This is a genomic window from Neorhizobium sp. DAR64860/K0K1 (assembly GCF_050500205.1).
Taxonomy (GTDB): domain Bacteria; phylum Pseudomonadota; class Alphaproteobacteria; order Rhizobiales; family Rhizobiaceae; genus Neorhizobium; species Neorhizobium soli.
Genome location: NZ_CP191459.1, coordinates 902,350 through 955,142 on the forward strand (window position 1 = coordinate 902,350; position 52,793 = coordinate 955,142).

Sequence of the window (52,793 nt, forward strand, 5' to 3'; positions counted from 1 at the left end):
CGATCTTCTTCGCGCTGCTGGTGGTAATGAAGAAATCCGCCTTCGGCCTCAACATGCGCGCCGTCACCCAGAACCGCCGCATGGCGTCGTCGATGGGCATCCGCACGCCATGGGTCGATGCGCTGACCTTCGCGCTCGGCTCCGGCATTGCCGGTATCGCGGGCGTCGCGCTCAGCCAAATCGACAACGTCTCGCCCAATCTCGGCCAGAGCTACATCATCGACAGTTTCATGGTCGTGGTGTTCGGTGGCGTCGGCAATCTCTGGGGCACGCTGGTCGGCGCTCTCTCGCTCGGGGTGCTCAACAAGTTCCTCGAACCCTCGGTCGGCGCCGTTCTCGGCAAGATCCTGGTTCTGGTTCTGATCATCCTCTTCATCCAGAAACGTCCGCGCGGTCTGTTCGCGCTCAAGGGAAGGGCGATCGAAGCATGATTACCGGCTTCATTCTGCGTGCACTCGAAGGCAAGATCGTCGTCGCGATCGCCATCCTGCTCGGCGTCGCCATTCTGGTGCCGGCGCTCAATCTCCTGACGTCGCCCGACAGCGCGCTCCACATCCCGACCTATGCGATGGCGCTGATGGGCAAGTATCTCTGCTACGCGCTTCTGGCGCTGGCGCTGGATCTGGTCTGGGGCTATTGCGGCATCCTCTCGCTCGGCCACGGCGCGTTCTTTGCGCTCGGCGGCTATGCGATGGGCATGTATCTGATGCGCCAGATCGGCTCGCGCGGCACCTACGGCAATCCGCTGCTGCCCGATTTCATGGTCTTCCTCAACTGGAAGGAACTGCCGTGGTTCTGGTACGGGTTCGATCACTTCGCCTTTGCGATGCTGATGGTTCTGGTCGTGCCCGGCCTGCTTGCCTTCGTCTTCGGCTGGTTCGCCTTCCGCAGCCGCGTCAACGGCGTCTATCTCTCGATCATCACCCAGGCGATGACCTACGCGCTTCTGCTTGCCTTCTTCCGCAACGACATGGGGTTCGGCGGCAATAACGGCCTGACCGATTTCAAGGAAATCCTCGGCTTCAACGTGCAGGCCGGCGGCACCCGTGCAGCCCTGTTTGCGATGTCGGCCATCATGCTCGCTCTCTGCCTGCTGGTCGCCTCGGCCATCACCCGGTCGAAATTCGGCAAGGTGCTGGTCGGCGTGCGCGATGCGGAAAGCCGGGTCCGCTTCCTCGGGTTCCGGGTGGAAAACATCAAGCTCTTCACCTTTGTCTTATCGGCCATGTTTGCCGGCATTGCCGGTGCGCTGTTCGTGCCGCAGGTCGGCATCATCAATCCGGGCGAATTTGCGCCTGCCAACTCGATCGAAGTCGTCGTCTGGACGGCGGTCGGCGGCCGCGGCACGCTGATCGGCCCGATCATCGGCGCCATCCTCGTCAATGCCGGCAAGAGCTATTTCACCGGCGCCTTCCCGGAGATCTGGCTGTTTGCGCTGGGCGGCCTGTTCATTGCCGTCACGCTGTTCTTGCCGCGCGGCATCGTCGGCACCATTCAGCACGGCTTTGCCGGGCGCAGGGCGCTGAAAGCAGCGGTGGAGGCGGAAAAGGGCAGGGATGCCGGGGCAGTCCCGGTCGCCCGACAGGTTCAGGCAGCGGAGTGAGACGATGAACACGATTGCCGAAACACGCACCAAAAGTCTGCTCTATCTCGAAGACGTCTCCGTCTCCTTCGATGGGTTCAAGGCGATCAATTCGCTGTCGCTGGTGGTCGAGCCCGGAGAACTTCGCGCCATCATCGGCCCGAACGGTGCCGGCAAGACGACGATGATGGACATCATCACCGGCAAGACGCGGCCCGATACCGGCCGGGTGATCTTCGAGGACACGATCGACCTCACCAAGAAGGACGAGGCCGATATCGCCCAGCTCGGCATCGGCCGCAAATTCCAGAAGCCGACCGTGTTCGAAAGCCACACCGTGTGGGACAATCTCGAACTGGCGCTCAACCGGTCGCGCACCGTGTTCGGCACGTTGTTCTATACGCTGTCTGCCGACGACAAGGCGCGCATCGAGGAAATCCTCGAGACGATCCGCATGTCCCACCGCAAAAACGAATATGCCGCCAATCTTTCGCACGGCCAGAAACAGTGGCTTGAGATCGGCATGTTGCTCGCGCAGGAACCGAAGCTGCTTCTGGTCGATGAACCGGTCGCCGGCATGACGGATGCCGAGACATCCGAGACCGCCTTGCTGCTGAAAGAAATCGCCAAGACCCGCTCGGTCGTGGTGGTGGAACACGACATGGGCTTCATCCGCGACCTCGGCGTCAAGGTGACGTGTCTCGCGGAAGGATCGGTGCTGGCCGAAGGGTCGATCGATTTCGTGTCGAACGATCCGAAGGTGATTGAGAATTATCTGGGACGGTGAGGTTTTATGCAAAGCTTCGCATCCCAAAAAATCCCCTCCCCACCCTCCCCACAAGGGGGAGGGCTTAACCCAGCTCGACCGTTCTCCCGTACGGCAAGGCGGTGCCGCGAGTCTTCTCCCCCTTGTGGGGGAGATGGCCGGCAGGCCAGAGGGGGTTTTATCCTGTCCTGAATTCACGGAGGCCCCCATGCTGACAGTCGAAAACGTCAATCTCCATTACGGTGCGGCACAGGCCCTGCGCGGCGTGTCGATCAAGGCGGATATGGGCAAGATCACCTGCGTTCTCGGTCGCAACGGCGTCGGCAAGTCGACGCTGTTGCGCGCCGTCACCGGGCAGCATCCGGTGTCAGCGGGGACGATCAGCTTTCAGGGCGAGACGTTGAACGGGCTTGCACCCTATCACCGCGCCAGGCACGGCATCGGCTATGTGCCGCAGGGGCGCGAAATCTTCCCGCTGCTCACCGTTCAGGAAAACCTGCAAAGCGGTTACGCACCGCTGGAGCGCAAGGACAAGTTCATCCCGGACGACATCTTCGCGCTGTTCCCGGTGCTCAAATCCATGCTCGGGCGCCGCGGCGGCGATCTGTCCGGCGGCCAGCAGCAGCAGCTGGCGATCGGGCGGGCCATGGTCACGCGGCCGAAAATCCTGGTGCTGGACGAGCCGACCGAAGGCATCCAGCCGTCGATCATCAAGGATATCGGCCGCGCCATCCGCTACCTGCGCGACAGCACCGGCATGGCCATCCTGCTGGTCGAACAGTATCTCGACTTCTGCCGGGAGCTGGCAGATCATGTCTATATTATGGATCGTGGCGAGATCGTGCACGAAGGCGCCGCTGAGACACTGGATACGGCAGAAGCAAGGCGACACCTAACTGTTTAGGGGTCAATGTTTGCATGGCTTCTATTCGTTAACGCGGTTTCAAAGCCTGGGCCTGTGTGCTAGATGAACAGCAGATGAACGCATCTTCCGAACATCGTAGATAACCCCCGCACCCCATGATGAGGCGCTGATGGTCTTTGAACGCATTGTTGGTTCTCGTTCCCGCTCCGCCCTTCGCGCTACCGCGACCGGAGCGTTTTTCTTGGCCGCAGGTGCCGCTTTTGCCGGCTGTGGCCAGCCTATGACGCCGGGTCTCCACCCGGTCACCATCGAGACCGACGGTATCGAACGCCAGGCCGTCTACTTCGTGCCGTCCTCCTATACAGGCAAGGACAAACTGCCCGTCGTGTTCGATTTTCACGGCAGCAACTCCAATCCGGTCGGCCAGTTGAAGCGCTCTTCCTGGGACAAGGTTGCCGAAAAGAACGGGTTTATCGCCGTGGCGCTGCAAGGCAGCCTGTCCGGCAAGGCGCCGGGCACCTATGGCTGGAACGTTCCGCATGTGCAGGTCAGCCAGGCTATTCTTCCCAATGGCGCCCAGGGCGGCCAGGACGAGATCGCCTTTATCGAGGATGCCGTCGAAGAGGTGAAGGATGACCTCTGCGTCGATCCGAACCGGATCTTTGCCTCGGGTTATTCCGGTGGCGGCCGCATGCTGTCGGCCTATGTCTGCTCCGGTCAGGACGATTTCGTCGCGGCAGGTTTTGTGAATTCGCTGCGCGCCGGTCGTCCCGTCGAGACCGATGGCAAGTGGGGGCCCGATGCCGCCAACTGCAATCCGGCCAAGCCGATCTCGATCGTGGCCTTTGCCGGCGAAAAGGATTCGCAGAACCCCTATGCCGGCGGCGGCAGCGCCTATTGGCAGTATGGTTTCAAGACGGCGATCAAGCGCTGGACCGATCTCGACGGCTGCAAGGGCAACGGCAACGCAAAGACTGTCGAAGGCGTCACCTACACCATGTACGGCACCTGCACCAACGGCGCCCGCATCGCCACCTACGTGTTCGAAAAGGGCACGCATGACTGGCCGAGGCCTTCCGAAGCCCGGGAAGCGGTGATGGCTGCCGCCAAGGATGGCGTTGCCGGTGTCACCAAGGTTTCGAGCGTCGTGCCGGCCAAGCCTGCCTTCGACGCCAATGTCGATCCGGCTTTCCGCATGTGGGATTTCTTCTCGAAGGCCGACACGACGGATATGGTCGCCACGGCCGCGCCTGCGAAATCCTCCGGTGGTTCGAAGTCTGGCACGACTGTTGCGTCTGACTGCTCGACACAGATCAACATGCAGGACACGACGTGCAGCAGCATTCAGCCGACGACACCCCGCCGCAGCGGGCAAGGGGTTCGGGACGCCTTGTAACCAAGGCGTTTGCCGGGCGCACACGGCTTGACCAGTTCTTCCAGGAAGGCTGCGCAAAAATACGCCTTCCGGAAACCTTTTCGCCTGAAATGGAGGCGATCCTCATCAACACGTCAGGGGGACTGACGGGCGGCGACGTGATCGATTGGTCCGTCGCCGCATCCGATTCCACCCGCCTCTCGGTCACCACGCAGGCCAACGAGAAGATATACAAGGCAGCCGCAGACACTGCCTCCGTCTCCACCCACATCACCGTCGGCGAAAACGCTTCCGTCCACTGGCTGCCGCAGGAAACCATCCTGTTCGACCGCGCCTCGCTGACGCGAAGGCTCGATGTGGATCTCGCCGAAACCTCCGAATTTCTCGCGGTCGAAGCCGTCATCCTCGGTCGCAAGATGATGGGCGAGGCGGTCAATCTCGGCTTCTTCCGCGATCGCTGGCGTGTCCGGCGCGCAGGCTCGCTCATTCATGCAGAAGAAATGCGTTTCGACGGCGAGATCGCGAGACTGGCGGAAGCAGCCGCCGTCCTTTCCGGCCAGGTCGCTTTCGCAACGCTGTTCTATTCCGGACCGTTGGCAGAAGCTCTGTTTCCGAAGCTGCGGGACTGTCTCGGACCCACATCCGGCGGGGCCAGCTTCTTCAACGACAAGATCGTTGCGCGTCTCACCGCACCGACCGGGTTCGAGCTCAGAAAAATCCTGGTACCGGCAATTTCCGTATTGCGTAACGGCGCGCCAGTGCCGAAAGTCTGGAACATCTGATTTGTCATTGATGACGCCGATTGCGGGAAGCCCATGAACCTCACCCCACGCGAAAAAGACAAGCTTCTGATTTCCATGGCCGCGGTCGTTGCCCGTCGTCGCCTGGAGCGGGGCGTCAAGCTTAACTATCCGGAAGCGATCGCGCTGATCACCGACTACGTGGTGGAAGGTGCCCGCGATGGGCGCTCCGTGGCCGCTTTGATGGAAGAGGGCGCGCATGTCATCACCCGCGACCAGGTGATGGATGGCATCCCCGAAATGATCCACGACGTGCAGGTGGAAGCGACGTTCCCGGACGGAACCAAGCTCGTCACCGTGCACGAACCGATCCGCTGAGGAGTTCGCCATGGCTCTCGAACTGCGCCCCAACTGCGAATGCTGCGACAAGGATCTCGCGCCCGACAGCCGCGAGGCGATGATCTGCACGTTCGAATGCACCTATTGCATCGATTGCGCTACGAGCGTGCTTGCCGGTATCTGCCCGAATTGCAATGGTGAACTGGTGCGTCGTCCGGTGCGCCCGGCTGCTGCACTCGTCAACAATCCGGCCTCGACGGTGCGTGTTCTGAAGGCCGAAGGCTGCCAGCCAAAATTAGCATTGAGCGCCTGAGGAGGTGGACCATGATACCCGGTGAAGTCTTTACCGTTGCAGGCGAGATCGAACTCAATGTCGACGCCCCGACGATCTCGATCGAGGTTTCCAATACCGGCGACCGGCCGGTGCAGGTGGGCAGCCACTACCATTTCTTCGAGATCAATAACGGACTTGCGTTCGTTCGCGACAAGGCGCGCGGCATGCGGCTCGATATCCCCGCCGGCACCGCCGTTCGCTTCGAACCGGGTCAGACCCGGTCGATCACGCTGATCCCGCTGTCCGGCGCCCGCAAGGTCTACGGGTTCCAGCAGAAGATCATGGGTGCCCTATGAAATCGCTGGCGCTTCTGGCCGCCTGTGGCTGCGTGCTCCTGATCGATGCTCCGGCATCCGGCGAGGACAGGCCGGACGTGGACTGCGACAACGCCCAGGTCCAGATGGAACTGACCTACTGCGCCGAGCAGGAATTCATCGCCGCGGACAAGCTTCTCAACACTCAATACAAGAAGACCCGCGACCTGATGCGGGCCCGTGATGCGGATGCCGATCCCTCCACGGCAGGTGCGGAGAAAGCCCTCGTCGCAGCGCAACGCGCCTGGGTCGCCTACCGCGACGCCCAATGCGCCTCCTACGGCTTCCAGGCCCGCGGCGGCTCGATGGAACCGATGCTGATCTATGGCTGCCAGGCGGGGCTGACTGCGAAGCGGACGGACGAGCTGAAGGAGCTGACGGAAGAGGGGAACTGAGCCTTTTTTGCGCCAGAAGCGACATTGGTTAGGCAGGAATTTTTGCGGTAAACTAGGCGCTTTCGATAGCGCCGGAGCACGATAATGGGCAGGTTCGAAGCCAAAACATCGACGGATGGAGAAGCAACGATCCCGGTCGAGGTGCGTCAGGCGCTCGGCCTGAAGCCTGGGGGCTCGCTGCAGTTCATCGTTGATGACGAGGGCAAGGTCACCGTCGAGGCGAAGAAGAGCGATCTCGCGCATTTGCGCGGCATCTTCGGCAAGCACGACGGCCCGCCAATGGATATCGAGGAGGCGATCACAGAGACGGTCGCCCGCCGAACGTCTCCCAGTCGCTCGGAGGATGATCCTTGATCGGTCTCGATACCAATATTCTTGCTCGATATTTTCTGGACGATGACCCTCTTTGGTCGCCACGGGTGGCGCAATTTTTTCACGAAAGACTTTCCACGAGCCGGCCGGGGTTCATCAATCCCATCACGCTGGTTGAACTCGTCTGGGTACTTCGTCGCAAAACCGGTTACGATCGCGAACGACTGGCCAGCCTTATCGAAGGACTTATCTCGTCCGATCGTCTTGTCATCGGCGACGCTGATGCGGTGGTCAGAGCGCTTGCGTCGTTCAGGACGGGAACTGCCGGTTTTGCGGATTACTTTATTGCCGAACTCAACACGGCTGCCGGCGCGTCACCAACCGTGACACTCGACCACGCCGCCGCCAAGAACATGCCTTTCATTCTGCTTTCTCAGGAAGTCTGATCCATGCCCTACAAAATGTCCCGCGCGTCCTATGCTTCCATGTTCGGCCCGACCACCGGTGACAAGGTGCGGCTTGCCGATACCGAACTCATCATCGAAGTCGAGAAGGATTTCACCGTCTATGGCGAGGAGGTCAAGTTCGGCGGCGGCAAGGTCATTCGTGACGGCATGGGACAGAGCCAGGCAACGCGGGCCGAGGGCGCTGTCGATACTGTCATCACCAATGCGCTGATCGTCGATCACTCCGGCATCTACAAGGCCGATGTCGGTCTGAAGGACGGCCGGATCCATGCGATCGGCAAGGCGGGCAATCCGGATACGCAACCGGGCGTGACGATCATCGTCGGACCATCCACCGAGGCGATTGCCGGCGAAGGCAAGATCCTGACCGCCGGCGGCATGGATGCGCATATCCATTTCATCTGCCCGCAGCAGATCGAGGAAGCGCTGATGTCGGGCATCACGACGATGCTTGGTGGCGGGTCGGGACCGGCGCACGGTACGCTTGCAACGACCTGCACCGGCGCCTGGCATATCGAGCGCATGATCGAGAGCTTCGACGCGTTTCCGATGAACCTCGCGCTGGCCGGCAAGGGCAATGCCTCGCTGCCGGCGCCTCTCGAGGAGATGATCCTTGCCGGCGCGTCCTCGCTGAAGCTTCACGAGGACTGGGGCACGACGCCGGCCGCTATCGACAACTGCCTGACGGTTGCCGATGCCTTCGACGTGCAGGTGATGATCCACACCGATACGCTCAACGAAAGCGGCTTCGTGGAAGACACGATCGGCGCCATCAAGGGCCGCACCATCCATGCCTTCCACACGGAAGGGGCCGGCGGCGGTCACGCGCCTGACATCATCAAGATCTGCGGCAATCCCAACGTCATTCCGTCCTCGACCAATCCGACGCGGCCCTACACGATCAACACGCTGGCCGAACATCTCGATATGCTGATGGTCTGCCACCACCTGTCGCCGTCGATACCGGAAGACATCGCCTTTGCCGAAAGCCGCATCCGCAAGGAGACGATCGCTGCCGAAGACATCCTGCACGATATCGGCGCCTTCTCGATCATCTCGTCGGACAGCCAGGCGATGGGCCGCGTCGGCGAAGTTGCCATCCGCACCTGGCAGACGGCCGACAAGATGAAGCGCCAGCGCGGCCATCTGGCCGACGAAACCGGCGACAACGACAATTTCCGCGTCAAACGCTATATCGCCAAATACACGATCAACCCCGCGATCGCGCACGGCATCAGCCATGAAATCGGCTCGGTCGAAGTCGGCAAGCGCGCCGATCTGGTGCTCTGGAGCCCTGCCTTTTTCGGCGTAAAGCCGGAAATGGTGCTGCTCGGCGGCTCGATTGCGGCAGCACCGATGGGTGATCCAAACGCATCGATCCCGACGCCGCAGCCAATGCATTATCGCCCGATGTTTGCAGCCTATGGCAAGCTGCGCACCAATTCCTCCGTCACCTTCGTCTCCCAGGCATCGCTCGATGGCGGCATCGTCGGCAGGCTGGGGGTCGCAAAAAAGCTATTGGCTGTGCGCAACACCCGTGGCGGCATCTCGAAAGCGTCGATGATCCACAATTCACTGACGCCGCATGTGGAGGTCGATCCGGAAACCTACGAAGTGCGCGCCGATGGAGAGCTCCTCATCTGTAAACCGGCAACGGTCCTGCCGATGGCACAGCGGTATTTCCTGTTTTGATGGAATACCTTGACGGAACCGTCGCATGAGGAAGCTTGCAAGACGGTTCCTGCTGGCAATCCCGCTCATCGCTATCCTGATCATGCTGGCGGTCGCCGTCGGCACATTCGTGCCGCGGCCTTTGTTTGCGCCGGATCGCCCGGTCGCTGGTGAAAACACGCGCCGGATCCTGGTGCTTTCCAATCCGATCCATACGGATCTCGTCATTCCGCTCGATGCGGAAACGCGGGCGTCTTATGCGTTTCTGGAAGCATCAGGAATTCCCGTCGCCGATCCCGCGGCAGAATGGCTGGTGATCGGCTGGGGAGGGCGGTCCTTCTATCTGGAAACGCCGACCTGGGCCGATCTCAAGCCGATGCCCGCATTCCGCGCGCTCACCATCGATTCCTCGGTCATGCATGTTGATGTCGCCGGCGGCATCGACGAAACGCATCCGGCCGTGCAGGCGTTCGAGCTCGATGCCGACCAATTCCAGGCGATGTCCGACTTCATTCGTGCCAGTTTCGTAGAGGTGGATAACAAGGTCGTACCCATCCCCGGGGCAGGCTACGGCGTCTATGACCGCTTCTTCGAAGCGCATGGATCGTTCAACGCGCTTGTCGGCTGCAACACCTGGACAGCAAGGGCGCTGAGGGCGGCGGGGCTACGCACGGGGCTGTGGAATCCGCTGCCGCAACTGCTGGCGCTGTCGCTCCGACTTTACAACTGACGACATATGTTTTCGGCCTCTGATTTTGCAGCCGGGAGCGTAACTAGGCCTTGTGCCGAGCGTCACGCTTGGTGATTATGCCGCCTTCAAGGAGACTTTTCATGCAGCATATCCATTCCTATCGTCCCGCCGGTGAAATCAGCGATCCGCCGGTGGATGTCGTCACCTTGCCGCACGATCTGCGGCACCTGCGCCGCAAGCTGCTGCATTTGTCGAATGGTGACATGGTGATGCTCGATCTCAAGGAAGCCGTGCTGTTTCACCATGGCGACCGGCTGGTGCTCGAAAACGGGGATACGGTGGAAGTTCAGGCGGCGCCGGAAAAGCTGTTCGAGGTCAAGGCGCGCGATCCGCTGCACCTGATCGAGCTTGCCTGGCATCTCGGCAACCGGCATCTGTCGGCACAGATCGAGGAGGGTCGTATCCTCATCCTGCGCGATCACGTCATCCGTTCCATGCTGCAGGGCCTCGGCGCGACCGTCACCGATATCGAAGAACCCTTCCAGCCGGCCCGTGGTGCCTATCACGCGCATGGCGGCCACGATCACGGCAGTCACGGTCATCATGCCCATGACTGAACCGGCATGACGGAAGGCGTGGGTGTGCAGGGACAGCTTGGGCAGGGGCTCGATACGAAGGCTCTGCTCCGGCTGATGGCGTGGCTGTCCCCAGCGTTCCCGATCGGCGGCTTTGCCTGGTCGGGCGGGCTGGAACGCGCGGTGGCGGATCGGCTGGTGACATCGGTGCCCGATCTCACATCCTGGCTCGAAACCATTCTCAAGCACGGTTCGCTGTGGAACGATGCGGTTCTGTTTTCGAGCGCGTTCGAGGCTGTCGATCAGCGGGACGCGTTGCAGGACCTGTCCGAACTCGGTCTGGCGCTGGCAGGTTCCGCCGAGCGTCATGCGGAAACTCTGTCGCTCGGTCAGGCCTTTGTCACGGCAGCGATCGCGTGGCCGCATCCTGTGCTGCAGCTTTTGCCGAAGCAGGTGCCGTTTCCGGTTGCGGTCGGCGCCATCGCTGCGGCCCACGGCGTGCCGAAGACGAGCGCCATTGCTGCCTATCTGCATGCGGCGGTGTCGCAGTCGGTCTCGGCCGGCATCCGGCTCGGGGTTTGTGGGCAGGCTCATGGCGTCGGGATACTCGCTGGTCTTGAAGCTGTGGTCGGCGATGTCGCGGAGAAGGCGCAAGGCGCGACGCTCGATGATCTCGGCGGTGCCGCCGTGCAGGCGGAGATCGCTTCGCTTCGCCACGAAACACAGCACTCGCGGCTGTTCCGCTCGTAGCGACCGGGATAAGCTACTCCAGCAATCGAAAGGAATGTCCTCATGAAATCGGCAAACGGACCGCTTCGCGTCGGGATCGGCGGGCCGGTCGGCTCCGGTAAGACGGCGCTGACCGAAAAGCTCTGCAAGGCGATGCGCGACAAATATTCGGTCGCCGTCGTCACCAACGATATCTACACGAAAGAGGATGCCGAAGCGCTGGTGCGGATGCAGGCGCTGTCGTCGGACCGGATCGTCGGCGTCGAGACGGGCGGATGTCCGCATACGGCGATCCGCGAGGATGCGACGATCAATCTTCAGGCGATCGCCGGTCTCAACGAGCGCATTCCCGATCTCGACATCGTGTTCATCGAATCCGGCGGCGACAATCTGGCGGCCACGTTTTCTCCTGATCTCGCCGATATCACAATCTACGTGATCTCCACCTGCCAGGGCGAGGAAATTCCGCGCAAGGGCGGGCCTGGTATCACCCGCTCCGATCTCCTGATCATCAACAAGAAGGATCTGGCACCCTATGTCGATGTCGATATCGACGTGATGGACAGGGATGCTTCGCGGATGCGCGAGATGAAGCCGCATGTCTTTACCGACCTCAAGCGCGGCGAGGGCGTCGAGCATGTGGTGCGGTTTCTGGAGACCCACGGCGGGCTGTGAGATCGCAATGACGAGGTCTGCGGTTTCCTCACCCTTTGAGGCAAGCCATGCTGACGCGAGTGGCCGGCCTGCTCAGACCGGCCTCCCGGGTTACTTGCTTCGACGGTTCAGATTTCCCGCAGCGCCTGTACGTCCACCACCTGGATGATGCGGCCGCGAACCGTGACGCCTGTCTTGCGCAGGGACGAAAAGGCGCGCGACAGGGCTTCGGGAGCCAGTCCCAGCATGCCGGCGAGCAGGCTTTTCTGGAACGGCAGGCGGATCGCTGCTGGTCCACCGTCAACCGGGCAGCGGCTGAGAATGTAGTTTGCCACCCGTTGCGGCGCCGTGAACAGCCGGTCGTTGGCAACACAGTCCATCGTGCTGATCAGATGACGCGACAGGGTCGTCATCACGGCGCGGGAAATACCGGGATCCTCTTCGGCCAGATCCTTCACCGTCTGCAGGTCGAAACGCACCAGCGTGCAGGTCTCTGCGGCCTGGGCGAAAAAGGGATACTTCCGGTCCGCATAAAGCATGCACTCGCCGAACGTATCTCCCGGTGCGGAAATGCGGATATCCGCATCGCGCCCGTCTCGGCTCAGCCGGTAGAGGCGGACATAGCCATTCAGCACACAGTAAAACGCTTCGGCACGTTGGCCCTCTCGCACGATGAGGTCACGGGCGGACACTGTCTCGACACTCATCGCCGACAGCATCTTGACCAGCGAGTTACCGGTCAGGCCGTGCATGAAAGGCGTTTTCATGAGAACCGCGCGGTCGCGATTGTTGAGTTTGATGTCGCCGTTGCCCATGTCCGTTCTTCTTTTCTGGCGGGGAGCTTCCTAGAATGTAATTATTCTAAATTAACACGTGCTCCGAAGCGCGTTTTGACGTCGATCAAATCGTCCAAGATTCTTTGCGGTCGGGATGCGCTTTTGCATTTCCGCACCCTTCGACGTCTTCTGCCCCACCCGGAATCGCTTGCTCGGACCGGTGATTTTACTCCGCAGCCATAGGCGGAAGCCGCAGGACCTTGGCGCCGCCAGAGGCGCTGAGCATATCGTGGTCGATGCCGTTTTCGCGTTCCAGCCGGCGAAGCCGCTCTCCGAGGTCACGGTTCTCCTGGGTCAGTTCCTCGTTGGAAAGGCCGAAATCCTCCTCTTCTTTCTTGCCGACCAAGCGACCGAAGATCCGCCCGAGCAGGCCGGAAAGATCGTCCATAATGAGGAAGAAGGCGGGGACAACGAGGAGCGACAGGACGGTGGAAACGATGATGCCGCCGATCACGGCGATTGCCATCGGGGCGCGGAACGATCCGCCTTCGCCGATACCCATCGCCGAGGGCAACATGCCGGCCGACATGGCGATAGACGTCATGATGATCGGGCGGGCGCGCTTGCGGCCGGCTTCGACCATCGCGTGAACACGCTCCAGTCCGTGGCGTTTCATCTCGATGGCGAAATCCACGAGCAGGATGGCGTTCTTCGTGACAATCCCCATCAGCATCAGGATACCGATCAGAACCGGCATCGACAGCGCGTTCTGGGTGACGATCAGCGCCACCGCCACGCCGCCGATCGCAAGCGGCAGCGAGAATAGGATGGTCAGCGGCTGGATGACGTCCTTGAACAGCAGGATCAGCACGACCAGAACCAGAAGCAGGCCCATCAGCATGGCATTGCCGAAGCTCTGGGTCATTTCCGCCTGCACCTTGGCGTCGCCGCTTTCGGCCAGCCGAACGGATGGCGGAAGGTTGGTTTCGTCGACGATGCGTTTGAACTCGGCCGACGACGTGTCGAGTGCCGTGCCGAAGGGCACATCCGAGCCGATCGCCACGACGCGGTTGCGGTCGTTGCGCGTGATCGAGCTCGGGCCTTCCGAATAATCCACGTCGGCAACACTGGTGAGTGGCACCGTGGCACCGCTTGCGGTCCTCAGCTTCAACGCCTTGATCGCTGCTAGATCACGCCGCACATCGAGTGAGGTCTGGACACGGATCGGGATCTGCCGGTCATCCAGGTTGATCTTGGCGAGATTGGCGTCGATATCGCCGATGGTCGCGACGCGCACCGTTTCGGAGATCTGCTGCGGCGTAATGCCGAGGCGCGCGGCTTCCGCCATGCGCGGACGGATCTGCAGTTCCGGCCGGGGCAGGGCGCCGTCGGAGGAAACATTGGCAAGGATCGGCGAAGCGCGCAGGCGCGATTCCAGGAGCCCGATCGCATCGTTCAGGTCCGCCTCGTTGTCGGAGAGGAAGTTGAACGCTAGTTCGCGCTCGGCACGGTCGTTGACCTTCGAGATACGCACGTCCGGGATATCGCGGATTGCGGCAAAAATGTCCTTTTCCACGTCCCATTGCGGACGGGTACGGCCATGTTCTTCCATTTTCGGCAAAGAAGAGCCGATCAGCGGCAGGCTGCCCAGCCCCTTGTTGACCAGCGTCTTGATCAGCGAATGGTCGATGTTTTCGAGGATGACACGAACGGTCGAACGACGCAGTTCGAGATCGCCCTTGGGCGATGCGCCACCGAGCACGAAGACGCTTTCGACGCCGTCGATATCGCGAACCGCGCGGTCGATCTTTTCAGACGTCTCGGCGGTCTCTTCCAGTGTCGCATTGGGCGGCAGCTCGACGGAGAGAACGACGCGCGAGGAATCGTCGGGCGGCAGGAAGCTGCCGGGCACCTTGCTCAGCAGCATGAGCGAGCCGGCGAGGAAGGCGATGGCGCCAAGAAGCGTCGCATAGCGCCAGTACCATTTGCGGGTCGTGCCGGTGACGAGGCGCGTATAGGCGCGCATGATCCAGCCGTCATTGTCGTGATGGTCTTCCATCCCGTCTTCGGCGCGCATCAGATAGGCCGCCATCAGCGGCGTGATCAGGCGCGCGACCGCCAGCGAGAAGAAGACCGAGAAGGCGACGGTCAGGCCGAACTGGATGAAATACTGTCCGGGAACGCCCGGCATGAAGGAAACGGGCACGAACACGGCGATGATGGTGAAGCTGGTCGCGATGACGGCGAGCCCGATTTCGTCGGCCGCCTCGAGTGCGGCCTTGTATGGCGTCTTGCCCATCTTGATATGGCGGGCGATGTTTTCGATCTCGACGATCGCGTCATCCACCAGAATACCGGTCGCAAGCGTCAGCGCCAGGAACGAGACAAGGTTGAGCGAGAAGCCCATCAAGTCCATGACCCAGAAGGTGGGGATCGCCGACAGCGGCAGGGCGACGGCTGCGATCAGCGTTGCGCGCCAGTTGCGCAGGAACAGCATGACGACGATGATGGCAAGGATCGAGCCTTCCACCAGCGTGTGAAGGGCTGCTTCGTAATTGCCGTAGGTGAAATAGACGGAGTCGTCGACCATGGCGATCGCAACGTCTGGATGCGCCTTGCGCACGCCGTCGAGGCTTTCCGCCACGGTTTCGGCGACGGAGACTTCGCTTGCACCCTTCGCGCGGAAGACGGCGAAGGTGACGGCCGGCGTGCCGTTGAAGCGCGAGAAGGATTTCTGCTCCTCATAGGTATCGGTGACGGTGCCGAGTTCCGACAGCCGCACGAAACGATTGTTGGAAAGGCTGATCGACGTCTCGGCCAGTTGCGCCACATCGCGGGCATCGCCGAGCGTTCGGATCGTCTGTTCGTTGCCGGCAACCTGGCCGCGGCCGGAGCCGAGATTGACATTGGTGCCGCGGATCTGCTGGTTCACGTCGGCCGCCGTGATGCCATAGGCATCGAGCTTGGCGGGATTGAGCGAGACGCGCACTTCGCGATCGGAGCCGCCGTAACGGTCGATCCGGCCGATCCCGGCCTGGCCTTCCAGCGCCCGCGTCACCGTGTCGTCGACGAACCACGAGAGTTCCTCGAGCGTCATGTTGGGCGATGAGACGGCGAATGTCTGGATCGCCTGTCCTTCGACATCGACCTTGGTGACGATCGGTTCCTCGATGCCGGCCGGCAGGTCGCCGCGGATCTTGTCGATCGCGTCCTTGGTATCCTGCACCGCTTCCGGCGTGGGCTTTTCGATGCGGAAGACGACGACCGTCTGCGACTGGCCATCGGTGATGGTGGACTGGACTTCGTCGATGCCGCTGATCGAGGCGACGGCATCCTCGATCTCCTTGGTCACCTGTACTTCCAGTTCGGCAGGCGATGCGCCGGACTGGACGACGGTGACGGAAACAACGGGCACGTCGATATTCGGGAAGCGGGTGATCGGCAGCGCATAGAAGGACTGGATGCCGACGTACAGCAACAGGGCAAAGCCGAGGAGCGGTGCGATCGGGTTGCGGATGGACCAGGCGGAGAAGTTCATCTTCGCGTCCTCAATTCGAAACGGCGGCGGGCGGGGCCCGGTCAGCTTCGGCCTTGTCGGCGCCAGCCTTTGAGCCCGGCAGGACCGGGTTGATCTTGTCGCCGTCGCGCACGAATGCGCCGGCCTTGGCGACGACCCGGTCGCCCTCGGCAATGCCACTGACGATCTGGATGAAGCCGCCGTCCTGAATGCCGGTTTCTATCTTGACCTGCTTGACGGTATCGCCGTCCACCTTGCGGGTGACCGAGCCCGACGGCGCGGTGGTCACGGCCGAGAGCGGCAGGGCCAGCGCCGTCGTTTCGGTGATGACGATCTCCGCACTGCCATACATGCCCGATCGGGCACCACTCTCGTCATCGACGACGATATGCACGGCGCCGAGGCGGGTGGTCGCATCGACGGAGGGCGAAACGATCCGCACCTTGCCTTCGATCTTGCGTGTGCCGCCGGCAATGGTGATGATCGCCTTCTGGCCGAGCTTCACCTTCTGGATGTCTGTTTCCGAAAGATCGGCCACGAGTTCGATCGCGCCGTCCTTGATGATGGTGAAGAGCGGTTCGCCGGCGCCGGCGGCAATCGCGCCGATCCGCGCATTCTTGGCCGTGACGACGCCATCAACCGGGCTTTTGACGCCGGTGCGGGCAAGGTTGAGGTCGACGTCCTTGATCTGCGCATCGACGACCTTGACGTCGGCCTCACCGACGGAAACGGCCTGTTTCGCCGCGTTCAGCCGTGCTTCGGCGACTTCAACCTGAGCCTGCGTCTGTTCGACCTGGCTCTGGCTGCTCGTGCCGTTTTGTCCGAGTTTTCTGGTGCGGTCGCGCTGGCGGATGGCGTCGGCCAGATTGGCTTCGGCCTCGATCACCTGCGCCTTGTATTGCGCGACGCCGGCCTCGGCTTTGGCCCTGTTTGCCTCAAGCTGGCTTTTTTGCAGAATGAGCGAGTCGTCGTTGAGGGTTGCGAGAACCGCGTCCTGCTTCACCTCGTCGCCGACATCGGCATCGACGCTGCGGATAGAGAGACCGTCGACCAGAGGCTGGATGTAGATTTCCTCGATCGGGCGGATCGTACCGGTCGCGATGACCCGATCGGTCATGGGGCGGGTTTTGGCCTCGGTCACGATGATCGACGGAAGGTTCTTCTGCGGTGCGGTCGGCTGTGCTTGCTGCGCCAATGCCGGAAAGGCGAGGAGCGTGATCAGGGCAGGGGCGAGGGACGCCGCCAACAACGCGAGCTTTGACGAAATGCGAAACATGCGACGACTTCCGATGCACCAGAGGGTCTTTATTTCGCTGTCCGGGATCCGCGCCCCTCCCTGCGCAGTTCCTGATGAGGTGGTGACGACCCAAAGCCGCCACAAGTCCGTCACCCGACAAATTCATGTCCCGTGTTTTTACGGCTTCCGTCGCCGCAAATCAATCTGCTCGCGGAAATGCCAAGACCAAGATCAGTGATGGTTACCGCTCCATAAAATATGCCCGGCAGCGCGCCGGGCATATACTGTTTTCGGCAGGTTAGATCGGCTCGATCAGGCCCTGCTTATTTAAGAGCGGCGGTCGTTACATCGGTCGTGTAGCCACCATCCGGCTGCTTGGTGATGATCTTCTGGTCGAGCAGCGCCTTTACCGTGCGCTCATAGGTCGCCATGTCCAGCTTGCCGTCGCCGATCAACTTTGCCACTTCGCCCATCATGCGCTTCTGGTGGTTCTCGTCCTGGCCGCCATTGTCCATGACGATCTCTGCTGCTTCTTCCGGGTTCTCGATCGCGTATTTCCAGCCCTTCATCGAAGCGCGCACGAACTTGACCATGTTCTCCTTGAACTTTGGATCGGCCAGCTTTGTGTCGAGAGCGTAGAGCCCGTCTTCCAGAAGGTCGTTGCCGAGCTTGGTATAGTTGAAGACGACCAGATCTTCGGCCTTGAAGCCGGCGTCGATCGCCTGCCAGTATTCGTTATAGGTCATGACGGAGATGCAGTCCGCCTGCTTCTGGATCAGCGGCTGGACGTCGAAGCTCTGCTTCAGAACCGTCACGCCATCCGTACCGCCCTCGGTCTTCAAGCCGATCTTGTTCATCCAGGCAAAGAATGGATACTCGTTGCCGAAGAACCAGACGCCGAGCGTCTTGCCCTTGAAATCGGCTTCCGTCTTGACCGGGCCGTCCTTCGGGCAAATCAGCTCGAGACCGGACTTGGCGAAAGGCTGGGCGATGTTGGTCAGCGGTACGCCCTTTTCGCGGGCAACCAGCGCGCCGCCCATCCAGTCGACGATCACGTCGGCGCCGCCGCCGGCGATCACCTGTTCCGGAGCGATATCGGGACCACCCGGCTTGATCGTCACGTCAAGGCCTTCCTCCTCGTAGAAGCCCTTGTCCTTGGCCACGAAATAACCGCCGAACTGGCCCTGGGCGACCCATTTCAGCTGCAGCGTCAGCTTGTCGGCGGCGAATGCATTGGATGCAGCGAGCGAGAACGCTCCCGCCATCAGCGCCATGATCATCTTTTTCATCGTCGTTTCCCTCTTTTGTTGCCGCCCCCGTTTTCGGGATGCGGATCGTCAGCGACTAACCCCCACGGTTAGACGGATGCCAGAATGTCGTTGCTCTCTCGGCAAGGGCGACGACGCCATAAAAGAGCGATCCGGCGAGCGCCGCAACCGCGATTTCGGCCCAGACCATGTCGACATTCATGCGCCCGATCTCGGTGGAGATGCGAAAGCCCATGCCGACGATCGGCGTGCCGAAGAATTCCGCGACGATGGCGCCGATCAGCGCCAGGGTGGAATTGATCTTCAGCGCGTTGAAGATGAAGGGCATGGCGGCCGGAAGCCTGAGCTTCATCAGCGTCTGCCGGTAATCCGACGCATAGGAGCGCATCAGGTCACGCTCCATCGTTCCGGAGGCGGAAAGCCCGGCCACCGTGTTCACCAGCATCGGGAAGAAGGTCATGATCGTGACGACGGCGGCCTTCGACTGCCAGTCGAAACCGAACCACATGACCATGACCGGTGCGACGCCGATGATCGGCAGCGCCGACATCAGATTGCCGATCGGCATCAGTCCTGCGCGCAGGAAGGCGAAGCGGTCGGCCAGGATCGCCACCACGAAGCCCGCGCTGCAGCCGAGGATGTACCCCGCCAGCACCGCCTTGAAGATGGTCTGCTGGATGTCCGCCCAGAGGATCGACAGCGACGCTGCAATCCGCAGCCCGATCGAGGAGGGCGGCGGCAGGAGGATGAACGGCACGCCGAAGCCGCGGGTGAGCGCTTCCCACAGGATCAGCAGCCACGCGCCGAAGATCGCCGGGATCGCAAGCCCCAGCAGTCCGTCCGCGAACCTGGAACGGGTCCGGATCTCCGACAACAGGCTGACGCAGCGCCATGCCAGCAGCCAGTTGGCCGCGATCATCAGGAAGAACGCCGTCGCCGCCTTGCCCTCGTTTCCGGCGAGGCCTGAAACCAGGATGCCGGTCGAGAGGTGGCAGAAGACGAAAATCGCGGCCGCGAGAAACAGGGGCGGCAGCGGCAGAAACGAAACGACCGCGCCTGCAATGGACAGGGCGAAAATCGCACACAGCGTCATCGGTGCAAAACGTGTCACCGCATCGGGATCGAGGAGCGGCAGGGCCGCAAGCGCTGCGAGCGACAGCACCAGCGATAGCCAGCCCTGCCATGACTGGAGGAGGGAGGTTCGCAGAGATGCGCTCATGTCGGCTTTCCTCCCATGTTGCGGTTGACGATCTTTCCGGCGATCCCGACGACTGCGACCAGAAGCGATGCGAGCACGGAGCCCGCCACCAGCGCCGCCCAGATATCGATCGTCTGGCTGTAATAGGCGCCGGCGAGAAGCTTCGAGCCGATGCCGGCGACAGCACCGGTCGGCAGCTCGCCAACGATGGCACCGACCAAGCTTGCGGCAATCGCCACCTTCATCGAGGTAAACAGGAACGGCGCCGAGGCGGGGACACGCAGCTTCCAGAAAGTCTGTGCGGCGCTGGCATGATAGGTGCGCATCAGATCGAGCTGGATCAGTTCCGGCGAGCGCAGGCCCTTCACCATACCGACTGCGACGGGGAAGAACGAGAGGTAGGTGGAGATCACTGCCTTCGGCACCAGACCGGAAATGCCGATCGCGCCGAGCGTGACGATCACCATCGGGGCGACGGCGAGGATCGGCACGGTCTGCGAGGCAATGATCCACGGCATCAGGCTGCGGTCAAGCGCTCTGACATGCACGATGCCGACCGCGATGAGGATGCCGAGAAGCGTTCCGAAGCCGAAGCCCGCAAGCGTCGAGGAGAGCGTAACCCAGGCGTGGTAGACGAGGCTGCGGTTGGAGTTTACCTTGCGCAGTAAGGTGTTCTCGAAAACGTTCGACGCCACCTGATGAGGCGCCGGCAGGATCGGTTTCGGCTGCGACATCGTCTTGCCGAGGAATTCCATCGGCGTGGACGTCACATTGGCGCGCCGGTCGAGATCGCGCTGGAATGGCGCGTTCATAAAATACGCGCCGACATACCAGATCGCGACGATGACCAGAACGACTGTTGCGACGGGGAGAATGCGGTGACGGAAGAGGGTTTCCTTGTGCATCAGCCCTTTGCCCCCATCGGAACCAGCATCAGAACCATGGCAGCGACCCCGAGCCCGACGCCGGCCAGCTGCTGCGGCGTCAGTTTCTCGCCGAAGACCGCAAAGGCTATGACATTGATGAGAAGCAGCTGCGCGATCGCCGAAACGGAGATGGCGAGCCCCAGCCCGCCCTCGCGCATCAGCTTCACCATCATCAGGTTGCCGACGCAGTAGAGCACCAGCGACAGCAGGAGAAGGAGGATGTTGCTGGAGGCGATATAGGCGCGCGAGGCGGTTGCCGCCGCAAGAAATGTCGACATGGCGCCGCACAGCCAGAGCAGGAAGGCAGCGTTCATGGTGAGATCTCCCAATGAACGCCTTTTGCCGACTGAAGAGAACGAGCCTTCAGCGTGAGAGAAGAGTGCAAATCCCTATTCCTCATAGCTGTGCCCCGCGCGTAGACCTTCGCGGACCCGGTGAGCGATCGCCAGGAATTCCGGCGTCTCGCGGATATCCAGCGGGCGTTCCTTCGGCAGGGTCGAGGTGATCACGTCGGTCACCCGCCCGGGTCTCGGCGACATCACCACGATCTTGGTGGAGAGATAGACCGCCTCGGGGATCGAGTGGGTGACGAAGCAGATGGTCTTTTGCGTCCGCTCCCAGAGTTTCAGGAGTTGCTCGTTCAGATGGTCGCGGACGATCTCGTCCAGTGCGCCGAAGGGCTCGTCCATCAGAAGGAGATCGGCATCGAAGGCGAGCGCGCGGGCGATCGAGGCGCGCTGCTGCATGCCGCCGGAAAGTTGCCACGGATATTTCTTGCCGAAGCCCGAGAGATTGACCAGATCGAGCGTCCGCTCGATGCGGCTTGCGCGTTCTGCCGCCGAATACCCCATGATTTCGAGCGGAAGGGCAATGTTGTTTTCGATCGTCCGCCAGGGATAGAGGGCAGGCGCCTGAAACACGTAACCGTAGGAGCGGCTCTTGCGCGCTTCCTCCGGCGTCATGCCGTTGACGAGGATTTCGCCCGAGGTTGCCCGTTCCAGATCCGCGATCACCCGCAAAAACGTCGTCTTGCCGCAGCCGGAGGGACCGATGAAGGAAACGAAATCGCCCTTCTTCACGTCGAGATCGACATCAGACAGCGCATGAACCGGCCCGTCGCCGGTCTCGAAGGTGAGGCCAAGCTTTCGCGCGGAGACGACGGAGTAGGTCATGGGCGCGCTCCGTCGTAAGCGTGGCTGATCGTTTGAAGGGCCGGGTTTTCTGGTATCATGGAGCTGCACATCCGGCCGTCGGCGCCATGAAGGCGGCCGCGGCTCCGCTGGAGAGGGGGAATTTCAATGGACACGTCATCAAGACCGACCTGCCGTATCGTCAGGCCCGACGCTGCCTATGACGGCAAGCAGGGCCTCACCTATGTGCAGGGCATTTCGGCCGAAACGGTCGGCTCCAAGGGCATCTGCATGCATCTTCTGACCATTCCGCCGGGGGCAAAAGCCAAGGCGCATCTGCACGAGACCCACGAGACCGCGATCTACATGCTCTCCGGCTCCGCCGACACCTGGTATGGCGACCGGCTGGAGAACCACGTCGTGCTGCATGCGGGCGAGCTGATGTACATCCCGGCCGGCGTTCCGCATCTGCCGGCCAACCGGTCGGGCACGCCCTGCACCGCGATCATCGCGCGCACGGATCCCAACGAGCAGGAAAGCGTGGTCCTGCTGCCGGAACTGGACGCGCTGGTTGACTGAGCCACCGGCCTGCGCTCCATGGGGTATCGCTGTCATCAAGCCGCTCATACGCCTGATGCCGGGATGCCGGAGCGTTCCACCTTGCGCGGGGCGGTGATCTCCTTCCAGGCTGACAGCGCCTTGCTGACGGCCGGGAACGGCGGGCGGGATACGAATTTGCCGTCGCCCGGCTTCGTACGGATCTCGCCATTGGCATAGGCGACATTGCCGCGCGACAGCGTGAATCGCGGTAGGCCGGTCACCTGCTTTCCCTCGAACACGTTGTAATCGATCGCCGATTGCTGGGTCGCGGCCGAGATCGTCTTTGAGGCCTTCGGGTCGAGCACCACGATATCCGCGTCGGCTCCAACCAGGATCGCGCCCTTCTTCGGGTAGATGTTCAAGATCTTGGCGATGTTGGTGGAGGTGACCGCCACGAACTCGTTCATGGTGATGCGGCCGGTCTCGACGCCGTGGGTCCACAGCATCGGCAGGCGGTCTTCAAGGCCGCCGGTGCCGTTCGGGATCTTGCGAAAGTCGCCGCGCCCGGTGCGTTTCTGGTCCGTCGTAAAGGCGCAGTGGTCGGTCGCCACCACCTGCAGCGAACCGGACGCCAGGCCCGCCCATAGCGAATCCTGGTGGCGCTTGTCGCGGAACGGCGGCGACATCACGCGGCGGGCGGAATGATCCCAGTCCGGATGGGCGTATTCGCTCTCGTCGAGCGTCAGATGCTGGATCAGCGGCTCGCCATAGACCCGCATGCCCGACTGGCGCGCGCGCCTGATCGCCTCATGCGCCTGTTCGCAGGACGTGTGCACCACATAGAGCGGAACGCCCGCGGTATCGGCGATGATGATGGCGCGGTTGGTCGCCTCGCCCTCGACGGAAGCGGGGCGCGAATAGGCATGCGCCTCGGGTCCGTCATTGCCCGCGTCCATCAGTTTCTGCTGCATGGCCGCGACGATATCGCCGTTTTCCGCATGCACGAGCGGCAGGGCGCCGAGCTCGGCGCAGCGCGAGAACGAGGCGAACATCTCGTCGTCGTTGACCATCAGCGCGCCCTTGTAGGCCATGAAGTGCTTGAACGTGTTGATGCCATGGTTGCGCACCACCGCCTTCATCTCGTCGAACACCTGCTCGCCCCACCAGGTGATCGCCATGTGGAAGGAATAGTCGCAATGGGCGCGGGTCGCCTTGTTGTCCCAGCGTTTGAGGGCATCGAGCAGCGACTGACCCGGCTCCGGCAGGCAGAAATCGACCACCATCGTGGTGCCGCCCGAAAGCGCCGCCCGCGTGCCGCTATCGAAATCATCGGCCGAATAGGTGCCCATGAACGGCATTTCCAGATGCACATGCGGATCGATCCCGCCCGGTATCACGTAGGCGCCTGACGCATCCAGAACCTCTTCGCCCCGGAGATCCGGCCCGATCTCGACGATACGACCACCCTCGATCTTCACATCCGCCTTGTAGGTGAGGTCGGCTGTCACGACAGTGCCGTTCTTGATGATGGTGGTCATGGCTCGCTCCCTTATTCTGATGACTTGGCCTGCAACTGCATCTTGTGCGTCAGACCGATAATGTGCAGCAACGCGACTTCCAGCCGGTTCAGATCGTGTTCGTCCAATCGGCCGATCCGCTGCCGGATGACCTCCCTGCGCAAAGGCGAGATCTTCTCCGACATGATCTGGGACAGTTCCTGCAAGCCATTGTCGATGGTGGGCACGATGATCGGGCGAAGCCAGGGGGTCTCGATGACATGGGTCGTCATCGGGCATGCCAGGATCGTCGTGAGGATTTCATTGAGGTCGTCGTGCTGGAGGATGACGGCAGGTCTTGGCTTTCCAAGCTCACCGGGGAAAACCGCGATCACGATATCTCCACGCTTGAGCTTCACGGCTTGTCCCAATTCGCGGGGCCAACAGCATCGAGCCAGTCCATGACCCCTTCGGCCTCGTCTGCTTTGGCGATCTTCCGGGCCTCTTCCTGTAGCTGGCTTCGAACGCTCTCGTTGTCGAGATCCGGCACCCAAACCTCGATCGGCCGGTAGCCCTTGCGGATCAACTCGGCGCGTTCTTCCTCAGAGACTTCCCGTGGCCTGCCCATGTCATTGCCTCCTGTCACTGATGGCGCGATGCCGCGCTATGGACGAGTTTTCCGGATCGGGCGGCAGCTGACGGCCGGCGTGTCATCGGACGGGCGCTTCCGCGTCGCGCTGACGGTGCGCAGAGGCTCGAAATCAGGGTTTTCCGGTGCTGTTGACATGCGGCTGGCTCCGCTTTTGCTGCCGGCTTCGAGTGTAGCTCGGATCGGCTCATGCCACAATCTCCGCCGTTTCCAGCACCGCATGCAGCAGCACGTCGCAGCCGGCTGTCGCCCAGTCCTTGGAAATCTCTTCGGCCTCGTTGTGCGAGACGCCGTCGACGCAGGGGCAGAAGATCATCGTCGAGGGTGCCAGTCTTGCCGCCCAGCAGGCATCGTGGCCGGCGCCGGAGATGATGTCCAGGTGGCTGTAGCCGAGCTTGACCGCGGCATCGCGCACGCGCCCGACCAGAACCGGATCGAAGGTCACCGGATCGAAATGGCCGACGGCTTCCACCGCGCAGCCGACGCCGAGCGCTTCACAGATCTCGATTGCGCCAGCCTCGATCTTCGCCCGCATGCGGTCGAGCTTTTCCTGCGTCGGCGTGCGCATGTCGACGGTGAAGGCCACCTTGCCGGGCAGCACGTTTCGGGAATTGGGCGAGAAGAATGCCTGGCCGACGCCAGCGACAGCGCCCGGCTGCTCCGCCATCGCCACGTCCTGCACCAGTTCCAGAATGCGGCCGAACGCGAGCCCCGCATTGCAGCGGCGGTCCATCGGCGTCGAGCCGGTATGCGCTTCCTTGCCGGTCAGCGTGAATTCCAGCCACCACAGGCCCTGGCAGTGGGTAACGACGCCGATCTGCTTTTGCTCGGCTTCGAGGATCGGGCCCTGCTCGATATGATATTCGAAATAAGCATGCATCTTGCGGGCGCCGACCTCTTCGTCGCCCAGCCAGCCGATCCGCTTCAGCTCTTCGCCATAGGTCTTGCCGTCCGGATCCTTGCGGCTATAGGCGTAGTCGAGCGAATGAACACCGGCAAACACACCGGAGGCGAGCATGGCCGGCGCAAACCGCGCACCTTCCTCGTTCGCCCAGTTGGTGACGACGACAGGATGCTTCGTCTTCACCCCGAGATCGTTCATCGAGCGCACGACTTCGAGCCCCGCCAGCACGCCGAGCACACCGTCATATTTGCCGCCGGTCGGCTGGGTATCGAGGTGGGAGCCGATATAGACCGGCAGCGCATCCGGATCGGTTCCGGCGCGGGTCGCAAACATCGTGCCCATCGTGTCGGTGCCGACGCTCATGCCGGCGTCTTCGCACCAGCGCTTGAACAGGTGGCGCCCTTCGCCGTCCTCGTCGGTCAGGGTCTGGCGGTTGTTGCCGCCGGCAATACCGGGGCCGATCTTCGCCATCTCCTCCAGCATGTCCCACAGCCGGTCGCCGTTCACACGCATGTTCTCGCCCGGTGCTGCCGCCATCATCCTGTCCTCACCCGTTATGCCTGCTTGAGCCGCGTTCCAGACCGACGTTTGCACGATCTGAAACATCGGCATTGCGTTTGTTTTGTCTGTGATCGATAATTTGACCGACTGGTAAAACATACAATGTCCCGACCGCCACTCAAGCCGTAAATGACGAAAAATACTCGCCTATTTTCGCGCCACATGCCCTGAAAATGGGCCTCGTGATACGAATCTGGATCAGCGTTTGGGACTGCAAGACAGGATACGGATGGCCATTCCACGAGCGGCGAAAACGCAGCGGCGCACCCGCATCCAGGAGGAGAAGGAAGAGGTCATTCTCGAGGCCGCTCTCGAGGTGTTTTCGGTCAGCGGTTTCCGCGGCACGACGATCGACCAGATCGCCGAGGCGGCCGGCATGTCGAAGCCGAACCTGCTCTATTATTTCCGCACCAAGGAAGCGATACACCGCCAGCTGATCGACCGGGTGCTCTCCACCTGGCTGGAGCCGCTCCGGGCTTTCGACGCCACGGGCAATCCTGCATCGGAAATCCGCTCCTATATCCGCCGCAAGCTCGAAATGGCGCGCGATTTCCCCCGCGAAAGCCGTCTTTTCGCCAACGAGATCCTGCAGGGCGCGCCGCATATCGAGGACGAGCTGAAAGGACCGCTGAAAGACCTGGTCGATGAAAAGGCCGACGTCATCCGCGCCTGGTCGAAAGCCGGCAAGATCCGCACCTGCGATCCCTATCACCTGATCTTCTCGATCTGGTCCACCACGCAACATTACGCCGATTTCGACGTCCAGGTCCGCGCCGTCCTCGGCCAGGACCAGGACGGCGAGGACCGTTTCGAGGATGCGGCACGGTTTCTGGAGGGGCTGTTTCTCGAGGGGCTGAAGCCCTAGGGCTTCCCGGAGGACTTTGCGTCACAGGCGGCGGCCGATGTTGCATCTCCGGCGGCAGCCGTCTTGGCGAGGCGTCCCTCACACACTCCCTCATTCCTGTGCCTGTCACAGGAATCCAGGCTGCCCAAGTCCTTGGGCTAAGGAGAGCCTTCCCGCGCCGCAGACGCGACGCTGCTGGATCCCTGTGACGAGCACAGGGATGAGGGTGGAGAGAGCTTTTGCGCCTCAAGCGGCAATGGCTCCAGCGTCCTAAGCGACAGCCGACTTGGGATCACAAGCGGCAGCCGTCTTCGCGAGCGGCCCTCCCACACTCCCTCATTCCTGTGCTCGTCACAGGAATCCAGTCAGCCGAAGTCCTTGGGCTGAGAAGACCCTTCCGCGCCGCGGACGCGACGCTGCTGGATCCCTGTGACGAGCACAGGGATTAGGGTGTGGAGAGGGTTCAGGGTGCGGAGAGGGGGATGAGGGCGGATAGGGGTGAGCCCTGAGCCCTGAGGGCGGAGAGGTGCCGATCCAGGGGAGCGTGCCGGGAAAGCCTCACGTGCAGAACCCCCGAAACAAAAAAAACGCCGGCGCGAGGCCGGCGTCTTCGTTGTCCTTGGGAGGACGCTTTATCTTAGGCGGCAGCCGACTTTGCGAGCGGCACTTCCGAAATCGTCTTCAGAACCTGCGAGGCGATCGCGTAGGGGTCGCCCTGGCTGTTCGGACGGCGGTCTTCGAGGTAGCCCTTGTAGCCGTTGTTGACGAAGGAGTGCGGCACGCGGATCGATGCGCCACGGTCGGCAACGCCGTAGGAGAACTTGTTCCACGGAGCCGTTTCGTGCTTGCCGGTCAGACGCAGGTGGTTGTCCGGGCCGTAGACGTCGATATGGTCCTGCAGGTTCTTGTCGAACTGCGCCATCAGCGCCTCGAAATACTCCTTGCCGCCCACTTCGCGCATGTACTTGGTCGAGAAGTTGCAGTGCATGCCGGAGCCGTTCCAGTCGGTATCTCCGAGCGGCTTGCAATGGAACTCGATGTCGATGCCGTACTGTTCCGTCAGACGCAGAAGCAGGTAGCGGGCCATCCAGATCTGGTCGGCGGCGCGCTTGGAGCCCTTGCCGAAAATCTGGAATTCCCACTGGCCCTTGGCCACTTCGGCATTGATGCCTTCGTGGTTGATGCCGGCTGCGAGGCACTGGTCGAGATGCTCTTCAACGATTTCGCGGGCAACCGAACCGACGTTCTTGTAGCCGACGCCCGTGTAGTACGGACCCTGCGGAGCGGGGTAGCCGCTTTCCGGGAAGCCGAGCGGACGGCCGTCTTCGTAGAAGAAGTATTCCTGTTCGAAACCGAACCATGCATCTTCGTCGTCGAGGATGGTTGCGCGGCTGTTGGACGCGTGCGGGGTAACGCCATCGGGCATCATCACTTCGCACATGACCAGCGCACCGTTGGTGCGGGCCGGATCCGGATAGATGGCGACCGGCTTCAGCACGCAGTCGGACGAACGGCCTTCGGCCTGATTGGTCGACGAACCGTCGAAGCCCCACAGCGGCAGCTGTTCCAGCGTCGGGAAGTTGTCGAATTCCTTGATCTGCGTCTTGCCACGCAGGTTCGGGACGGGGGTGTAACCGTCGAGCCAGATGTACTCGAGCTTAAACTTGGTCATATTTTATCTCTCAGGCCGTGGTGTTCATGGTTGAGCCATCCAGAGACTGCGACGCGAAAGCGCTGCATCCCGGGCATGAGACATAGGACGCACATACCGTGCCAGTTTTTGTCGTCGCCTGAAAATCCCGATAAAAAAGTCGTATGATTGGCCGGGCTTACATGTCTGCGGGTGACGACTGTAACGCCATCATCCCAGCCCGTTTGAAAATCAATCGATTTTTCGCGCACCCACCGGGGGTCTTGAAACAAGGAGTTCTGCTTCGCGTCTGAGTTCCGCCGACGAAACTATATCGCCCTGAGCTCGTTTGCTTTCATTCGTGCCTAGCGCCAAACAGGCAAATGATGTAAAATAGTGCATAAAGCACAAAAAATGTGCATATCTCTGGTTGGTATGCGTTTGAGTGCGCATTGAGGAGGAGGCGATAGGATGGTTATTGGCATCCATCGTGAGACAGCGCAGATCCTGCAATTTCCATTGACGCCACGGATGCGTCTCGAGAACGGCGCAACGGTGCCGGTCGGGACCTACCCGGTCGCGGTGCAGGACCACTGCTGGTATCATGAAGAAGCAGTGAGCAGTGCGTTGGTCGACACCAAGCCGGAACAGGGCCCGAAACCCTGCTGAGCGTTGCGGGCCATCGCCGGATGGCCGATCCGAATTGAAAAATCCCGAGAGCATCGCTGCCCCCGGGATTTCACTGTCTGACTGTCCAGGCTTTTATCAGGCCGCGCGCATCCGACGTGCCATGCCGCCGAGATCGCTGCCGCCTTCCAGCTTGAAGTTGGAAAGGAGCGCCTGAAGCTGGCGGCTTTCGGCTGCAAGCGTCTCGCTCGCCGCCGTCGTTTCTTCCACCATCGCCGCGTTCTTCTGGGTCATCTGGTCCATGTGGTTGACCGAGGAGTTGATCTCGGCCAGCGCCGTCGACTGCTCGCGGGCAGCCGTCGCGATGGATTCCACATGTTCGTTGACCTTGTTGACCAGGCTTTCGATCTCGACAAGTGCTGTACCGGTCGAGCGCACCAGCGAAACGCCGCCTGCGACTTCGGAAGCCGAGGCGCTGATCAGCGTCTTGATTTCCTTTGCCGCATTGGCGGAGCGCTGGGCGAGCTCACGCACTTCCTGGGCGACGACGGCAAAGCCGCGACCGGCTTCGCCAGCGCGGGCGGCTTCGACGCCTGCGTTCAGCGCCAACAGGTTGGTCTGGAAGGCGATCTCGTCGATGACGCCGATGATCTGGCTGATCTTCGTCGAGCTGTCTTCAATGCGGCTCATGGCGGTGACCGCGCTGCGAACGATTTCGCCCGACTTTGCCGCACTCTGCTTGGTCTCATAGACCATGTCGCGGGCTTCGGTGGCGCGGGCAGAGGCGGCACGCACCGTCGTGGTGATCTCGTCGAGGGCGGCTGCCGTTTCTTCAAGCGCTGCAGCCTGCTGCTCGGTCCGCTTAGAGAGGTCGTTTGCCGCCGAAGACAGTTCGGCAGAGTTGTCATTGATCGTGCCGGCTGCGCCGCGCACGTTGCTCATCGTGGCGCTGAGACGGTCCATCGTCGAGTTGACGTTGGTCTGAAGCTCGGCAAATGCACCCTGGAACTGGCCGTTCATGCTCTGGGTCAGGTCGGCATCGGCAAGCGCTGCGATGACGCGGCGAACTTCCGTGACGGCATTGTCGACGCTTTCCACCAGCTGGTTGACGCCCGAAGCGAAGCGGTTGAGGTCTTCGTTCTGGTAGTCCTTGCGGATGCGGCCGGAAAAATCGCCGGCGACAGCGGATGCGACAACTTTCGAAATCGACGTCTGCAGGTCGCTGGAACGCTCGTGAAGGGCTGCTTCCTGTGCCTTGAGGTCGGTCATGGCGACAGCGTTGGTATGGAATACCTCGACGGCACGGGCCATTGCGCCGATTTCGTCGCCGCGGCTTGCGTCGACGCCATCGATGTTCATATCGCCCTTGGCAAGGCGGGTCATGGCTTCGGTCAGCTCGCGGATGGGGCGAACGATGCCACGGCGTGCGACGATCGTGCTGATCGTGGCGCCGATGATGATGAAGGCGAGGGCCGACAGCGCCGAAACCAGCATGGCGGTGGTCGAGGACGCAACGGCTTCTTCGCGGGCCACAGCCAGTTCCTTGCCGGAATAGGTGCTGTAGACCTTGACGGAGTCGGTGACGACCTTCTGGCCATCCAGCGCCTTTTTCAGCGCAGCCGAGATGGCGGCGGTGTCGGCTGCATTCTTTTCGGCGGTGTCCACCATGCTGCGGATCGAGACGAAATAGCTGTCGAGGGCGGCTCTCACCGTCTTCAGCTGATCCTGTTCGGCAGCGTCTGCGGTTGCTTCGATCTTCGGCAGGCGGGCCAGCATTTCGCCGGCGCGCTTTTCGGCGTCGATGCGGAAATCCTTGGCTTTGTCCGGCGCCGCGGCCAACTGATAGGTCATGCGGCTAATTGCGATAATGTCGACCCGCAGATCCATCGCTTCACGAGCGACTTCTTCACGCGCGCCGACTGAAATGATTGCCTTTTGCAGGCCATAGAGCCCGCTTCCCGCAACGCCTGCAATAATAAGAGAAGAAAGGCCCATTACGACGGTAACGAGGCCGAGTTTCTTCGAAATAGCCATATCCCGAATTGCCATAGTGCACACCACTTCAACTTGCCCAACAATACATCCCAACCCGCCAATTCTCGGCATGCGCGAGGACGCCCACCTAACCTATTGCCGTAATTGCGCTAATCGCTGGTTAAAATAGCGGGCGAATATTTGTCCGGACTTGGGCGAAAACTGACAGTACACGCCAGGATCTGAATTTATTCTCGGTTTTGAGCAAATGCTCAGTATAGGGTACGCTAAAACTGCTGTGAATCCCGAGGCTTCGTTGATCGAGCTGTAAGCCCACGTCGGCCTTGCCTATCGATGCCCCGAAAAACCACGGTCTGCTGCCATACGCTACGTGAGCAGAAAAACTGCCATTCGGCGCGCGTGTGGGTCGAAAACGACGCGGGCTGCGTCCCCCAATTAATATGAGTGAAAGAGTCGACTTTAATCTTTACTCTCAAATTCAAGTTTCATATGGTGCGCCAACGACGGGGTTTGCCCCGAATTATTCCGGGCCAATACGGAGAGCATCATGGCGAAGAAACAGAAGCGGAAAAACACGAGTGGCGGCAATGCCGCATCCGATGCCGCGGCATCCTCGAACCGCAGCGCTGCCAATGGCGCCTCCGGGATCGGCGGGGAAGTGGTCGACATCCGCAGCTTTCTCTATGTCGGCGGTCGGGACTGCCAGGTGGCCCATCTGCGCGCCATCGCCACCCGCCACGGCGCGGAACTGATCCATCACGACGGTGGGTTGCGCGAGGCGGTTTCCCGCATCGATACGGTGCTTCCCTCGGTTGACTGCGTGTTCTGCCCGATCGACTGTATCAGCCACGATGCGTGTCTGCGGGTAAAGACCGGATGCAAGAAGTTCGGCGTCACCTTCATCCCCTTGCGCAACGGGTCGAAGTCAAGCCTTGAGCGGGCGCTGCAGACCATCAAGGATCGCAATGATGAAAACAGGTTATCCTGATCAGCCTATTCTCGATCGCGAGGGGCGGGATCTCGACGCGATGGCCGTCCTGCACAAGCTCGCCGAGCAGAGCGGCGACGGCATGGTGACCGAGCTTTACCGGCTCGCGATGGACCGCTCGCAGGATACGGCTGTGCCGAGATCGATACCTTCGAGCCGAACCCGGACGTTCTAGCGCCGGGCCACGGCGCGCAGAAACGCTCCGATCGCGATTGCGAGCCAGCCGAGAATCATAAGATTGCCGCCGAGTGGCGCGGCAAACGGAAACAGTCGGCTTCCGAGATAATGACGCGCCACCAGATCACCCGCAAACACGATCGTCCCAAGGCCCAGAATGAGACCGGCCAGCGTCGCTGTGCGGATCTGCTGATGTCCGAGATAAAGAGCGAGCAGCACCGGCGCGTGCGCCAGGCACATCATCGAGGCAGACCCGAGCAAAAGCGTATCGCCGCCATGACTTGCGGCAGCCGCAAGGCCTACGCCGCAGGCGCCCATCAGACCGCTCGCAAAGAGAATGAACGGCCGCAGTTTATCGAGTCTCGCCAAGGCTCTATTCCCTGTTTTGCATGTGATGAGCCAGCCGCTCGATCGGCGGCCAGATAATGTCGCGCAGGGCCGGGCTTGCGATCGTCTCGTCCATGGCGCGGCGGAAGCACAGCAACCATTCGTCGCGCTCCACCGGTCCGATCTCAGCGCCGAAATGGCGCGAGCGAAGGCGAGGGTGCCCGTGTTTTTCCACGTAGACGGGCGGGCCGCCGAGATAGCCGGTCAGATAGTCATAGAACTTCGCTTCACTTCCCGTCAGACTTTGCGGATGAACGGCCCGGCAGCGGGCAGCTTCCGGCAGCGTATCCATCAGGGCGTAGAAGCGCGCCGCAAGGGCCCGAACCGTCGCATCACCCCCGATCGCCTCGTAAAGAGTAATCGTTTCGCCGGATGTGGTCTGCCTGTCCTCGTCTGCCATCACGGTTTCCATGGCTCACCCATCCGGCGTCTTAGACGGATCAAGGGTGGTTGATCGTTCAAGGCTTGGTAGGCCGGAGCAACCGTCAGGGCAAGACCCGGAATAGGGCCTGAGGCGCAGAGCGATGCCGGGCGACTGTCAGGGAGTATCTTTGCATCGATGGTGCCGCCGACGCGGGGTCGGCGGGCACGATGGAGTGCAGCGGCCTTTTTCAGGCGAGCATTCTGACCTTTTCGGTCACGCCTGCATCCGCATTCGACTCATGGGTCGAATTGAGCTTGCGGGCGACGATGTCGTGGTTGAGCCACACGACAGGACCGGTCGGGTTCGAGGTTTCCGCAAAGATCAGCTGTCCGGTTGCCTCAACGACCAGCGTGCTCAGCAGATCGCTGATCAGAACCTTGCTGTCCTTGTGCATCTGCGTGATCTCGGCCGAGGTGCCGATGGTGAGATCGGACTGGCCCTGGCTGTTTGGCATCGGCCAACGCTTGAAATCGTAGAAGGGCTGCATGACTTCGTCTGCCTGAAGATCGATGATCTTCTGCAGCGTGTCTTCAACCGTGTAGCCGTCTGCCAGGCGCTCCTGGCAGGCCTGCCACAGTTCTTCAGCCCAGGCGCCACCGCCTTCCTTCTTCAATGCGAGAAGGAGAGGGATGAGCGGCAGTTCGATACCGGCAAACACGTCGGACGAGTTGGTCCGGATTTCCGGGCAGTTGTAGACGGTCGCCTTGATGCCATCGGCCCAGGCCTTGCGCGCTGCATCCTCAAGCCGCATCTTGGCATAGCCCTGCGTGTAGTTGGTATAGGTCTGCCAGCGATATTCGTCGCCGATCAGGATGCCGGTGCCGTGATATCCATAGGCCGTGTAGCGCACCTGGTTGCCCGCTGCTTCGATCCGCGTGCGGATGGCGCTGCTGAGCTCGATCAGGTGGTGATAGGTGTTGGCGGAAACCTCGTCGAAGTTTGCAAGGATCAGCTTGCCCATGTCGCTGTCGAGCAGCGTCTGGGAGGACATGTGGCGGGCGCCGCGGCCCTTGTAGATCCGGTTGGCGATGACGAGAAACGCCTTCGCCTTGGGAATGCCACCCGCCATCGTATGAGCAAAGAAGACATTCTTGCCGGCCGGGATCATGTCTTCGAGGATCGCCATGACTTTCGTCAGCGAATTCCGGAAGCGCTCCACGCCGACTGTGCGGCATGCTTCGATGTGATCCCAGTCCAGTTTGTCGGTCTGCCAGCTTTCGAGCGTCATGTCGGCAAGAAGATCGGTCGGGGTCGGCGTGCCGGCCGGTGAGTCGAGATCAAAGCCCGCCATCAGCGGAACGTTGATGATCTTGCCGCCGAGCTGCGTTTCCGCAGCCTGCAGTTCGTCATTGGTCAGCGGACGCAGCGCGTTGTTCTCGTCGCGGCGCCCGACGGTGATACCGACGATCTTCATGCCCGCACGCTTGGCCTCTTCGATCAGCCCGGTCGCGTAACCGCGCCCGAACAGCTCGCCGAACAGAACAAACACGTCACCTTTGCGAAAGACGACATTTTGGGAAATGCGTTTCAGGGGGATCGGATTTTCCATGGCGCAAACTCTCTCAAAAAGGACCGGAATCGATCCCTCGAATATCTTTGAGACCTAGTGCACCATAAAAACGCGAAATGGGAACTCATTTTGCGTGTCCAAGTATGTCGATTCGTGAACTGACGCGGTGATCAGGGCGGTTGTTAAGGCCGATCGTCCGCCTAACAGCCGTGCCGAAACCGTATTCTGACGGCAACCCCTCCGTCTTCCACGACCATCCGCGCCGTGCACAGCGCAACGCCGGCACGTGCGCAAAAAGGCGAGTTGCATCAGATCTCATCAGTTCAGTCTTGGAAGAATCCTGCTGCGGCAGGGCCTATACGCGCTGCATGCGCTCCTGAAGCGCATCCACGACGGCCTGCAGGAACGCCTTGCGCCGCTCGTCCGTCGTTGCGTCAGCCGTGACCTTGAGCGGCCCGCGGATATTGTTCATGAAACCGGAGTGGTTGAAACTGTCGGCGGCCACGTTGACCTCGACCTCGTCCATGTAATGCGACAGCAGGGGCGCCAAAGCGAGGTTGGTGTCCTTCTGGTACTGGTGGGCCATCACCTGAGCAAGCTTACCCATCTGCACGTACGGACCGAATTCGGCGCTCATCTGTCATCGTCTCCTTCAATTCATGGCCTAGGCGCCTAAGGTAGGGTGAACGCGTCGCAACGCAAATGTCGATCGGGGATATGCCCGCGTTTTCCGAAATGGTCGCGAAAAGTTGAACGAATTGGCGCCGTTGCGTGCCACGGATACCCCAACCTCGTCCGAGGTCATTCAGCCTTTTCCGCCGCGGCGCATCGGCATGCGATCGATCAGGTCGAACATCTCGACGTCGCTGACGACCGTATCGCTTTTCAGCTTCACGCCGCCATCCTTGCCGACAAGGACGACATGAAACGCACCGTCCGCAATATTTGCCTCCGCGCGCAGCCTGCCCGCGTCGATCCGGTCGGCGTCACCATAGATCGTTTCCACGACATCTCCGGAAACTTGCAGCACAACCATGTCGCGCTCCGCCAATTCCGCCTTTTGCGATGTCAGGATGCCGACCTGTCGGGCAATCGATGCATTGCCCTTGTCACCGAAAAGGATGAGGACACGCTTTTTCCATTCGAGGTGTGAAAGGCTGTCCATGGCAAACACCTGCGAGGTTGCGAGCGAGAGGGCGAAGGCGATGAGTGTTCGTTTCATGCGGTCATCTCCAGATCTACCGAAGGAACGCAACAAACGCGTGATGGTTCAGGTGCTTCCTGTCTGTACGCCCTCTCTGGATTCTTGAGCTAGTCGCTCCCATCTTATGATCATCAACTGAAATAGGGAGGTTGCGATGGCAGATACCTCTGCGCACGCACGCGATGGCAACGTCATGGAAATTCTGTCTCCCACCCGGGTCGCCGGCCCGGGCTCGCCCATCTGCGACTGCTGTCGACAACCAAGATCCGTGGAGGAGTTCGATCAGGATTGCTGCGGGATCTGTGTGACGTGTCTCGAGTGTGACGACATGCTGGTGGATGTGGAGCCTGAGGCATCGCCTTGTACGGCGAGAGGGCGTCCGGTGCCGTGAGCGGCCAGATGGTGGCAATGGTGTAGGGCAGGTTGTCCTCGATACGCGCCACAGCGGAACCGCGTTGAACCACCGAACGCCTGGTCATGACGATGTCGACCAGAGAATGAAAGGAGGGCTGGATCCGTGAAAGAACTTCGGCCAGCGCTCCAGGTGCGTTCAGGAGTTGAAGAGCTGCATAATCGTCTCGCTGCTGCTATTGGCGATCTGCAACGCCTGAACGGCAAGTTGCTGCTGCGTCTGGATTGCGGACAGCCTGGCGGAGGCTTCCTCCATGTCCGTGTCGACAAGGCGGCTTACACCGCTTTCGATATTGTCCATGAGGGTTGAGTTGAAGCTTGTCTGCATGTCGAGACGCTGCTGGAGCGAACCAAGGAACGCGGCGCCGTCGACGACCCTCGATTTCGCGGTTTCGATGTAGCTCAGATAATTGTCGATATTGTCGGGGTTCTCTTCGATGTCGATGTCGAGAAAGTCGAGCGCCGGACGAGGCTCGTTGCTGACGCGGATTTGGCTGAACGTTATGCTTGTTCCGCTTCCCCATTTCCGATCGACTGCGGGATCTGACTTGATGGTGACGTGGGTGGCATCTGTCGCCTCGATGACCAGGATTGGCCAGTCGGCGTCGAGCAGCGAGTGCAGCAGAGTTTCCATCTCCTCTGCGGTCGCGACCGTACCGTCGGTCTTGTTCAGCAGCGTATTCACATAGGTGCGATCAAAGGAATAGGATTTCTGGGACGCACCATTGACCGCGAAATTGAAGTTGATCTCGATACCGTCTTCGTTCTCGCCGTCATTGTATAGAGTGAAGTCTCGGAACTCGAGGCTTAAGCTCGACCCACGTAAGCCATAGGCAGAATTCTCTTTCAAACCACCGTTGCTGACGCCAGTGCTACTCAGGTTCGAGATGCCGACATAGGATCCGTCACCATTTTTCTGGAGCGTCATGATGCTCATTTTCTTGGGATCGTGGACGCGATTTTTTGAATCCGGGGGATCGTACATGAAGGAGTCGGCTGAAACCAAGGCGCCGAGTGGATTCAACTGCCTGTTGAGGACGCCTGCGAACTGCGTGTTGGTCGATATGACTCCACCAAGACTGGCATCATAGGCGTCCACGTCAGCCTTGGTGATCGTGATCGTAGTGCTCACTCCTCCAAAGTAGGGCCCGGGAAGCTGGCTTGGGTCCTCCACTTCCTTGTCAAGCAGGAGCGTGAAGCTGATGTTCGAACCGGCCGCGTTGAAATCGAGAGGCGCTTCATCGGGAAAATTGTTCAGAGCGAAGAGGCCGGCACTGCCGGTGGATCGTTCCGGGGTCATCCAATCCATAGACCCGTCATCGGTATAGTATACCGTCGAGTCGGAGTAGCTGGAATAGGAGGTCGGATAGCGGATTCCGCCGACCGTATAGGCATCGCGCGCATCGGCTTGAAGCAGGCCGCCACCGGTGGTGTTGAACAGAGAAATCGATGAGAAATCAGATTCCATTTTCTGAACTGATACCCCGGATGCAGTCCGGGTGAAGCCTGACACCACGGACGACTTGTTGATCGTGTTGTCATAGATGTCGGCAATGTCGGTGTTCAGCCAGTTTTCTCCGCTGAAACTCGCGCCGTTGGCGATGGAGACGACCTGCTCTTTCAACTTGTCCAATTCGAGCTGGATCTGCCCCTTGTCGACGCTGGTCTCTTTTGCGGTGACGAGTTTGGCTTGAACTCATCCAGAACATCGATCACGGCCTCCATGCCCTGATAGGCAGTGTCCACCTTGGCGGTGCCGAGCCCGAGCGCATCGCTGGCGGCTGCTATGGCGTCGGTGTCGGACCGCATCGTCGTCGAAATGGACCAGTACGCGACATTGTCGGCGGCGGTCTGAACCCTTAGGCCCGAACTGACTTGCTGTTGCGTGCGCTCCATGTTCGAATTCAGTGTGCGCAAGGTCTGAAGCGCATTTGTTGCAGCGATGTTGGTCAAAATACTGGTCACGTAGAGCCCCACAAGCATGGGCTAGCGCTTCGAACTGCGCCGCAGATCGATGAAAGACTAGCAATGATCGGATCACGTTTACGGTTAACCCCCTCAGGGTGCCTGCCATCATGGCAAGACCGTCCCTATGCCGGAGAGGCTAGGGCTGCTCGAGTGTCGTTATTACAATCTTAGATCGAGCACTTCAGGTATCTATGTGCCGCAAACTTGACTAACGTCAAGTTAATGGTTGTAAAGCAAAACGAGATTTTCACCATAGGCTGGTGGTGACCGATTGCTTCTCATGTGGAGGAACTCAAAGAGAAATGTGGCGCACCCGACATGCGCCATCGGACAATCCGGGGATATCCGGGAAATTCCGATAATGCGCGGGAAAATATGCGAAGGAGCATCTTCCATCGTCCGAAGAGTTCCGGTAACGTTCTGAGTGTTCCAGTTCTCATTGGGGGAAAGGAAGGGGGAAGAGTGAACACTATCAATCGTCGTCCTGCGAAGTCTCTAACCGCGCAATTCGTAAAAAACGCTGCAACTCCTGGTAAGTATTTCGACGGCCACGGGCTCTTTCTTCGTGTTGATGACGGCGGTGGGAGGTATTGGGTTCAGCGCATTGTGATCCGCGGCAAGCGCCGTGAGATAGGGCTGGGGCCGGCTTCGCTCATCACTCTAGCGGATGCAAGGTCCGCAGCGATCGAGAACCGGAAGTCGGCGCGTGCCGGCGGCGATCCGATTGCTGACAAACGGCAGGCTAAGGCAATTCTAACATTTGAGGAAGCGGCGAGGCGCGCGCATATCGAGTTGTCGCCGACATGGAAGAACCCGAAAGACCGTGCGGCTTTCCTTTCTACGCTCGAAAAGCATGTCTTCGGGAGGTTCGGTTCTGTCCTCGTTTCGGAAGTCACCACATCGAACATCCGCCAGGCAATCCTGAACGCCAGAAAGACGGCGCCCGAGGTTGCGCGAAAGCTGACGTTCCGGATCTCCGCAGTATTCAAATGGGCCATAGCCGAAGGCATGCGAGTTGATAATCCCGCGTTAGCGGGCGCTCTCGCGCTCCCACGACAGGAAAAGAGCGCCGGCCAGCGAAAGGCCCTCGGATATGAAGACGTCAATGGTTGCGTTGCGACCATCAAGGCCAGCGGCGCCAGCAACGCCACCAAGCTAGCTCTGGAGCTGCTTATCCTCAGCGCTTGCCGCTCGGGGGAGGTGCGCGGCGCTCGATGGGAAGAATTTGATGCGGCCGCCAAGGTATGGACTATACCGGCCGAACGGATGAAGATGAAGAAGCTTCATCGCGTGCCTCTGTGTTCGCGCTCCTTGGCCATCCTCGACGAGGCGAAAGCGATTGATGACGGCAGTGGCCTGGTTTTCCCAGGCACGAAGCAGGGCAAGACTCTTTCGGACATGACGCTGTCAAAGCTGGTCAAAGAACTTGGCTACGCCGTGGATGTGCACGGCTTCCGGACATCCTTCCGAACGTGGGCTCAAGAGCGGACGAACTTCCCTCGCGAGATTGCCGAGGCGGCGCTGGCGCACGTCTCGGGCGATGCCGTCGAACGCGCCTACGCAAGGTCGGATGTCTTTGAGAAGAGAAGAAAGATGATGGAGGCTTGGTCAGGGTTTGTGGCTCAACCACGCAAGGATAACATTGTGAGGATAGGATGAGCGAGTTCACCCCGCCTGGCTATATGCGTGTAGGTGATGTTGTCATGTCGATCATTCGGCACCTTCGCCCTGATTGCACGGAACAGCAACTGAGCGAACTACTTGGGGAAGAGGCCCATCGGGTCTTTGATGAAGCGTTGGATTTGCTCCATTCCCTCTTGTTCGAAGGCGCAATCGCTGGGTTTTACAATCAGCCGGTTTTCAACGGGTTGACCGAGATACCTAAAGCCTTTTGGTTGAGCGTAGACGCGGGCAAAGCTCTTAGAGATGGAGAGTACTGGCCTTTCGGGCCTAACAGGCATCACTGGGACAGACTCCCGACTGCGCCAATTTTTTATAAGGCAGAGGCTTTAAGAGCGGTGCTGGCGCAGAGACAACGTGCACTCAGCCCTCCGCACTCCAGGGCTCGCTTATCCAATGCCGGCGCCAAGGCCAAATTTGATTGGCCTGCTTACGAGGAGGCCTACATGGCTGAGGTGCGGACTCGCGGTTTTCCAAGCGAACTGAACGTCAAAGGCTGGCAGTCACAGGCGGATGTTGTCAGATATCTCCAGGAGTTAGCGCAGCAAGATGGTCTAGATCTTCCTGATTCGACAGCCAAGCCATACGCTAGAAGATTCTTAGAGAGAGCAGCATTGGACGATAATTGATTGTCGTCCATTCCCGTCTATTCTCGGCGGAAACAACTGCTTTTTAGCGTCAAGGTCTCCTCGTTCCGACCAAATCCGGTCGGACTGAAGGAGATAGCAAATGCAGAATGTTCTTCGCCGCAACGACGTTGAGAAGGCAACCGGTCTTCCTCGCTCAACCATCTACGAGAAGATGGCAAAGGGCGAATTTCCTAAGCCGATTAAGCTGAGCGCGAAATCGGTAGGTTGGCTCGAAAGCGAAATCATTGCTTGGCAGAAGGCGCGTATTCAGCAGCGCGACCGTGTGCCAGCATGAGTGAGATAAAACAAAACCCGGGGCGCGGGCGCGCTCACCGGGTTTTGGAGATCGTAGCAACCGCCAAGCAGCTCGATAACCAAAACCCTATCCAAACACCCCCTGAAAATCAATCGGAATTGCTGGCGATCGCGAACATCATGCGACGATTTCATGTGTCCATGTGGCACGCGAAAACCATCTGCCAGCTCTCCGGTCTGGGAGGTCGTCACGCATGAAAGAACAGCCCGAAAAGAAGCTCACGAGGCAGAAGAAGTGGAGCGATGCTCACCCACAAAAGACTTGGGCGCATTCGGCGCTTCGGTCGGCGCTGCGCCGAGGCCTGATCGAAAGGAAGCCCTGCGAGGTCTGTGGTGCGGAGAAGGCCGAGGGACATCATCCTGACTACGATCGCCCGATGCTGGTCAAATGGCTCTGTGCAAAGCACCACAAGGAGGAGCACCGCCGGATCAAGGGAGGCGCCGATGCGCAGCCCTGATGCTTCCCCGCAGGTGATTGCCGCCGCGCAGTGGCTAGCCGAGCGGAAGGAGCCGCCAGCAATGGCGGTCCCGATCTTGAAAGCGCAATACGGTCTGTCCGCTCTGGAAGCTTGCGAGGCTATCCGGCTTGCCCGCGAATTCCGCATCGTTCGGAGGGCTTTTGGGTGAGCAGGTGGATCAAGATGCATCTGGCGGTGTTCGACCATGCGCTTTTCCAGGACATGGAGTTCTCGGAGCTGGATGCATGGCTATGGCTGATCTCCAAAGCCGCATGGAAAGACACGACCCATTGCGTTGCTGGCAAGGTGCTACCGGTGCCGACCGGAAGCCTCTTCGTCACCCTTCGCGAGATGCAGCGGGAGTGGAATTGGAAGTCTGATTATCGAGTGCGTGACTTTCTAGCGAAACTCAAGAACCAACGCATGATCAACGCAGATTCCAACGCAGGAAAAACGCTCGTAACTATCTGTAACTACGAGCTTTATCAGAAAGCGCGCTCAGAACCAACGCAAGATGATGACGAAAATCAACGCAAGATTCAACGCAAAAGCAACGCACTAAAGGAAGAAGGTTTAGAATATTTAGTAGAAAATAATTCTTCTGAGAGAGAGGGCGAGCCCGAAAAGGGTTTTGATTTTTCTCGATTTGAAGAGTGGTTTGCAGCATGGCCGACATGCCTCAGTGACGACGAGGACGCGGCACGTTCGGAATGGGTAAAGCTCACAGACGAACAACGGGCCGACGCGCTCGACCAAACGCCTAAGTTCATCGCAGGGGTACGGGCAAGCAAGCGCACCGTGTTTCCTCAGGCTGGCAAGTTCCTGAGCAAAAGACAGTGGGAACGGGTGAGGAAGCAACCGCCACCTGCTCCAAAGCCCAAAACCAAATTTGACGAGATCAGGGAGCGGCAAGAAAAATCGCTCGCAGCGTTTGCGCGGGGATTCGGCACCGGGCCGCGAACGATGGGGAATGCAATCGACGCTTTCGTTGTCCAGAACGAGGCGGGCAAGATGATGAAGTCGCCAGACGGCAAGGGGCTCATACCGACGACCGAGGCGCGGTGGAAGCAGCGCGTGGATGCGTGGACCAAGAGCGGGCAATGGGAGCAAAGCGAGTGGGGTCCGCCACCGGGGGCGCCAGGATGCAACGTGCCGGCTCACCTATGCGGGCAGACGATCGACCATGAGCCAGCAGAGTACCCATCGCCGTTAGAGCAACAGCTGGCAGAGCGACGACGGGCGAAGGCGGAAGCCATAGCGGCGGCGATCAAGCACAACAACTCGTGGGGGAACTAGAACCGGACATGGGCAACATAGCAAAGCGCAACCAAAGCATTTCAAAGCACGCCAAAGGGGAAACCATGAGCAAGACAGCATCGCCGCCGGCGGCGTCCAAGACGTCAACAAATGTCAACAATCGGGGTAGTAACTCGACAACGCAGGACGGCACCGCTGAGGTGTACCAGTTGACCGCAGACGACATCGAGGCGTTGCGACCGTTCACCGAAGATCGCACGCCCCTCTACAGCGTCGAAAACAATTCACTGAAGCTAGATCATCCTGCCCCACGTGTGGCGGCAGCCAAAGTTGCACGCGCAATGGGCATCATGGATCCAGAACTCGCCAACGGCGCGGTCCTGCAGCTGATACAGGTTTCAACGCAGGGACGGGACACGGACGCGAAAGCTCTGAACTTCGCAATCTCGATCGTGCGGGGTATCGCGCCGAGGGATCACCTAGAGGTGCTGCTCGCAATCCAGATGGCGGCGGTTCATATCGCCAGCGTTCGGCACGTGCGGATGATGAATCACACAGAGAACATTCCTCAGCTCGATATTCAGGAGCGCACAACCAATAAGCTGATGCGGACCTTCACGACGCAAATGGAAGCGCTGCGCAAGCACCGCAACGGCGGCAGCCAGAAGGTCACCGTCAAGCACGTGCACGTCAACGAAGGCGGTCAAGCAATTATCGGCAATGTCTCCCACGGGGGTAGGGCAGTTTCCGGAACATCGAGGCAATCCCATGAAGAACGAAACGACGACGATTTATCCCTTCCTATCCGCGCCGCGCTGCACGGCAACTTCGAAGAGGACGGGGAAGCGGTGCGGGTCGCCGGCGGAGAAGTCCAAGACGGTATGTCGTTTCCATGGCGCCAGGGCGGGCGCTCCTAGTGGCGCTGCGAATGGAGCATTCAAACATGGTCGATACACCTGCGAAAGCATCACCGCTCGGAAGCTCATTGCAGACTGCCGCAAGTTCATTCGACGAGGGACCACTGGCGATGAAAGTTGATCAAAAGGCGGTATCGGGAATGCCGATTATCGCTAGCAGTACGCGCAGCGAGTCGGCGAAGGTTACGCCCGTTCCAATGCTTCCTTCGGAAATCGTCCGGATCGAGACAGCGATGTTTTTCGCTCAGGTGAGCGACAAGACGATCAGGACATGGGCAGCGAAGGACGGCATCGGCCGGCAAGCAGAACGGCATGCGCCGTTGCAGATCAGCCTGCCGGCTTTGCTGATGAAGGCCGATGGAGATCATGCGGCACTTGATGCTTTGCGAGCGGGAAGGCGGTCGAACCCGGCAGTTGCAGCGTACCTGGATCGCGCAATTGACCTCTTGGAGGAGGTCCGTCTAGGCGGGCGGCGTTGAGCACTTTTGCCGGAAGATTTCTGGCGAAAGTGGCACATACTTCCACATAGTTCCAAATTCTTCGAATACCGGGCCGGCGCCCCTGATGCTCAAATGCTCCTCAACGAAGGAGATCAGCATGGCCCAAGGAAACAACATAGTTTCAATCCGTGAAGAGGTTCGTAGCCTCGACGATCGCATCGCGGATGCCTTCGATGCCGACATGTCGTCGGATGCTCTGGAGGCCCTGCAGACGGAAGTTGAGCAGGCCAGCCGGGAAGCCAAAGCCGAAAGCCAGGCAGCTGCCGACAAAGCTCTCGATCCGAAGGTTCGCCCGGCTGAGTTCGCAGATGCTCGCCGCAAGATGGATGACGCCAACTTCCGCAGCAGCCGCATGGATGCCGCCGCCGACCAGCTGAAGGAAATGCACCGGAAAGCCGTCGCCAGCGAAGCACGGCATCAAGCGGCCGCTGAATACGAAGCTGCCAAGGCAGAGCGCGATCAGTTGGTGAAAGACCTCGAAGCGTACGACAAGCACGCTCGGGCGATCGCAAGTCTTCTGGATCGGCTGAGCCGGAACGATTCACGCCTTTCGAAAGCCAACGTCGGCCAAACCGCCGCGACATGGCTGCATTCGGCCCAGCAGATTGCCCGCGGCGCGCAGCACGATTTCAACGTCCAGCATGACGAGCGCTTGCCCAATCTGATCGGTGGCGTTCGCCTGCCAAACTTCCGGATCGAAACCAACAGCATTCACGGCACGATGTGGCCGGCAGCAACGCGATAAGCGAGGGCATCATGTTTTTCAGCCGCAACAAGCATCCGGATCGCCAGGGCATGACGGACGGAATCAAGGACACGATCGACACGTTCGTGAAGGAATGGGGCGCGTTGAAGCGCGAACAGCGGGAGTTTGTGGCGGATGGCAGTGAGCCGGCCCTGAAGCTCCTTACTGACGCGGACGCTGCGTATTTCGTCAGGGCGATGGAAGATGAGGCCGCTCGCGTTGAAGCTGAAATCAGCACACAGATCTCCGACATGAAGCGCCAGCAGCTGGCAGACATTGCGCAAAAGGACGCGCAGATCTCTGCAATCAACCGCGAGATTGAGCAGGCACAGGCACAGATCGCAGCGCAGGATGCGGAGATCATCCGACGCGGAAATGCTCGCGCCGATCTCCTTGCAACGGTTGCCAAGATCACCCCATCGCTCGACACTTCCAAGCTCGCAAAAGATGCGGACATTCGGCGCGAGGTGGTTCGAAGCCGGTTCGGTGACGCGGCCGTAAATGGCCGTTCCGAGGCATACATCGATGAGCGTTTCGAATCGTTGGCAGCCCAGGCAACGGCCGACCCATTCGCCCGCGTCATGTCGGACGGTTTAGCCTCGCCTCTTGGCGCCAAGGATGCCGCCGAGAAGGCTTGGCGAGACATGGTTCACGACATGAACCACGCTCACCGGAAGCACTGAGGCAATGCCCGTGAGTCTCATCCATCAATTTCAGCGCGGCAGGTTCGGGGTTTACCGTCTTCAGGGCCGTCGCGATGGAACCCGGGCGTTTGGTGACGCGCTCGGGACAAGCGAGGGGGTTTCTCCGGGTTGTCATGGCCCCCTCGCTAACCCATTCGAAAGGAACTGACGATGTATCTCAATGACCGGCTTACGATCGACACGAAGCGCCGCACGCGGGATGGCTACCTTACGGTAAACGCCCGCGTTGCCCGTGCCGATAACGTCCAGCTTTACAGCGGCGCAGAGGTGGGCCGACCAGATATGGCGACGGTTCGCGTCTTCCGGCCCTCGCAAGAGGTGTTCAGCGCCGACACGATGCAAAGCTTTGCCCATCGGCCCGTCACGCTGGGGCATCCTTCCACGGCGGTTTCCGCCGGCAACTGGAAAGACGTTGCCAAGGGATGGAGCGATGGTGAGGTCGCCCGTGATGGCGACTTTGTCCGGGTCTCGATGCTACTCGCGGACGCCGACACGATCGCAGCCGTCGAGAACGGCACGCGTGAGCTTTCCATGGGGTACGACTGCACTCTGGATTGGACGGCCGGCACGTCGCCCTCTGGCGAGGCATATGACGCCATTCAACGCGGCATCCGCAGCAATCATATCGCTGTGGTGGGAGCAGCGAGGGGTGGCAAGGAGCTTCGACTAGGCGACAGCGCAGATCGGCAAGAGCGCCACCTGTCCGATGCAGAGCAGCTCTCCATGCGCGACAGCGTTCACGGGATGCCAATCGACCAGGCGGCAGCATTGCCGCTTTACGACAACGTCCGCGGCACGAACGTTAGCGGTATGCCGGCAGAGCGATACTTCGCCATCGTCGACGGCGCGGACGTCACCACCCGCGAGATTAGTGACGCTGCCGCGAAGGCAGAAACGGCCTATGCCCAGATGGTTTCGGACATGAACGGCTCATGGAGGGGTGCCTGATGGGCGGCTTCTCCGATGCAATCCGAGATTGGGGCAACAGCGGCTTCGTCGACGCAGTCGCGCAGCGGTGGGAACAAATTGTCAAGGAAGCCGAGCAGATCGTCGGCGATCGGTACGCTGGAAACAGCGCCGCATCTTCGACCTCTGCTCCTGGAGGGATTGCATGACCGGTAGCGATAAACGGGTTTCTCGCGAGTTGGCGACGGCCCCAGCTAAAAGGAGCGGATATCATGGCTGAAAGAGCCTCGCTAATTTGGGCAGATGGCCCATCGTCAATGCCATATGAGCCCAACAAGGCTCTCATCCGGGCATGGGGAACTATGCTCGAGCAGCAGACGTCTCTGGTCAATTCACCGCTCACATACAGCGCGACCGGCGACGGTACTACCAACGACGCGACAAACTACGCACGTGCCGAGGCTGCCAACGACAATATCTTCTTGCCTTCCGACGCCTTGTTCAATCTTGGTTCGGCGTTCCCGACTAAGCCGGTTTATGGTCCAGGCAAGCTGAAGAAGGGCAGCGTTGTCCTTGATGGCTACCAGATGCAGGTTGACGCCTATCGCTCGACGATTTTCCTCACGCCTTCGGACTATACGGACAAGGTGGGCTTTCCATCGTCCGGGTACAACAAGGGCGTTCTGATCGGTTCGGGCGCGAAGCTCCAGGGAACGATGAACCGTTTCGTGGGCATCGGTTCGGCAGTCTTTCAAGAGGCGATTGCCATCGACCGCTCGATCGCCATCGGCGACGGCAATATGCAGTACACCCGCTATGCGGAGCGCATGACCTCGGTAGGGACAGCCACAAGCCAGTGGCTTGGCGCATCGCTCGCCAAGGTGCAGGAAACCCACCCTTGGTGGATCGGCCAGACGCCAACACCGGGTCAAGCTGGATGGGACTTCAACGGCATGGAGACTCGCAATCCGGGCATTGGTGCCAAGATTGCCGCTTTCACCGCATACGCTACCGCACAGACAGATGCAGGCCGCTCTGTAGCCATCGGTCGTGATGCGATTGGCGGCAATGTGATCTCGCTCCGCGACGTTGCTGTCGGCTATCGCGCGCTTGCTGGCTTCTCAACACGTGACAACACCGCTATTGGTAACGATTGCTTTTGGGATGGCGTTTTCATCACGGAAAGCACTGGCCTTGGACAGGCGGCCGGCGGCAACTGGCAGGAGGGAACGCGCAACCTTGCACTAGGTCGCAACGCCGCGCAAAGCGTCGTCCGTGGGAGCTATAGCGTCCATATTGGCCCTTTTGCTGCATCGCTCATAACGGACAGCACCGACAACCTGTTTCTAGGTTATGGCGCCGGCAACGCGCTCACCGGCGCGTCGCAGACTGACGTGTTTGTGCTTTCGAACCGTAACCGCAACTACATGATGGTTGGCAACTTCGCGACCGGCCAGATGGGTCTTGGCGTGGATCTCACTCCGGCGCTTCTCAAGGGCTCTGCAAACGGCTCGCTGCATATCCAAAACTCGAGTTTTGGTGCCGTCGAGGCGGCCAGCACAGCGCTAGACGATCTCATCCTAGAAAGCGGCGGCACAAGCACGGGCATGACGATCCGTTCGGCAGCTGGCGCGCTAGGCCAGATTGGCTTTGCGAGACCAGGCCAGGCCTCTCGCGGTGTTATTGGCTACAATCACGCTACGGATCAGTTCGACGTGTCGGTCGCCGGCACCGCGCGATTGCAGGCGGGTGCAGGCGTCATCATTGGCGCAGGCGGCTCCTTCATGGGAGTCGGCACGCTGAACGTGATCGCCGATATCTACCGCGGCGGGATCAAGGTTCTTGGCGCCCGCGAGACAGGCTATGCGGCCATGACAGGCACCGGCAACAAGGCGACAGTGTACGACGTGGCATCTGTCACCTTGCCGCAGCTGGCGGCCCGTGTAGCTTCGCTGCAGGCCTCTATCACCACACATGGAATGATCGGAGCATAGACATGAGCGCACCTTTCACCTCAGCTGACCTGAAGGCACTCGTTGCCATGATCGAGGCCGACAAGAAAAAGCTATCCGTTGAATTTTTCAGTGGCTGGTCCAAGGCAGTCGAGGAACACAACGCCACAGCCGCGACAATTATTCTTTCGAAGTCGGAAGGAGTAAACCCTTGAGAATTGACCGCTGTATAGTCGTCTCATGTGAGACGCTGCCTTTCGAGGGCGTAACATCGCTTCTCAAAGGCTTTGCCGAGGGGTTGGGGGTAGCGCCGATATGCCAGGTCAGCGACGACGTTAAACTTGACGGTCTTGTACTGCTTCAGGTCGGCCCATTCATTTTCAACATGGAAGAAGTAACTGCGATGGCCGCAGAATTGCGCGATCGCCAGAAGGAGAAGGCATGAAAGAGTCTGATAAGAAATTTGCAGTTGATTTCAGTTCTGTCCTGATGGGTCCGAACGGCAAAACAATGCTGGACACCAAATTCGACGACGATGGCAAACCGCAGGGGCAGGAGCCTCTGACGGTTGGCTCCCTCTGCTACCTGGTCCTTACACGCCCCATGGAAGACGACCAGATGAGTGCGCAGCAGGCCGTGAGATACTTTCTTCTCGCCTCGACGGCAGCGAAGGGCGGCCAGCAAGAACTTACCGTATCGGACAAGAGCCTGCTCCTGTCCCGCATCGACAAGTTCCCGCTCGGCATGATGGCGAAGGCTGCGCTTCTGGCCGTGATTGACCCGCTGGAATATGACAAAGCAGCTCGGGTTGTCTGATGCCACCGCCCTTTGAACGAAGGCTCGCCGATGACTAGCGATAACGGTCATTCTCGACTGTAGACGAAGCAATCTTACGGCGACCACGGATGAACTGGCGCCGAAGAAAACCGGCCGCATCTCCTGATAGATACGGCCGGTATTTTGCGTCCTGCACCGGACTGGTGGACTCGACAGGCCTCGTGTGAAAGGCTCCCTCGCAATCTAAGCGCACGAGGGATGTAAATGGGGCTTCTGACGCCAAAACAAGCTGCTGCCGAATTGGCGATTTCAAGCCGGCAGCTGCGCGACCTTAGCCTGGATGGCGACATCGCTTTCATAAACGTTGGACGTGGCGAACGGCCGGCAAGAAGGTACGAGATGTCGGATCTCGAGGCCTTTAAAGCTGAGAGAAGAACAATATCATGCCGATCTTCAAGCGTCCCGGCGCAGAAACGTACAGCTACGACTTCCGGTATAAAGGTGATCGATTTCGAGGCGACACTCGCTGCACAGCGAAGCAAGAAGCTGAGCTCGAAAAAGGCGACGTCTAAGGCACCCTGAGCGTAAGAGACTATAGCTTCTTCGCCCCAGGCTTGCCATTTTTGACGACAAGCTTCTTCGGCGGTTTTCTGTCCGCCAGTGCTAAGGCTCTCTCGTACGCGGTTTCCGCCGAGCGCGCCAACGGCGTACCAGTTGCAGCTTCTTTAGGTGGGGCTGATCCTTGAGATGCAAGTGCAGCTCTCAGGGTTGCGATGTGCTCTGGGTAGAACACGTACTTCGCTCCGCGTCGTTCGTAGTGCGGATGCTGTTTCAGTGCGTCGATCAGGAAGCGCCTTGATACGCCGAGCAGTAAGGCGGCACCGTTCATGTCCACAGGAACCATGAGCCGCGCCCATTCTGGAAGCGATAGAGCAGCGGACCCTTGCCGTAGTTTGCCCTCCATAAACGGGCGCCCTCAATGCACCTCCGGCGGTGGATAGCTCCGACCGATCGAAACAAGATACTCGGTGATCTCCTCTAAGAGGTGGTCGCGTCTGCCATAGGCATCCATGATCGCGGACAGCTTCGGCATGACCTCCTCAAACTGGTCATCAGGAAGGTCCGCATCGCCGATCAGGTAACCCACGCCTGCAATCCCTGTGATGTTGCAGCCCGTGCCGGCCACTTCCTCGACGAATGCGGGAATGTCTTCAGACTTCATTCTGTGCATCGTGATCTCCCTTTCGCAGTGAACCATAGCCTCGCAGAGCAGTGAGATCGACTAACAGAATTGTTAGTGCAATTGACTTTGCACAAACTCGTGGCAACTTGGCGTCAGATGGGGGCTTGGGGGAAGCAGATGAGGAATTTGGCGGTTTTCGCACTGGCACTCGCGTTGGCGGGATGCTCAACCTCGTCCGCCAATCTAGAAAGCAGCAAGTCAGCCGCTCGATCTGAAAAGGTCTATCCAGAGAATTATCAGCTCGTCTATCGGCGCATAACCGACACAGCGAAGCGCTGCCATCAGACGGCCGGGACCGCGGCGTTCAATGTCGACGCGCAGCTCTACAATGAGTTGGGGTTCGGTGAGATCACTATGTCCCTGGTGAGCGCCCTCTACCCCCGGAACTACTATTGGAAGGCGAAGGTCGAGAAGGCCGGAAGCGGGAGCAAGGTCAGCATCGTGTCGGGAAACACCCTTGCGCAGGGATCCACGCTGCGGCAGGTCAGCAAATGGGCAGACGGCGACACAGCTTGTTGATCTGTGGAGATACTACCGATGTGGACAGGATTAGCTGATTTCCTAGATCGTCTCCCTGCTTTGTTTGGCAAAATGGCTTTTCCGTTCCTTGTGATAGGTGCGGCGCTTGAGGTGGCACTCCGAGGAGAGCTGATACCTGCTAATGCCTGGAACGGGAGGGTAGCGGACACAGCGCCCATAATATGGGTCGTGGGGCTTGCCTTGGCGATTGTTTGGATTGGGATTAAACTCACGTCTCTTCCACTTAAGCTTAGGCAGTGGAAAGCGACTGTTGCCCATCGTGATCAGGTCAGGAAAAACCTTGTATTTCTCGACCCAAAAGCGCGCCTTCTGCTATATTTCATCGTTCGGTATCAAGGCGGCAGAACCCCGAGCCTCAGCGGAATACCGTCATTCGATACGCTACGGTCTTTCGGCGCTTTGGACCTAGAGCGGGAGTTCATCCATGCTTTTGTCGAATCTGCTGGAACTTACCGCGTGTCACCACTGCTAGGTGAACAAGAGACTCTACTGGAGAGACTGACGCCTGGCCTAGAGACGCATTTTAAAGTTGACCTCAATAATCCCGACGTTTTGGCAATCACCCTTCGATTGAGTATATTCGGCCGTTGAGGCCCAAAACCGCGGGATCGCGGGGCAAACATAGTCAGCGATAATCCCGGTTATCACTGTAGGTCTGGCTGTGTGACAAACCGCAGAAAAAGGTCACCGATCTCTGTAGTGCGCTTAGACAGCATGCTCTCTCCTCCAGTCATCATGCCTGTGACCGACCCATTGATGAAACCCTCGCGCTCGAGATCGCTCACAACAAGCTTGAAAACGTTGTCTGGCATTTCGCTCTTCGAGATTTCTCCTCTGATCACGTCAGACTGTGAACCCATCGCAAGTCCTTGGCTCACCGTGACGCAAGTTTCAAACGATCGGGGATCGTGGAGAACTGAAAGCATCCGAACGTGAGCTGCAGAAAAGATATCTACGTTGGCCATAAACCTGCCACGCAGACTTTCGTCCAAGGTCATACCCAAGGCGGTGTTCACTATGGCGTTTTTCAACGCTCGGCGCTTGAACTCCCGATGCGTCTTCATTGCGAGATGGGTAGCTTCGTATACGCAGCTGATGAACTCTTCATTGTCGGAAAGTGAGGAAGGATCAAAACCCTCGACGTTTTCCTGCAGGTCAAGAATAGCTTCACCAACGAGCCGAAACCACTCTTCGCGGCGCTTTGCCAGAGGTTCGCCGACATAGTGACCGACGATTTGTTGAAGCGCATACCCGGCGCCGGGGATCGCAATATCGGCAGCTCCTATGGCAGTCTGCGCGACGTGATAAGCTACGCCCCGAGCATCTTCTTCAGGGAACGACGGAAGCTGTTCATTTGTCATTGACGTTCCTTCTCATTTCGGGGCCCACTAGACGTTCTCTCACGGTGCCTAGTGGTAGCGTGTCGATTCGTTTACCACTCAGCGACATCGAGATTAATGCTCTTACCGGGTAGCATGTCCGCTGTTATTTTGACGCGATACCGACCGGCGCGAGGTTCTCGCGTCATTAGGGTAACGCTATGTGTTGGTTGTTTGAAGGTGATCGTGTTGGCCCATGGGCCGCAGCCGGCAGAGTCTTGCTCGCCATATTCATTTAGCGCACCGGTAGGCTCGAACCGCCGTAAAACCATGTTCCGTGGCGTAATTCGTATTTCCGCAATTCGGTATCGGCTGTCTTTCGGTACCCCGAAGTGTATCAAGCCACCGCTGGATCGCGCAACATTGATCTCCGGGATCAGAGGGGCCAAACCCATTCTGATCAGCATTCTATTCTGGTAGAAACCAGCCAGCATCGCCAGGACGGTTGCACCGGTAAATAGCGCTGTCCACTCTTCAGCGGACCATTCAAACGGGCTTTTCATAGAAAACCGTCTCCAGCATGATCCTTGAAACGGTCGGCACGGCGCACGTAGGTTTCTACCGTTCGCGGATCTCGATGCCTTGTCACTTCCATGATGCGGCTGATCGAGGCGC

65 protein-coding genes and 1 pseudogene (2 of these 66 only partly in view) are annotated in these 52,793 nt (G+C 60.0%); 40 read left to right on the plus strand and 26 right to left on the minus strand.

Annotation, left to right across the window (positions count from 1 at the left end):
* The 17 genes from urtB to ureG form a co-directional block, all read left to right on the plus strand.
* Nucleotides 1–431 carry the 3' portion of an urea ABC transporter permease subunit UrtB gene (gene urtB, locus ACQY1J_RS08980; protein WP_430251224.1) on the plus strand. 1,177 nt of this gene lie to the left of the window's left edge, so the window shows 431 of its 1,608 coding nt (coding positions 1,178–1,608); the start codon falls outside the window, past its left edge; it ends in the stop codon at nt 429–431.
* Nucleotides 428–1,603 (plus strand): urea ABC transporter permease subunit UrtC, encoded by a 1,176-nt coding sequence (gene urtC, locus ACQY1J_RS08985; protein ID WP_430251225.1) that lies wholly within the window; start codon nt 428–430, stop codon nt 1,601–1,603. Before urtB ends, urtC begins: the two co-directional genes overlap by 4 nt.
* A gap of 4 nt (nt 1,604–1,607) precedes the next feature.
* Nucleotides 1,608–2,369, plus strand: a complete 762-nt coding sequence (urtD, locus tag ACQY1J_RS08990; protein ID WP_430242822.1) for an urea ABC transporter ATP-binding protein UrtD — start codon at nt 1,608–1,610, stop codon at nt 2,367–2,369.
* Between the two features lie 187 nt (nt 2,370–2,556).
* Nucleotides 2,557–3,252, plus strand: a complete 696-nt coding sequence (gene urtE, locus ACQY1J_RS08995) for an urea ABC transporter ATP-binding subunit UrtE (RefSeq protein ID WP_430251226.1) — start codon at nt 2,557–2,559, stop codon at nt 3,250–3,252.
* Between the two features lie 202 nt (nt 3,253–3,454).
* Nucleotides 3,455–4,609 carry an alpha/beta hydrolase family esterase gene (locus ACQY1J_RS09000; protein ID WP_430251227.1) on the plus strand — a complete coding sequence of 385 codons (1,155 nt, stop codon included), beginning with the start codon at nt 3,455–3,457 and terminating at the stop codon, nt 4,607–4,609.
* Nucleotides 4,546–5,370 carry an urease accessory protein UreD gene (locus ACQY1J_RS09005; protein WP_325262017.1) on the plus strand — a complete coding sequence of 275 codons (825 nt, stop codon included), beginning with the start codon at nt 4,546–4,548 and terminating at the stop codon, nt 5,368–5,370. Before ACQY1J_RS09000 ends, ACQY1J_RS09005 begins: the two co-directional genes overlap by 64 nt.
* A gap of 33 nt (nt 5,371–5,403) precedes the next feature.
* A complete protein-coding gene (locus ACQY1J_RS09010; protein WP_062455242.1) occupies nt 5,404–5,706 on the plus strand; it encodes an urease subunit gamma in 303 nt (100 codons plus the stop codon).
* A gap of 10 nt (nt 5,707–5,716) precedes the next feature.
* Nucleotides 5,717–5,980: a DUF1272 domain-containing protein gene (locus tag ACQY1J_RS09015; RefSeq protein WP_113109899.1), complete on the plus strand. Its 264-nt coding sequence runs from the start codon at nt 5,717–5,719 to the stop codon at nt 5,978–5,980.
* An 11-nt stretch (nt 5,981–5,991) separates the two neighbouring features.
* Nucleotides 5,992–6,297, plus strand: coding sequence for an urease subunit beta (locus ACQY1J_RS09020; RefSeq protein ID WP_430251228.1), 306 nt, complete (start codon nt 5,992–5,994; stop codon nt 6,295–6,297).
* On the plus strand, nt 6,294–6,710 hold the full coding sequence (locus tag ACQY1J_RS09025) for a lysozyme inhibitor LprI family protein (protein ID WP_174196334.1): 417 nt from the start codon (nt 6,294–6,296) through the stop codon (nt 6,708–6,710). The genes ACQY1J_RS09020 and ACQY1J_RS09025 overlap by 4 nt, the downstream gene beginning before the upstream one ends.
* Before the next feature lie 84 nt (nt 6,711–6,794).
* On the plus strand, nt 6,795–7,064 hold the full coding sequence (locus ACQY1J_RS09030) for an AbrB/MazE/SpoVT family DNA-binding domain-containing protein (RefSeq protein WP_062455249.1): 270 nt from the start codon (nt 6,795–6,797) through the stop codon (nt 7,062–7,064).
* Nucleotides 7,061–7,468 carry a PIN domain-containing protein gene (locus tag ACQY1J_RS09035; protein ID WP_113109901.1) on the plus strand — a complete coding sequence of 136 codons (408 nt, stop codon included), beginning with the start codon at nt 7,061–7,063 and terminating at the stop codon, nt 7,466–7,468. Before ACQY1J_RS09030 ends, ACQY1J_RS09035 begins: the two co-directional genes overlap by 4 nt.
* A 3-nt stretch (nt 7,469–7,471) precedes the next feature.
* Complete coding sequence (ureC, locus tag ACQY1J_RS09040; RefSeq protein ID WP_430251229.1) at nt 7,472–9,181, plus strand: urease subunit alpha; 1,710 nt, start codon at nt 7,472–7,474, stop codon at nt 9,179–9,181.
* Between the two features lie 25 nt (nt 9,182–9,206).
* Nucleotides 9,207–9,890 carry a TIGR02117 family protein gene (locus ACQY1J_RS09045; RefSeq protein ID WP_430251230.1) on the plus strand — a complete coding sequence of 228 codons (684 nt, stop codon included), beginning with the start codon at nt 9,207–9,209 and terminating at the stop codon, nt 9,888–9,890.
* 101 nt (nt 9,891–9,991) lie between these two features.
* Entirely contained in the window at nt 9,992–10,468 is a 477-nt protein-coding gene (gene ureE / locus ACQY1J_RS09050; RefSeq protein WP_430251231.1) for an urease accessory protein UreE, read from the plus strand.
* A 6-nt stretch (nt 10,469–10,474) separates the two neighbouring features.
* Nucleotides 10,475–11,176: an urease accessory protein UreF gene (locus ACQY1J_RS09055; protein ID WP_430251232.1), complete on the plus strand. Its 702-nt coding sequence runs from the start codon at nt 10,475–10,477 to the stop codon at nt 11,174–11,176.
* A 42-nt stretch (nt 11,177–11,218) separates the two neighbouring features.
* A complete protein-coding gene (gene ureG, locus ACQY1J_RS09060) occupies nt 11,219–11,830 on the plus strand; it encodes an urease accessory protein UreG (protein ID WP_430251233.1) in 612 nt (203 codons plus the stop codon).
* A 107-nt stretch (nt 11,831–11,937) separates the two neighbouring features.
* Here ureG and ACQY1J_RS09065 read toward each other — a convergent pair whose 3' ends face one another.
* The 8 genes from ACQY1J_RS09065 to ACQY1J_RS09100 all read right to left on the minus strand — a co-directional run bounded on the left by ACQY1J_RS09065 (nt 11,938) and on the right by ACQY1J_RS09100 (nt 21,903).
* Complete coding sequence (locus ACQY1J_RS09065; RefSeq protein ID WP_062455259.1) at nt 11,938–12,624, minus strand: Crp/Fnr family transcriptional regulator; 687 nt, start codon at nt 12,622–12,624, stop codon at nt 11,938–11,940.
* 187 nt (nt 12,625–12,811) lie between these two features.
* Nucleotides 12,812–16,123 carry an efflux RND transporter permease subunit gene (locus ACQY1J_RS09070; protein WP_113165708.1) on the minus strand — a complete coding sequence of 1,104 codons (3,312 nt, stop codon included), beginning with the start codon at nt 16,121–16,123 and terminating at the stop codon, nt 12,812–12,814.
* 10 nt (nt 16,124–16,133) lie between these two features.
* Nucleotides 16,134–17,378, minus strand: coding sequence for an efflux RND transporter periplasmic adaptor subunit (locus ACQY1J_RS09075; protein ID WP_082472011.1), 1,245 nt, complete (start codon nt 17,376–17,378; stop codon nt 16,134–16,136).
* A gap of 284 nt (nt 17,379–17,662) precedes the next feature.
* Nucleotides 17,663–18,628: an ABC transporter substrate-binding protein gene (locus ACQY1J_RS09080; protein ID WP_062455262.1), complete on the minus strand. Its 966-nt coding sequence runs from the start codon at nt 18,626–18,628 to the stop codon at nt 17,663–17,665.
* A gap of 55 nt (nt 18,629–18,683) precedes the next feature.
* Nucleotides 18,684–19,826 carry an ABC transporter permease gene (locus ACQY1J_RS09085; protein WP_430251234.1) on the minus strand — a complete coding sequence of 381 codons (1,143 nt, stop codon included), beginning with the start codon at nt 19,824–19,826 and terminating at the stop codon, nt 18,684–18,686.
* Nucleotides 19,823–20,710 (minus strand): ABC transporter permease, encoded by an 888-nt coding sequence (locus ACQY1J_RS09090; RefSeq protein ID WP_430251235.1) that lies wholly within the window; start codon nt 20,708–20,710, stop codon nt 19,823–19,825. The genes ACQY1J_RS09085 and ACQY1J_RS09090 overlap by 4 nt, the downstream gene beginning before the upstream one ends.
* Nucleotides 20,710–21,045: a hypothetical protein gene (locus ACQY1J_RS09095; RefSeq protein ID WP_430251236.1), complete on the minus strand. Its 336-nt coding sequence runs from the start codon at nt 21,043–21,045 to the stop codon at nt 20,710–20,712. The genes ACQY1J_RS09090 and ACQY1J_RS09095 overlap by 1 nt, the downstream gene beginning before the upstream one ends.
* Before the next feature lie 75 nt (nt 21,046–21,120).
* Nucleotides 21,121–21,903, minus strand: a complete 783-nt coding sequence (locus ACQY1J_RS09100; protein WP_062582706.1) for an ABC transporter ATP-binding protein — start codon at nt 21,901–21,903, stop codon at nt 21,121–21,123.
* Nucleotides 21,904–22,029: 126 nt separating this feature from the next.
* Between ACQY1J_RS09100 and ACQY1J_RS09105 the strand changes: the two genes are divergently transcribed.
* Complete coding sequence (locus ACQY1J_RS09105) at nt 22,030–22,440, plus strand: cupin domain-containing protein (protein WP_113165702.1); 411 nt, start codon at nt 22,030–22,032, stop codon at nt 22,438–22,440.
* 44 nt (nt 22,441–22,484) lie between these two features.
* Here the strand turns inward: ACQY1J_RS09105 and hydA are convergent, their stop codons facing one another.
* The 4 genes from hydA to ACQY1J_RS09125 form a co-directional block, all read right to left on the minus strand.
* Nucleotides 22,485–23,939 carry a dihydropyrimidinase gene (hydA, locus tag ACQY1J_RS09110; protein WP_430251237.1) on the minus strand — a complete coding sequence of 485 codons (1,455 nt, stop codon included), beginning with the start codon at nt 23,937–23,939 and terminating at the stop codon, nt 22,485–22,487.
* Between the two features lie 11 nt (nt 23,940–23,950).
* The gene (locus ACQY1J_RS09115) at nt 23,951–24,316 is read right to left on the minus strand and encodes a type II toxin-antitoxin system PemK/MazF family toxin (protein WP_430251238.1); all 366 of its coding nucleotides are present in this window, start codon (nt 24,314–24,316) and stop codon (nt 23,951–23,953) included.
* Nucleotides 24,313–24,525 carry an antitoxin MazE-like protein gene (locus ACQY1J_RS09120; RefSeq protein WP_430251239.1) on the minus strand — a complete coding sequence of 71 codons (213 nt, stop codon included), beginning with the start codon at nt 24,523–24,525 and terminating at the stop codon, nt 24,313–24,315. The genes ACQY1J_RS09115 and ACQY1J_RS09120 overlap by 4 nt, the downstream gene beginning before the upstream one ends.
* Nucleotides 24,526–24,733: 208 nt before the next feature.
* Nucleotides 24,734–25,987, minus strand: a complete 1,254-nt coding sequence (locus ACQY1J_RS09125; RefSeq protein ID WP_430251895.1) for a Zn-dependent hydrolase — start codon at nt 25,985–25,987, stop codon at nt 24,734–24,736.
* A gap of 253 nt (nt 25,988–26,240) precedes the next feature.
* Here ACQY1J_RS09125 and ACQY1J_RS09130 point away from each other — a divergent pair, with 253 nt between their 5' ends.
* Entirely contained in the window at nt 26,241–26,876 is a 636-nt protein-coding gene (locus ACQY1J_RS09130) for a TetR family transcriptional regulator C-terminal domain-containing protein (protein WP_184653755.1), read from the plus strand.
* A 616-nt stretch (nt 26,877–27,492) separates the two neighbouring features.
* Here the strand turns inward: ACQY1J_RS09130 and ACQY1J_RS09135 are convergent.
* Nucleotides 27,493–28,527, minus strand: coding sequence for a glutamine synthetase beta-grasp domain-containing protein (locus ACQY1J_RS09135; protein WP_430251240.1), 1,035 nt, complete (start codon nt 28,525–28,527; stop codon nt 27,493–27,495).
* A 429-nt stretch (nt 28,528–28,956) separates the two neighbouring features.
* Here ACQY1J_RS09135 and ACQY1J_RS09140 point away from each other — a divergent pair, with 429 nt between their 5' ends.
* Nucleotides 28,957–29,154: a DUF2735 domain-containing protein gene (locus ACQY1J_RS09140; protein ID WP_430251241.1), complete on the plus strand. Its 198-nt coding sequence runs from the start codon at nt 28,957–28,959 to the stop codon at nt 29,152–29,154.
* Nucleotides 29,155–29,250: 96 nt separating this feature from the next.
* On the opposite strand, the gene ACQY1J_RS09145 is transcribed toward ACQY1J_RS09140, so the two are convergent.
* A complete protein-coding gene (locus ACQY1J_RS09145) occupies nt 29,251–31,146 on the minus strand; it encodes a methyl-accepting chemotaxis protein (protein ID WP_244474102.1) in 1,896 nt (631 codons plus the stop codon).
* Nucleotides 31,147–31,771: 625 nt separating this feature from the next.
* Here ACQY1J_RS09145 and ACQY1J_RS09150 point away from each other — a divergent pair.
* Nucleotides 31,772–32,095: pseudogene (locus ACQY1J_RS09150) on the plus strand (DUF2325 domain-containing protein); the annotation flags it as partial.
* On the plus strand, nt 32,073–32,270 hold the full coding sequence (locus ACQY1J_RS09155) for a hypothetical protein (RefSeq protein ID WP_430251242.1): 198 nt from the start codon (nt 32,073–32,075) through the stop codon (nt 32,268–32,270). The pseudogene ACQY1J_RS09150 and the gene ACQY1J_RS09155, both read left to right, overlap by 23 nt.
* Here the strand turns inward: ACQY1J_RS09155 and ACQY1J_RS09160 are convergent.
* The 7 genes from ACQY1J_RS09160 to ACQY1J_RS09190 form a co-directional block, all read right to left on the minus strand.
* On the minus strand, nt 32,267–32,590 hold the full coding sequence (locus ACQY1J_RS09160) for a DUF423 domain-containing protein (RefSeq protein WP_082472047.1): 324 nt from the start codon (nt 32,588–32,590) through the stop codon (nt 32,267–32,269). The genes ACQY1J_RS09155 and ACQY1J_RS09160 overlap by 4 nt on opposite strands.
* Nucleotides 32,591–32,645: 55 nt before the next feature.
* Nucleotides 32,646–33,071 (minus strand): group II truncated hemoglobin, encoded by a 426-nt coding sequence (locus tag ACQY1J_RS09165; RefSeq protein WP_430251243.1) that lies wholly within the window; start codon nt 33,069–33,071, stop codon nt 32,646–32,648.
* A gap of 199 nt (nt 33,072–33,270) precedes the next feature.
* The gene (locus tag ACQY1J_RS09170; RefSeq protein WP_430251244.1) at nt 33,271–34,632 is read right to left on the minus strand and encodes an enoyl ACP reductase FabMG family protein; all 1,362 of its coding nucleotides are present in this window, start codon (nt 34,630–34,632) and stop codon (nt 33,271–33,273) included.
* Nucleotides 34,633–34,948: 316 nt separating this feature from the next.
* The gene (locus ACQY1J_RS09175; RefSeq protein WP_062455296.1) at nt 34,949–35,230 is read right to left on the minus strand and encodes a hypothetical protein; all 282 of its coding nucleotides are present in this window, start codon (nt 35,228–35,230) and stop codon (nt 34,949–34,951) included.
* Nucleotides 35,231–35,398: 168 nt separating this feature from the next.
* Nucleotides 35,399–35,815, minus strand: a complete 417-nt coding sequence (locus ACQY1J_RS09180; protein WP_325262067.1) for a DUF4174 domain-containing protein — start codon at nt 35,813–35,815, stop codon at nt 35,399–35,401.
* A 532-nt stretch (nt 35,816–36,347) separates the two neighbouring features.
* Nucleotides 36,348–37,841, minus strand: a complete 1,494-nt coding sequence (locus ACQY1J_RS09185; protein WP_430251245.1) for a flagellin — start codon at nt 37,839–37,841, stop codon at nt 36,348–36,350.
* On the minus strand, nt 37,829–38,191 hold the full coding sequence (locus ACQY1J_RS09190; protein ID WP_430251246.1) for a hypothetical protein: 363 nt from the start codon (nt 38,189–38,191) through the stop codon (nt 37,829–37,831). The genes ACQY1J_RS09185 and ACQY1J_RS09190 overlap by 13 nt, the downstream gene beginning before the upstream one ends.
* Before the next feature lie 447 nt (nt 38,192–38,638).
* Between ACQY1J_RS09190 and ACQY1J_RS09195 the strand changes: the two genes are divergently transcribed.
* From ACQY1J_RS09195 to ACQY1J_RS09270, 16 genes are all read left to right on the plus strand, one after another.
* Nucleotides 38,639–39,835: a tyrosine-type recombinase/integrase gene (locus ACQY1J_RS09195; RefSeq protein WP_430251247.1), complete on the plus strand. Its 1,197-nt coding sequence runs from the start codon at nt 38,639–38,641 to the stop codon at nt 39,833–39,835.
* Complete coding sequence (locus ACQY1J_RS09200) at nt 39,832–40,485, plus strand: hypothetical protein (protein ID WP_430251248.1); 654 nt, start codon at nt 39,832–39,834, stop codon at nt 40,483–40,485. The genes ACQY1J_RS09195 and ACQY1J_RS09200 overlap by 4 nt, the downstream gene beginning before the upstream one ends.
* A 100-nt stretch (nt 40,486–40,585) precedes the next feature.
* Nucleotides 40,586–40,780, plus strand: coding sequence for a helix-turn-helix transcriptional regulator (locus ACQY1J_RS09205; RefSeq protein WP_430251249.1), 195 nt, complete (start codon nt 40,586–40,588; stop codon nt 40,778–40,780).
* A gap of 214 nt (nt 40,781–40,994) precedes the next feature.
* Nucleotides 40,995–41,258, plus strand: coding sequence for a hypothetical protein (locus ACQY1J_RS09210; protein WP_430251250.1), 264 nt, complete (start codon nt 40,995–40,997; stop codon nt 41,256–41,258).
* A 183-nt stretch (nt 41,259–41,441) separates the two neighbouring features.
* Entirely contained in the window at nt 41,442–42,554 is a 1,113-nt protein-coding gene (locus ACQY1J_RS09215; protein WP_430251251.1) for a hypothetical protein, read from the plus strand.
* A 65-nt stretch (nt 42,555–42,619) separates the two neighbouring features.
* The gene (locus ACQY1J_RS09220; RefSeq protein ID WP_430251252.1) at nt 42,620–43,432 is read left to right on the plus strand and encodes a hypothetical protein; all 813 of its coding nucleotides are present in this window, start codon (nt 42,620–42,622) and stop codon (nt 43,430–43,432) included.
* Between the two features lie 26 nt (nt 43,433–43,458).
* Complete coding sequence (locus ACQY1J_RS09225) at nt 43,459–43,911, plus strand: hypothetical protein (protein ID WP_430251253.1); 453 nt, start codon at nt 43,459–43,461, stop codon at nt 43,909–43,911.
* A gap of 118 nt (nt 43,912–44,029) precedes the next feature.
* Nucleotides 44,030–44,677 carry a hypothetical protein gene (locus ACQY1J_RS09230; RefSeq protein WP_430251254.1) on the plus strand — a complete coding sequence of 216 codons (648 nt, stop codon included), beginning with the start codon at nt 44,030–44,032 and terminating at the stop codon, nt 44,675–44,677.
* An 11-nt stretch (nt 44,678–44,688) separates the two neighbouring features.
* The gene (locus ACQY1J_RS09235; RefSeq protein ID WP_430251255.1) at nt 44,689–45,360 is read left to right on the plus strand and encodes a hypothetical protein; all 672 of its coding nucleotides are present in this window, start codon (nt 44,689–44,691) and stop codon (nt 45,358–45,360) included.
* A gap of 171 nt (nt 45,361–45,531) precedes the next feature.
* Complete coding sequence (locus tag ACQY1J_RS09240) at nt 45,532–46,329, plus strand: DUF2213 domain-containing protein (protein ID WP_430251256.1); 798 nt, start codon at nt 45,532–45,534, stop codon at nt 46,327–46,329.
* Nucleotides 46,329–46,496, plus strand: a complete 168-nt coding sequence (locus ACQY1J_RS09245; protein ID WP_430251257.1) for a hypothetical protein — start codon at nt 46,329–46,331, stop codon at nt 46,494–46,496. Before ACQY1J_RS09240 ends, ACQY1J_RS09245 begins: the two co-directional genes overlap by 1 nt.
* A 63-nt stretch (nt 46,497–46,559) precedes the next feature.
* The gene (locus ACQY1J_RS09250) at nt 46,560–48,281 is read left to right on the plus strand and encodes a hypothetical protein (protein WP_430251258.1); all 1,722 of its coding nucleotides are present in this window, start codon (nt 46,560–46,562) and stop codon (nt 48,279–48,281) included.
* 2 nt (nt 48,282–48,283) lie between these two features.
* Complete coding sequence (locus tag ACQY1J_RS09255; RefSeq protein ID WP_430251259.1) at nt 48,284–48,454, plus strand: hypothetical protein; 171 nt, start codon at nt 48,284–48,286, stop codon at nt 48,452–48,454.
* Nucleotides 48,451–48,684 carry a hypothetical protein gene (locus ACQY1J_RS09260; RefSeq protein ID WP_430251260.1) on the plus strand — a complete coding sequence of 78 codons (234 nt, stop codon included), beginning with the start codon at nt 48,451–48,453 and terminating at the stop codon, nt 48,682–48,684. The genes ACQY1J_RS09255 and ACQY1J_RS09260 overlap by 4 nt, the downstream gene beginning before the upstream one ends.
* Nucleotides 48,681–49,055, plus strand: a complete 375-nt coding sequence (locus tag ACQY1J_RS09265; protein ID WP_430251261.1) for a hypothetical protein — start codon at nt 48,681–48,683, stop codon at nt 49,053–49,055. Before ACQY1J_RS09260 ends, ACQY1J_RS09265 begins: the two co-directional genes overlap by 4 nt.
* 225 nt (nt 49,056–49,280) lie before the next feature.
* A complete protein-coding gene (locus ACQY1J_RS09270) occupies nt 49,281–49,598 on the plus strand; it encodes a helix-turn-helix domain-containing protein (protein WP_430251262.1) in 318 nt (105 codons plus the stop codon).
* Nucleotides 49,599–49,608: 10 nt separating this feature from the next.
* Here the strand turns inward: ACQY1J_RS09270 and ACQY1J_RS09275 are convergent, their stop codons facing one another.
* Together ACQY1J_RS09275 and ACQY1J_RS09280 are read right to left on the minus strand one after the other, a co-directional pair.
* A complete protein-coding gene (locus ACQY1J_RS09275; protein WP_430251263.1) occupies nt 49,609–49,905 on the minus strand; it encodes a hypothetical protein in 297 nt (98 codons plus the stop codon).
* Between the two features lie 87 nt (nt 49,906–49,992).
* Nucleotides 49,993–50,247, minus strand: a complete 255-nt coding sequence (locus tag ACQY1J_RS09280; RefSeq protein ID WP_430251264.1) for a hypothetical protein — start codon at nt 50,245–50,247, stop codon at nt 49,993–49,995.
* A gap of 138 nt (nt 50,248–50,385) precedes the next feature.
* Here ACQY1J_RS09280 and ACQY1J_RS09285 point away from each other — a divergent pair, with 138 nt between their 5' ends.
* Together ACQY1J_RS09285 and ACQY1J_RS09290 are read left to right on the plus strand one after the other, a co-directional pair.
* Nucleotides 50,386–50,778 (plus strand): hypothetical protein, encoded by a 393-nt coding sequence (locus tag ACQY1J_RS09285; RefSeq protein ID WP_430251265.1) that lies wholly within the window; start codon nt 50,386–50,388, stop codon nt 50,776–50,778.
* 18 nt (nt 50,779–50,796) lie between these two features.
* Nucleotides 50,797–51,390, plus strand: coding sequence for a hypothetical protein (locus ACQY1J_RS09290; protein ID WP_430251266.1), 594 nt, complete (start codon nt 50,797–50,799; stop codon nt 51,388–51,390).
* A 53-nt stretch (nt 51,391–51,443) separates the two neighbouring features.
* On the opposite strand, the gene ACQY1J_RS09295 is transcribed toward ACQY1J_RS09290, so the two are convergent.
* The 3 genes from ACQY1J_RS09295 to ACQY1J_RS09305 form a co-directional block, all read right to left on the minus strand.
* A complete protein-coding gene (locus ACQY1J_RS09295; RefSeq protein ID WP_430251267.1) occupies nt 51,444–52,160 on the minus strand; it encodes a hypothetical protein in 717 nt (238 codons plus the stop codon).
* 71 nt (nt 52,161–52,231) lie between these two features.
* The gene (locus ACQY1J_RS09300; RefSeq protein ID WP_430251268.1) at nt 52,232–52,681 is read right to left on the minus strand and encodes a hypothetical protein; all 450 of its coding nucleotides are present in this window, start codon (nt 52,679–52,681) and stop codon (nt 52,232–52,234) included.
* Nucleotides 52,678–52,793: the 3' end of a site-specific integrase gene (locus ACQY1J_RS09305; protein WP_430251269.1), read on the minus strand. Its footprint extends 847 nt past the window's final position; the window shows 116 of its 963 coding nt (coding positions 848–963); its start codon lies beyond the right edge, outside the window; its stop codon occupies nt 52,678–52,680. The genes ACQY1J_RS09300 and ACQY1J_RS09305 overlap by 4 nt, the downstream gene beginning before the upstream one ends.

Excerpts from the sequence above, each read along its gene's own strand:
- urtC (WP_430251225.1), top strand. The coding sequence starts at position 428 with ATGATTACCGGCTTCATTCTGCGTGCACTCGAAGGCAAGATCGTCGTC.
- urtD (WP_430242822.1), top strand. The coding sequence starts at position 1,608 with ATGAACACGATTGCCGAAACACGCACCAAAAGTCTGCTCTATCTCGAA.
- urtE (WP_430251226.1), top strand. The coding sequence starts at position 2,557 with ATGCTGACAGTCGAAAACGTCAATCTCCATTACGGTGCGGCACAGGCC.
- ACQY1J_RS09010 (WP_062455242.1), top strand. The coding sequence starts at position 5,404 with ATGAACCTCACCCCACGCGAAAAAGACAAGCTTCTGATTTCCATGGCC.
- ACQY1J_RS09015 (WP_113109899.1), top strand. The coding sequence starts at position 5,717 with ATGGCTCTCGAACTGCGCCCCAACTGCGAATGCTGCGACAAGGATCTC.
- ACQY1J_RS09020 (WP_430251228.1), top strand. The coding sequence starts at position 5,992 with ATGATACCCGGTGAAGTCTTTACCGTTGCAGGCGAGATCGAACTCAAT.
- ACQY1J_RS09025 (WP_174196334.1), top strand. The coding sequence starts at position 6,294 with ATGAAATCGCTGGCGCTTCTGGCCGCCTGTGGCTGCGTGCTCCTGATC.
- ACQY1J_RS09030 (WP_062455249.1), top strand. The coding sequence starts at position 6,795 with ATGGGCAGGTTCGAAGCCAAAACATCGACGGATGGAGAAGCAACGATC.
- ureC (WP_430251229.1), top strand. The coding sequence starts at position 7,472 with ATGCCCTACAAAATGTCCCGCGCGTCCTATGCTTCCATGTTCGGCCCG.
- ACQY1J_RS09045 (WP_430251230.1), top strand. The coding sequence starts at position 9,207 with ATGAGGAAGCTTGCAAGACGGTTCCTGCTGGCAATCCCGCTCATCGCT.
- ureE (WP_430251231.1), top strand. The coding sequence starts at position 9,992 with ATGCAGCATATCCATTCCTATCGTCCCGCCGGTGAAATCAGCGATCCG.
- ACQY1J_RS09055 (WP_430251232.1), top strand. The coding sequence starts at position 10,475 with ATGACGGAAGGCGTGGGTGTGCAGGGACAGCTTGGGCAGGGGCTCGAT.
- ureG (WP_430251233.1), top strand. The coding sequence starts at position 11,219 with ATGAAATCGGCAAACGGACCGCTTCGCGTCGGGATCGGCGGGCCGGTC.
- ACQY1J_RS09065 (WP_062455259.1), bottom strand. The coding sequence starts at position 12,624 with ATGGGCAACGGCGACATCAAACTCAACAATCGCGACCGCGCGGTTCTC.
- ACQY1J_RS09070 (WP_113165708.1), bottom strand. The coding sequence starts at position 16,123 with ATGAACTTCTCCGCCTGGTCCATCCGCAACCCGATCGCACCGCTCCTC.
- ACQY1J_RS09075 (WP_082472011.1), bottom strand. The coding sequence starts at position 17,378 with ATGTTTCGCATTTCGTCAAAGCTCGCGTTGTTGGCGGCGTCCCTCGCC.
- ACQY1J_RS09080 (WP_062455262.1), bottom strand. The coding sequence starts at position 18,628 with ATGAAAAAGATGATCATGGCGCTGATGGCGGGAGCGTTCTCGCTCGCT.
- ACQY1J_RS09085 (WP_430251234.1), bottom strand. The coding sequence starts at position 19,826 with ATGAGCGCATCTCTGCGAACCTCCCTCCTCCAGTCATGGCAGGGCTGG.
- ACQY1J_RS09090 (WP_430251235.1), bottom strand. The coding sequence starts at position 20,710 with ATGCACAAGGAAACCCTCTTCCGTCACCGCATTCTCCCCGTCGCAACA.
- ACQY1J_RS09095 (WP_430251236.1), bottom strand. The coding sequence starts at position 21,045 with ATGAACGCTGCCTTCCTGCTCTGGCTGTGCGGCGCCATGTCGACATTT.
- ACQY1J_RS09100 (WP_062582706.1), bottom strand. The coding sequence starts at position 21,903 with ATGACCTACTCCGTCGTCTCCGCGCGAAAGCTTGGCCTCACCTTCGAG.
- ACQY1J_RS09105 (WP_113165702.1), top strand. The coding sequence starts at position 22,030 with ATGGACACGTCATCAAGACCGACCTGCCGTATCGTCAGGCCCGACGCT.
- hydA (WP_430251237.1), bottom strand. The coding sequence starts at position 23,939 with ATGACCACCATCATCAAGAACGGCACTGTCGTGACAGCCGACCTCACC.
- ACQY1J_RS09120 (WP_430251239.1), bottom strand. The coding sequence starts at position 24,525 with ATGGGCAGGCCACGGGAAGTCTCTGAGGAAGAACGCGCCGAGTTGATC.
- ACQY1J_RS09125 (WP_430251895.1), bottom strand. The coding sequence starts at position 25,987 with ATGGCGGCAGCACCGGGCGAGAACATGCGTGTGAACGGCGACCGGCTG.
- ACQY1J_RS09130 (WP_184653755.1), top strand. The coding sequence starts at position 26,241 with ATGGCCATTCCACGAGCGGCGAAAACGCAGCGGCGCACCCGCATCCAG.
- ACQY1J_RS09135 (WP_430251240.1), bottom strand. The coding sequence starts at position 28,527 with ATGACCAAGTTTAAGCTCGAGTACATCTGGCTCGACGGTTACACCCCC.
- ACQY1J_RS09140 (WP_430251241.1), top strand. The coding sequence starts at position 28,957 with ATGGTTATTGGCATCCATCGTGAGACAGCGCAGATCCTGCAATTTCCA.
- ACQY1J_RS09145 (WP_244474102.1), bottom strand. The coding sequence starts at position 31,146 with ATGGCTATTTCGAAGAAACTCGGCCTCGTTACCGTCGTAATGGGCCTT.
- ACQY1J_RS09155 (WP_430251242.1), top strand. The coding sequence starts at position 32,073 with ATGATGAAAACAGGTTATCCTGATCAGCCTATTCTCGATCGCGAGGGG.
- ACQY1J_RS09160 (WP_082472047.1), bottom strand. The coding sequence starts at position 32,590 with ATGGGCGCCTGCGGCGTAGGCCTTGCGGCTGCCGCAAGTCATGGCGGC.
- ACQY1J_RS09165 (WP_430251243.1), bottom strand. The coding sequence starts at position 33,071 with ATGGAAACCGTGATGGCAGACGAGGACAGGCAGACCACATCCGGCGAA.
- ACQY1J_RS09170 (WP_430251244.1), bottom strand. The coding sequence starts at position 34,632 with ATGGAAAATCCGATCCCCCTGAAACGCATTTCCCAAAATGTCGTCTTT.
- ACQY1J_RS09175 (WP_062455296.1), bottom strand. The coding sequence starts at position 35,230 with ATGAGCGCCGAATTCGGTCCGTACGTGCAGATGGGTAAGCTTGCTCAG.
- ACQY1J_RS09180 (WP_325262067.1), bottom strand. The coding sequence starts at position 35,815 with ATGAAACGAACACTCATCGCCTTCGCCCTCTCGCTCGCAACCTCGCAG.
- ACQY1J_RS09190 (WP_430251246.1), bottom strand. The coding sequence starts at position 38,191 with ATGCTTGTGGGGCTCTACGTGACCAGTATTTTGACCAACATCGCTGCA.
- ACQY1J_RS09200 (WP_430251248.1), top strand. The coding sequence starts at position 39,832 with ATGAGCGAGTTCACCCCGCCTGGCTATATGCGTGTAGGTGATGTTGTC.
- ACQY1J_RS09205 (WP_430251249.1), top strand. The coding sequence starts at position 40,586 with ATGCAGAATGTTCTTCGCCGCAACGACGTTGAGAAGGCAACCGGTCTT.
- ACQY1J_RS09210 (WP_430251250.1), top strand. The coding sequence starts at position 40,995 with ATGAAAGAACAGCCCGAAAAGAAGCTCACGAGGCAGAAGAAGTGGAGC.
- ACQY1J_RS09215 (WP_430251251.1), top strand. The coding sequence starts at position 41,442 with ATGCATCTGGCGGTGTTCGACCATGCGCTTTTCCAGGACATGGAGTTC.
- ACQY1J_RS09220 (WP_430251252.1), top strand. The coding sequence starts at position 42,620 with ATGAGCAAGACAGCATCGCCGCCGGCGGCGTCCAAGACGTCAACAAAT.
- ACQY1J_RS09225 (WP_430251253.1), top strand. The coding sequence starts at position 43,459 with ATGGTCGATACACCTGCGAAAGCATCACCGCTCGGAAGCTCATTGCAG.
- ACQY1J_RS09230 (WP_430251254.1), top strand. The coding sequence starts at position 44,030 with ATGGCCCAAGGAAACAACATAGTTTCAATCCGTGAAGAGGTTCGTAGC.
- ACQY1J_RS09235 (WP_430251255.1), top strand. The coding sequence starts at position 44,689 with ATGTTTTTCAGCCGCAACAAGCATCCGGATCGCCAGGGCATGACGGAC.
- ACQY1J_RS09240 (WP_430251256.1), top strand. The coding sequence starts at position 45,532 with ATGTATCTCAATGACCGGCTTACGATCGACACGAAGCGCCGCACGCGG.
- ACQY1J_RS09245 (WP_430251257.1), top strand. The coding sequence starts at position 46,329 with ATGGGCGGCTTCTCCGATGCAATCCGAGATTGGGGCAACAGCGGCTTC.
- ACQY1J_RS09250 (WP_430251258.1), top strand. The coding sequence starts at position 46,560 with ATGGCTGAAAGAGCCTCGCTAATTTGGGCAGATGGCCCATCGTCAATG.
- ACQY1J_RS09255 (WP_430251259.1), top strand. The coding sequence starts at position 48,284 with ATGAGCGCACCTTTCACCTCAGCTGACCTGAAGGCACTCGTTGCCATG.
- ACQY1J_RS09265 (WP_430251261.1), top strand. The coding sequence starts at position 48,681 with ATGAAAGAGTCTGATAAGAAATTTGCAGTTGATTTCAGTTCTGTCCTG.
- ACQY1J_RS09270 (WP_430251262.1), top strand. The coding sequence starts at position 49,281 with ATGGGGCTTCTGACGCCAAAACAAGCTGCTGCCGAATTGGCGATTTCA.
- ACQY1J_RS09275 (WP_430251263.1), bottom strand. The coding sequence starts at position 49,905 with ATGAACGGTGCCGCCTTACTGCTCGGCGTATCAAGGCGCTTCCTGATC.
- ACQY1J_RS09280 (WP_430251264.1), bottom strand. The coding sequence starts at position 50,247 with ATGCACAGAATGAAGTCTGAAGACATTCCCGCATTCGTCGAGGAAGTG.
- ACQY1J_RS09290 (WP_430251266.1), top strand. The coding sequence starts at position 50,797 with ATGTGGACAGGATTAGCTGATTTCCTAGATCGTCTCCCTGCTTTGTTT.
- ACQY1J_RS09295 (WP_430251267.1), bottom strand. The coding sequence starts at position 52,160 with ATGACAAATGAACAGCTTCCGTCGTTCCCTGAAGAAGATGCTCGGGGC.
- ACQY1J_RS09300 (WP_430251268.1), bottom strand. The coding sequence starts at position 52,681 with ATGAAAAGCCCGTTTGAATGGTCCGCTGAAGAGTGGACAGCGCTATTT.